The sequence below is a fragment of the Bradyrhizobium iriomotense genome (genome assembly GCF_030160715.1).
GTDB classification, from domain to species: Bacteria; Pseudomonadota; Alphaproteobacteria; order Rhizobiales; family Xanthobacteraceae; genus Bradyrhizobium; species Bradyrhizobium iriomotense.
The window spans coordinates 168693-225943 of sequence record NZ_BSOW01000014.1; the positions used below are offsets into that span (position 1 = coordinate 168693).

Here is a 57251-nt window from a genome sequence, read left to right on the forward strand (position 1 = left end):
ATCATGCCGGCGGCGATGTCCCATGATTGCAGATTGCGCTCCCAGTAACCGTCGAGGCGGCCTGCGGCGACGAAGGCGAGGTCGAGGGAGGCGGCGCCGAAGCGGCGCAGGCCTGCGACCTGGTCCTGGATCGCGGTCATCTCGCGGCGGAAGGATTCGTGGTCGCCGCGGCCGATATGCGGCAGGCCGCAGGCGATGACGCATTCGTTGAGCTGGCGGCGGCCGGCCACGCGCAGGCGCTGGTCGTTAAGGAAGGCACCCTTGCCGCGCTCGGCGATATAGAGCTCGTCATTGGCAGGATTGTAGATCACGCCCGCGATCACGGTGCCTTCGCGCGCCAGCGCGATCGAGATCGCAAATTGCGGAATGCCATGCAGGAAGTTGGTGGTGCCGTCGAGTGGATCGACGATCCAGGTGTGGCTCTTGTCGGTGCCCTCGCGCGTGCCGCCTTCCTCGCCGATGAAGCCGTAGCCGGGGCGGGCCTTGGCGAGATCCTGGTAGAGGATTTCTTCGGCGCGCTTGTCGGCGAGCGAGACGAAATTCGCCGGCCCCTTCAGCGAGACCTGCAAGTGCTCGATCTCGCCGAGATCGCGCTTGAGGCTGCGGCCGGCGCGGCGCGCGGCTTTGACCATGACGTTGATAGTTGCGGAATACAGCATGAGTTCAGTCTTGATTGGGGGAATTCGGCCGAAAGCCGTCAGATTTAGGGGACTGGGTGCCCTGCGGCAGGTCCCGCGTCAAGTCATTTGGTCCCGAGCCATTTCTTCGCGGCGGCCTCGGCCTTGGCCCGGTCGTCGGGGGGCAGATCGGTCAATTGCTTGTCGAGATCGGGATCCCCCTTGCCGCCGGTCTTCGCGACCAGGTGCCATTTGAAGCCCTCGACCTTGTCGGCCTGCGTGCCCACGCCGTTGATCAGCACCCAGGCCAGCCGGTTCTGCGCGATCGGGCTGTTTTGCCGGGCCGCCTTGCGAAGCAACGCCACTGCCGCGGGCTGGTTCTTCGGCGTGCCGGTGCCGTTGAACAGCGCGATCGCATATTCGACCTCGGCATCGACATTGTCGGCGAGCGAGGCGGCCTGGAGCAGCCGCACCGCCCGTTCGATGTCCTTCGGCACGCCGGTGCCTTCCTTGTAGAAGGTCGCGAGCGCGTATTGCGCCTCGGGCAGCCCTGCATCCGCGGCCTGGCGGAGCAGCTCGGCCGAGCGTCGGACGTCCTGCGGCAGCGTCTGCCCGTCGAGATAAAGCAGTGCGAGATTATAGGCGGCCTTGGCCTCGCCGAGCTTGGCGGCGGAGGCGAGCAGCTTGACTGCATCGCCCTTGTCGACCGGGCCGCCGCGACCGGCCATGCGCATCATCGCCAGCTCGAACATCGCTTCACGGTCACCCGCATCGGAGGCTCGCTTGTACCACTCGACCGCTTTGGGGTAATCGCGCTTGATGCCGAGCGCGTTGGAATAGAGCTGGCCCAGCATGGTCATCGCCTTGGGATCGCCTCCTTGCGCGCGCGCGGTGGCGAGATCGAACGCGGTCTTGTATTGCCCGCGCTGATAGGCGCCGTACACGAGATCGGCGTTGGAATTGTCGGTCGGCGGCGCCGGGATCACGGTCGCGGCCGGCGGTGGACTCGGCGAAGCCGAGGGCTTTGGCGCCGGCGTCGCCTCCTTCTTCTTGGTGACCGCGTGCGGCTTGATTTCAGGTTTTTCCTTGGGCTTCTCGGGCGCAGGGCTCGGCGTTGCCGTAGGCGGCGTCAGCGAGAGCTGTGCGGCGGCGGGCACGGCGAGGAGCAACAGAGCCAGGAACGATGTGAACAGCAGGAGCTTCATGATCGGCTGCTAGCCATGCTCCCGCCTGCGGGTGCATCCGCATAGGCCTTCTTGATCGCGGCTTCCGCATCGACCAGCGCAGCCTTCGGCCCGCGCGGATCGGCCCAGATGAAATCGCCGACCAGCACGAAATCCGCACCCGCGGCGGCGAATTCGAAGGCTTCCGCCGTCGAGGTGGCAAAGCCGACGCAGGGCGGCTCGAACAGCTCGGCCCACCAGTCCAGCCGCTCCGCGATCGCCTGCGCCGACGGACGCTGTCCTTCCGCGTCGGGCTCGCCGAACAGCACGTAATCCGCGCCCATTTCACCGGCGGACATGGAATCGTGCCGCGTCGTGAGCCCGCCGACACCGGCGATCCGATCCGGCTTCAGCGAGGGCATTTCGTCCTCCAACGCGGCGATCCCGGTTAGATGCGCGCCGTCGGCGCCCCCGCGCGCGACCAGCTCGACATGGCCGTCGAGCAGCAGCGCCGCGCCGGCCTTCTGGACGACCGGCGCCAGCGCCTTCACCCGCGTGATCATCGTGCGCTGGTCGGTTTCCTTCAGCCGCACCAGCACGGCTGCGACGTCGGCGGCGGCGAGCAAAGCGGGCAGCTCACCGAGGAGCGAGACGGGATCGTCGACGAGCGGCGTCGCGAGATAAAGCCGCGGCGCCGGGCGCGCGGGAGCGGAATTGTTCGACAAGTCTAGGCCGCCTTCTTCTCTAACCCGCTGTCCCATTCGCCGCGGCTGGCGAGTGCGTTCATCCGCGCGCGATGGGCGAAGGCCCTTTGACCTGCCGCGACGTTTTCCGCCTTGCCCGACCAGGCCTTCTGCGGCGCGGCCTGGAGCGCGCGGCCGTAGGAGAAGGTCAGCCGCCACGGCAGCGGCCCGAGCCTGTTCATGGCATCGAGATGCGCGGTCGCCTCCTCGTCCGACTGACCGCCGGAGAGGAAGGCGATGCCGGGCACTGCGGCCGGCACGCAGGCCTTGAGCAGGCGCACGGTCTTCTCGGCGACCTCCGCAACGGAGGCCTGCTTGCCGCACTTCTTGCCGGAGACCGCCATGTTGGGCTTCAGCACCATGCCTTCGAGCGCGACGCGCTGCACGCGCAATTCCTGGAACGTCTTGTTGAGCACACGCTGCGTGACGTCATAGCAGCGGTCAATGTCGTGGTCGCCGTCCATCAGCACCTCCGGCTCGACGATCGGCACGATCTGCGCGGCCTGGCACAGCGTGGCGTAGCGCGCGAGCGCATGCGCATTGACGCTGATCGCGGTCATCGAGGGGATGCCCCGGCCGTCAGTGCCGCTGCCGATGTCGATTACCGCGCGCCATTTGGCAAAGCGCGCACCGCGCTCGTAGTATTTCTTCAGGCGCTCGGCGAGCTTGTCGAGGCCGACCGTGACGAGCTCGCCGGGGCACATCGGCAGGGCTTGCGTGCCTTCATCGACCTTGATGCCGGGAATGGCGCCGCTCTCTTCGATCAGCTTCACCAGCGGGGTGCCGTCCCGGGCCGTTTGCCAGATCGTCTCGTCATAGAGGATGACGCCGGAGATGTGCTGGCTCATGGCGTCCTTGGCGCGAAACAGCATCTCGCGGTAATCGCGGCGATTGTCTTCGGTGGATTCCACGCCGATTGCGTCAAAACGCTTCTTGATGGTGCCGGAGGATTCGTCGGCGGCGAGGATGCCCTTGCCGGGCGTAACCATGGCCTGTGCGACCTTGTTGAGCTCAGTCAGATTCATCGAGAGGTCCTCCCAAAACGATTCTGCCTTGCCCGCGAAAATAGACCGTTCTCGGGCAATTGCCGAGTTAACGTTGGTCGCAGGGTAGAGGGGGCCACTGTCATTCCGGGATGCGCCGAAAGGCGCAGGCCCGGAATCCATACCCCAGGCTGTGGTTATGGATTCCGGGCTCACGCTTCGCGTGCCCCGGAATGACGGGAGGGAGTGTCTTCGCTCGCTTACGCGATCTTCGGGTTGAGCTCGCCCTTGGCGTAGCGCTTGGCCATTTCGGCGGTGGTCAGGACGCGCTTGATCTTGGAGGCTTGCCCCGCCGTGTTGAACTCCTGGAGCCGCTGCTTGCACAGCTTGGTCATGGCTTCCATCGCCGGCTTCAGGTACTTGCGCGGATCGAACTCTTCCGGATTGTCCTTCAGGACCTTGCGAATCTGGCCGGTCATCGCCATGCGGTTGTCGGTGTCGATGTTGATCTTGCGCACGCCGTTCTTGATCCCGCGCTGGATCTCGGCGACCGGCACGCCCCAGGTCGGCTTCATCTTGCCGCCGTTGGCGTTGATGATCTCCTGAAGCTCCTGCGGCACCGACGAGGAGCCGTGCATCACGAGATGCGTGTTCGGCAGCTTGCGGTGGATCTCCTCGATCACGTTCACGGCGAGGATGTCGCCGTCCGGCTTGCGGGTAAATTTGTAAGCGCCGTGAGAAGTCCCCATCGCGATCGCGAGCGCGTCGACCTGGGTCTCCTGGACGAACTTCACGGCCTCGTCCGGATTAGTCAGGAGTTGGTCGTGGCTGAGCTTGCCCTCGGCACCGTGGCCGTCTTCCTTGTCACCCATGCCGGTCTCGAGCGAGCCGAGCACACCGAGTTCGCCTTCCACCGAGATGCCGCCGAGATGGGCCATGTCGGTCACGGTCTTGGTGACGCCGACATTGTAGCCCCAGTCGCCTGGGGTCTTGCCGTCGGCCTTCAGCGAGCCGTCCATCATCACCGAGGTGAAGCCGGCCTGGATCGCGGTCATGCAGGTCGCGGGCTCGTTGCCGTGGTCGAGATGCACGCAGACCGGGATGTGCGGATAGATCTCGGTCACCGCGTCCATCATGTGCTTGAGCATGACGTCGTTGGCGTAGGAGCGCGCGCCGCGCGAGGCCTGGATGATGACGGGCGCGTCGACCTGGTTGGCCGCGTCCATGATCGCTAAGGCCTGCTCCATATTGTTGATGTTGAAGGCCGGTACGCCGTAATCGTTCTCCGCAGCATGGTCGAGCAATTGACGCAACGTGATCCGAGCCATCTGTCTTTTTCTCCCGTTTGAGCCTTTCCGGCCAGCAACTTACTTGGTGCGCAAAACCTCGACGCCGGGCAGGGGCTTGCCTTCCATCCATTCAAGAAATGCGCCACCGGCGGTCGAGACATAGGTGAAATCGGAGCCGACGCCGGCCTGGTTGAGCGCCGCGACGGTATCGCCGCCGCCCGCGATCGAGATCAGCTTCTTGGCCTTGGTGCGTTCGGCGGCGTGCTTGGCCGCCGCCACAGTGCCGCGGTCGAACGGCTGCAGCTCGAAGGCTCCCAACGGGCCGTTCCAGACCAGGGTTGCCGCATCGTCAATCGCGGCCTGGACGCGCACGACCGATTGCGGGCCGACGTCGAGGATCATGCCGTCGGCCGGGATCGCATCGAGGCCATAGGCATGCGAGGGCGCGTTGGCGGCGAAATGATAGGCGACGGTCGCGTCCACGGGGAGGATGATTGCGCAGTTCGCGGCCTCGGCCTTCTCCATGATGCGCAGCGCAGTCGCGGCGAGATCCTTCTCGGCCAGCGACTTGCCGACCGCGACGCCCTGGGCGTGCAGGAAGGTGTTGGCCATGCCGCCGCCGATCACGAGCGCGTCGACCTTGCTGACGAGGTTTTCCAACAGGTCGATCTTGGTCGAGACTTTTGCGCCGCCGATGATCGCGATCACCGGCTTGGTCGGCGCTTCCAGCGCCTTCCCCAGCGCATCGAGCTCGGCCTGCATGGTGCGGCCCGCATAGGCCGGCAGCTTGTGGCCGAGGCCTTCGGTCGAGGCGTGAGCGCGGTGCGCGGCGGAGAATGCGTCATTGACCCAGACGTCGCCGAGCTTGGCGAGCTCCGCGACGAAGGTGGGATCGTTCTTTTCCTCTTCCTTGTGGAAGCGGGTGTTTTCCAGGCACAGGATGTCGCCGTCGCTCAGCGCCGCCACGGCCTTGGCCGCAGGCTCGCCGATGCAGTCGTCGGCAAAGGCGACGGGCTTCTTGATCACCTTGGACAGCGCCTCCGCAACCGGCTTCAGCGAGTCCTTGGCGTCGCGGCCTTTCGGCCGGCCAAAATGTGCCAGCAGGATGACCTTGCCGCCTTTGTCGGAGAGCTCGGTGATGGTGGGCGCGACGCGCTCGAGCCTGGTTGCGTCGGTAACGCGCCCGTTGTCCATGGGCACGTTGAGATCGACGCGCAGCAGCACGCGTTTGCCCTTCACGTCGACGTCGTCGAGGGTGCGAAATTTGTTCGCCATCGGACACTCTCTCTTGTCCCGGGCGCTGCGCAGCGCGAAGCGGTGCGCAGCAGAACCGGGACCTGGGCGGGGAGATGGGTCCCGGCTCCGCGGAGCAGCGCAAGCGCGCTGCACCGCGTCCGGGACACGAGACCTACGTTCTTAGATCACCTTCGACATCGCAACGGCGGTGTCGGCCATGCGGTTCGAGAAGCCCCACTCATTGTCGTACCAGGACATCACGCGCACCAGCGTGCCGTTCTGCACCTTGGTCTGGTCCTCGTGGAACGTGGAGGAGTGCGGGTCGTGGTTGAAGTCGATCGAGACGTTCGGCGCCGTGGTGTAGCCGAGGATGCCCTTGAGCTGCTGCTCCGAGGCGCGCTTCATCGCCGCGTTGATTTCCTTGGCGTCGGTGGCGCGCTTGGCGACGATCTTGAGGTCGACGACCGAGACGTTCGGGGTCGGCACGCGGATCGCGACGCCGTCGAGCTTGCCCTTCAACTCCGGCAGCACCAATCCGATCGCCTTCGCAGCGCCCGTCGAGGTCGGGATCATCGACATCGCCGCGGCGCGGCCGCGGTAGAGATCCTTGTGCAGCGTGTCCAGCGTCGGCTGGTCGCCGGTGTAGGCGTGGATCGTGGTCATGAAGCCGGTCTCGATGCCGACGAGGTCGTTGAGGACCTTGGCGACCGGCGCGAGGCAGTTGGTGGTGCAGGAGCCGTTGGAGACGACCAGGTGATCCTTGGTCAGCGTCTCGTGGTTGACACCGTAGACGATGGTCGCATCGGCGCCGTCAGCGGGCGCGGAGACCAGCACGCGCTTGGCGCCGGCGGTCAGGTGCGCGGAGGCCTTCTCCTTGGCGGTGAAGATGCCGGTGCACTCCATCGCGATATCGACGCCGAGATCCTTCCAGGGCAGCTTCGAGGGATCGCGCTCGGCGGTCACCTTGATCTTGCCGGTGCCGAGGTTGATCGTGTCGCCATCGACGGTCACGGTTCCCGGGAAGCGGCCGTGCACGGAGTCGAAGCGAAGCAGATGCGCATTGGTCTCGACCGGTCCGAGATCGTTGATGGCGACCACCTCGACGTCCTTGCGGCCGGACTCGGCGATGGCCCGCAGGATGTTGCGGCCGATGCGGCCAAAACCGTTAATTGCAACGCGGACTGCCATCTTTCGTCTCCTTCAATGACCGTTGTCGTCCCGCAGAACGCAGCTAGCGCGCCTGCGAGGGTTTTTTAGGGCGGACGCCCGGTTCGGCCGGGCGGTACTTGATCATATGGAGAGCTTGGTAGTCCTTTTTTCCGGCAAGCTCAACTCTCAGGAAACGCGCTTCAGGACAGCGTTAACCGCAGCCTCGGCAGTAATTCCAAAGTGCTTGTAAAGATCCTTGGCAGGCGCGCTCGCGCCGAAGGAATGCATGCCGATAAATTCACCATCCTGGCCGATCACGGCATCCCAGCCCCAGCGCACTGCGGCCTCGATTGCGACCTTGACCGGCGTCTTGCCGATGATGGCGGCACGCTTCGCCTCTGGTTGCGCTAACAAGAGCTCGAGCGAGGGCACCGAGACCACCCGCGTCGGGATGCCGCGCTCGGCGAGCTGCTTCTGGGCGGCGACCGCGATCTCGACCTCGGAGCCCGAGGCGAACAGCGTCGCCTTGGCTTCGCCTTGCGCGGCGACCAGCTCATAGGCGCCGTGCTGGCAGGGGTTCTCGTTGGCGGAGCTGCGCAGCTGCGGCAGGTTCTGGCGCGTCAGCGCCAGCACCGTCGGCCCGTCGACGCGGTTGAGCGCCAGCTCCCAGCACTCGGCGACCTCGATGGAGTCGCAGGGGCGGAACACGCGCATGTTCGGAATGGCGCGCAACGCGGCGAGATGCTCGACCGGCTGATGGGTCGGGCCGTCCTCGCCGAGGCCGATGGAATCGTGAGTCATCACGTACACGACGCCCGCGCCCATCAGGGCGGCGATCCGCATCGCGGGCCGTGCGTAGTCCGTGAACACCAGGAAGGTCGCGCCATTCGGCGCGAAGCCGCCGTGCAGGAAGATGCCGTTCATGGCGGCACACATGCCGTGCTCGCGGATGCCGTAATGGACGAAGCGGCCCTTCGGCGTCTTGGCGGAGAAGGCTGTCGCCGATTTCGCCTTGTTGTTGTTGGAGCCGGTGAGATCGGCCGAACCTGCCAAGAACTCCATCGGCATCGCGGCGGCGATCGCCTCGATCGCTGCTTCCGAGGATTTGCGCGTCGCGACGTTGAGCGGATTTTCCAGCAGGCCCTTCTTGTGCGCCTTCAGCGCCTTTGCCAGCGAGGCGGGACGCTCGTGGCGCACGCGGCGCTCGAACTCGGCGCGCTTGCGGCTGCCGAGTTCGCCAATCCGCGCTTCCCACTCCTGCCGCGCAGCCGCGCCACGGCTGCCAGCCGCGCGCCAGGCCTGGAGCACGTCGTCGGGCACCGAGAACGGCTCGAGCGAGATGCCGAGATTTTCCTTGGCGGCCTTGAGCTCGTCGGCGCCGAGCGCCTCGCCATGCACCTTCGCGGTGCCGGCCTTATGCGGCGCGCCATAGCCGATGGTGGTGCGGCAGGCGATCAGCGTCGGCTTGTTGGACTTTTTTGCGCGCGTGATTGCGGCTGTGATCGCGGCCTGGTCCTGGCCGTCGATCTTCTCGGCGGCCCAGCCCGCCGACTTGAAGCGCTTCACCTGATCGACCGAGTCTGCGATCGAGGTCGGGCCGTCGATCGAGATGCCGTTGTCGTCATAGAGCACGATCAGCTTGTTCAGCTTCCAGTGCCCGGCCATGGCGATCGCTTCCTGCGACACGCCCTCCATCAGGTCGCCGTCGGAGGCAAGAACGTAGGTGTGGTGGTCGACGATCTTCTTGCCGAACTCGGCCGCCAGCATCTTCTCGGCGAGCGCCATGCCGACCGCGGTGGAAATGCCCTGGCCGAGCGGGCCGGTGGTGGTCTCGATGCCCTTGGTGTGGAAGTTCTCGGGGTGGCCGGGGGTGAGCGAGCCGAGCTGGCGGAACTGCTTGAGCTGGTCCAGCGTCATGTCCGGATTGCCGGTCAGGAACAGCAGCGAGTAGAGCAGCATCGAGCCGTGGCCGGCCGACAGCACGAAGCGGTCGCGGTCGGGCCAGGCGGGGGCCTGGGTGTCGAATTTCAGGAACTGCGTGAACAGCACGGTCGCGATGTCGGCGGCGCCCATCGGCAGGCCGGGATGGCCGGACTTGGCCTTCTCGACCGCGTCCATCGAAAGCCCGCGGATCGCATTGGCCATACGGGTGGGGTCGACCTGCGTCATGTCTGAAATCCGTCTGAAATGAGGCGCTTGGTGGCGGTGCACGCCCGCGCGGGAAGGAGCCTTTCGGCCGTCGAGGGTCGGGCGCTGGATAGCATCTCGGTTCCGGGAGTCCAAGGCAATCGAACGTGGGGTTGGCCGTAAAAGTTGCTTAGCAGTGCATAGTTTCAAGGCGGCGTTGCGCTTAGCTTCCCTGCCACGTAAATTTCTGCTTCTAACCGCTTGCCGAACCGAGTCTTTTGCCGGGCGGTAAGCCAACTTAGAGGTCCGCCGCTGACTGCATGAGCGATCGCGCTGCCAACAGTTCCGCCATGACGGAATCCGCCGCCGTCGAGATCGAAATCGCGACTCGCAGACTCACGGCCGCGCTCGACTCGCTGGAGAGCGCGGTCGAGCGACGGCGCGATGCCGATCGCGACGAGAACGAGCTTGCGACGCGCATCCAGGCGCTGGGCACGGATCGCTCGCGTTTGGCCGACGAACTCGACGGTGCGCTGATGAAGGCGCGCAAGCTCGAGCGCACCAATCGCGAAGTCTCCGATCGGCTGGATGCTGCGATCGTCACGATACGTTCGGTGCTCGATACCGGAGAGGATGGATGAGCCACATCAACGTCACCATCAACGGCCGGCAATATCGCATGGCCTGCGAGGAAGGGCAGGAGGTGCGGCTGCTCAAGCTCGCCGAAAGCCTCGAGTCGCGAATCCAGAATCTGCGCGGAAAGTTCGGCGAGATCGGCGATGCGCGGCTCACCGTGATGGCGGCGCTGACCGTATGCGACGAGCTGGTCGATGCGGGAAATCGCGTCCGGACGCTGGAAGCCGAGGTGAACGAGCTGAGGGATTTCCGCAACGCCGCCGCCGAGCGCGCCCGGATGACGCAGACCGCGGTGGTCAACGCGCTGAATGCGGCCGCCGAGCGCATCGAGAAATCGACCCAGGTGCTGAACCGGACCGTGGGCAACGGGATCGCGATCGGCTGACGATCAAAGGTGGGCTGGCGATTCGTCAGCATCGTTGTTAGATTGCGCCAAGCGAAGCTGTGGCGCGCGTCAGGAGCCATATATCCCCGGGGCCTTATCGATCCTTTAGGGAACTGTCCCTGGCCGGGCCCGTGGGCTCGGACATATGGTGCCCACCTACTTTCGTAGGGAACTCCGGGATCGAGTGCTTCAACGGCGTTTGCGGCTTCGCGCTTGTGTTTACTTGGTTTGTGGCCTTCTAATTTGCGTCCCTGACACGCTTGCGGTTGAATTTGGTTTCGGTGTCATGCCCCCGCGAAAGCGGGGCATCCAGTACGCCGCGCTGTCGAGGTTCATGCTCTGGCGTCTCTGGAATACTGGATCGCCCGCCTTCGCGGGCGATGACGGCAGAACAAGGTTCTGCCTCAGGGAAAACGCTGATGACCAACTCCAAAGCCGAACTCCGTGCCAAGGCTCTCGCCAAGCGCGATGCGCTCAGCGAGAAGAAGCGCGCCGCCGCCGCCGCAAAGCTCGGCAAGCGCGGCGTGCCGTTCGAGATCGCGCCCGGCAGCATCGTCTCCGGCTATTCGCCGATCCGCAGCGAGATCGATCCGGTGCCCCTGATGCAGAAGCTCGCGGCCGAAGGTGCGCGGCTGGCGCTGCCTTGCGTCACCACGCGCGGCAAGTCGCTGATCTTCCGCATCTGGCATCCGAGCGACCGGCTGATGCTCGGCCCGCTCGGCATTCCCGAGCCGTCGCCGGCGGCGGCCGAGGTCATCCCCGACTTCATGCTGACGCCGCTCGCCGCGTTCGACCGTCTCGGCCACCGCATCGGCTACGGCGCGGGACATTACGATTTCACCTTCGCGCATTTGCGCAAGACCAAGCATGTCGTCGGCATCGGGCTCGCGTTTGCGGCACAGGAGATCGAGGCTGTTCCCGCACTATCGCACGACGTCGCGCTGGATTATGTGCTAACGGAAACCGACGTGTTCGATTTCCGGAGTTCTGAAGTTGCGCATTCTCTTCGTGGGTGACGTCGTTGGCCGGGCCGGCCGTGCGGCGATCGCCGAGCATCTGCCCAATATGGTTCGCGACTGGTCACTCGATTTCGTCGTCGTCAACGGTGAAAATTCCGCCGGCGGTTTCGGTATCACGGAAGCGATCTATCAGGAGCTGCTCGACGCCGGCGCCGACGCGGTCACGCTCGGCAACCATTCCTGGGACCAGCGCGAGGCGCTGGTGTTCATCGAGCGCGCCGAGCGCCTTGTGCGACCGGCGAACTATCCGCGCGGCACGCCGGGCCGCGGTGCGGCTCTGGTCGAGACCAAGAACGGCCGCCGCGCGCTCGTCGTCAACGCGCTGGGCCGTGTCTTCATGACGCCGTTCGACGATCCCTTCGCTGCGCTCGAGCGCGAGCTCGGCGCCTGTCCGTTGCGCGAGGCGGCCGATGCGATCGTGGTCGATTTCCATTGCGAGGCGACCAGCGAGAAGCAGGGCATCGGCTTCTTCTGCGACGGCCGCGCCAGCCTCGTCGTCGGCACGCATACGCATGTGCCGACCGCCGATCACCAGATCCTTCCCGGCGGCACCGCCTACATGACCGATGCCGGCATGACCGGCGACTACGATTCGATCATCGGCATGCAGAAGGAAGAGCCGCTGCGCCGCTTCATCTCCGGGATTCCCTCCGGCCGTTTCGAGCCCGCGATGGGCACGGCGACGCTGAGCGGGGTCGCGGTGGAGACCGATGATGCAACGGGCCTTGCGCTGAAGATTGCGCCAGTTCGCGCGGGTGGCCGGCTCGAGCCGGCGACGCCGAGGTTCTGGTTGAGCTGATCGGCGCCACACACTCCGAGTCGTCCCGGCGAAGGCTTGGCGAAGGCTGGGACCCATACCGCGGGATCCCGCGATAGTGGACGGTGCTCGTCCCGAACGACGAGCCTTCGCCAAACTACTGGCTGTGGTTATGGGTCCCGGCCTTCGCCGGGACGACATTGGTCGCGCTTTACGGAGAGAGCGCTGACCGCTGCCTGAGCGACCTCACCCCTGCCGAAATCCCATCCGGAACGCGCCCCAGTGCTTGCCCTTCACGACGATCGGCGAGGACAGATCCTTCATCAGCACGAACTGGCCGCCGCCCATGTCACGGCGATAGGTCTGCAGCAGGAAAGGTTTTGTGTTCGCCGCGACCTTCTTCACCGCGCGGTCGTTGAACAGGCGGCGGTTGCGGCAATTGGCGTTGTTCCAGACGGGGTCCTTGCCCTGCGGCAGGCGATAGTTCGGATTGTGGGTCGGCAGATAGCCGCCCTTCGCCCAGGCGACGCAGAACACGATGCGCGGGTCTGACTTCTGGATCGGATCCTGGATTGCCGGCAGCACACGGTCGGTGAAGTCGACATAGCTGGTGAGAAATTGCTTGGGATCGGTGCCTGGAACCTCGCGATAGGTTTCGTCCATGAGCTGATTGAGCGTGATCTCGCCGCGGTCGATCGCCGCCTCGAACTCGGTCGAGATGCGCCTGGCGGTGTCGACGACCACACGGATCAGCGGCGCGTCCGACGTCTCCACGCCGCTGTTGGCGATCAGCGCGATCAGGCCCTCGGAGGTGTCGAGCAGTCTTGCTACCCGCTCGTCGGCATTCCTGAGGTCGCGCGAGGAGAGGTCGACGCCCTTGGCGAGCTCGCTGAGTTGCGAGATCACGGTGTCGCAATGGCCGAGATTGGAGGTCGCGGCGCGCGCGACGCCATCGATCTCCGCGCCCACGGACGCAAAGCCCTGCTGCACGCGCGAGATGATGCCGGAGATCTGCTGCGCGCCTTCGCCGGCGTTCTTCGCCCGCAGCGAGGCATCGCCGCTTTCGCCGATCAGGCTCCCGATCTGGCCGTCGAGATCGCGCACCGTGTCCGAGATCTGCTGGGTGGCCTGGCGGGTTGCTTCCGCAAGGTTCTTCACCTCGCTCGCCACCACGGCGAAGCCGCGGCCGGCGCTGCCGGCGCGCGCCGCCTCGATCGTGGCGTTGAGCGCGAGCAGGTTGGTCTGCTTCGCAATCGCCTCGATCGAGCCGGAGACCTTGGCGACCTGGCTCAGCGCGGAGCCGACCGCGGCGAGCCGCGCCTCGATGCGAGTGACGGCTGCGACGAGCTCGGAGATGTGGCTGACCGCGGTCTCGACCACCTCGCGGGACTGCGCGATCTCGCTGACCGCGGTGGATGTCGTCGATTGCACCGCCTGCGAGGCATTGGCGATCTCGCGATTGGCCGAGACCATCGTCTCCGCCGTCTTCTGCAAATGGTGGAATCGCTCCGACTGGCTGGCGACGCGGTTCGCGACCTCCTGGACGTTGCCGGCGACGTCGGCGAGCTCAACCCCGAGGCCGCCGATGCGATCGGCGAGCTGATCCACGAGTCGTTCGGCCAACGTCCGGTTGGATGACGTGTCCATGACTGCACGCTGCACGACGGACATGTTCGAACTTCCTCCGGTCGGAGTCGCCAATCGACTCACTGCGGCATACCCATTTTCATTTCAAAACGTGATTCGTTTTAATGCTGATTCGCGCTTTGCCGTCTTGCCTGAGCGTGCACTCAAGCGCGATGACGTCGGGTTGAATTGTCATCGCGCTTTAGGTCTTTGTTTGTGCATGGTCTTTTCGGAAGCGCCCCGTACTTCCCCGGATCATGCTTTAGAGCTTGTAGGCCGTCCGGAACCCGCCCCAGTGCCGGCCCTGCACGCGGATCGGCACGTCGATCTCGCGCATCATTACGGTATTGCCGTTGCCCATGTCGCGCGCGTAGCTCTGCACCAGGTAAGAGCGCAGATTGCGCGCCGCAGCGAGGCCCGCCGGGTCGTTGAAGATGCGCCGGTTGCGGCTATTCGCTGTGTTCCAGGCGACGTCACCCGGGCGCTGCAGATGCGAATAGATCTTGTTGTGCACCGGCAGGAAGCCGTTGCGGTCGACCATGGCGCAGAACGCCATGCGTGGATCCCTCGCCAGAAATGCTTCCTGGAAGGAGGGGAGGGCGCGGTCGGCCCAGTCGAGATATCTGGTGCGGTATTGCACCGGGTTGGTGCCTGACATTTCCACGTAATCGGTGTCGAAGAGATCATCGAGCCTGACCTCGCCGCGCGCGACCGCCTGCTCGAAGATCTTCGTCAGCGCAGCGCCCGCTTCCATCGCGCGGGTCACGAACTCCATGTTCTCCTCGTGGATCGACCAGAGCCTGTCCTCGATCTTTTCGCGCAGCTCGGCATTGGGCGAGAGGAACTGCGCCCGTGCGCCGGCCTTGGACTGCTCGGTGACGCGCAGGCGGCAGGCGCCGACATCCCCGAGCAGGCCGTCGATGGTCTCGTGCACCGAAAGTCTGACCGCATCCGCGCCGCCGATCAGAACGCCGTCCATCGCAATCTCGTAGACCGGCATCGCGGCCCGGCCACTCCCGATCTCGAGCTTGAGATGGCAGGGCAGCCGCTCGGTCTTGCGGCGGTCGTCGCCGTCGCTCTGCCTGAGCAGCACCGCGCAGCGCGATTTCAGCTTCTGCGCGAACGTCGTGACCGCCTTGCCGGCGCTGGAGACGCTTTCGCCATGGGCTTCCGCCGCCTTGGTGGCGGCATCGATCTCGGCGGCGCTGTCGCCGACGGATACGATGAATTGGGATGCGGTCGCCGCGTTGCCGGAGACCTCGCTGGTGGTCGCGGTCTGCTCGGCGACCGCGCCGTTGACGGTGTCGAACACCGGGCGGATCGCCTCGATCGCCTGTGAGATGCGGTGCACGGCTTCTGCCGAGCCTGCGGCGTCCTTTTGCAGTGCCTCGATCTTCTTGGTGATCTCCTCGGTCGCGCCCTGGGTCTGCACCGCGAGCGCCTTCACCTCAGTAGCAACGACGGCAAAGCCTTTCCCGGCCGCGCCGGCGCGCGCCGCCTCAATGGTGGAATTCAGCGCAAGGAGAGTGGTCTGGCGCGCGATCTGCGCGATGAGGTTGACGACGTTGCCGATCGCAGCCGAGGATTCGCGCAGGCGATCGACATTGGCGCGGGCCTCCTGTGCAGCGGCGCTGGCAGCATCGGCGAGCTTGCCGGCCTCGCGGACCTGGGCACCGATGCCCTGCGCGGACTGGGTGAATTTCTCGGCCGCGTTGGCGAAAGTGGTGGCGGTTGATTGCGCGGCGCTGCTGCGCCCCGTGAGCGCATCGGTGCGCTCGCGGATGGTCGCGAGCGTGTTGGCGGTTGCTTCCGCCCCGCCGGCGACCGATTGGGCGGCGCGCTCGAGCTGGCGGATCATCGCGCCGAGCTCGAGTTCCAGAAGCTCCAGGATTTCCCTGGCCGAATCGCCCTCCGGTGGGGCAACGGGCCCGGCGACGGCTTGGGCCGCCTGCGGGAGAGCCGCCGGCGCGGCCGGTTCCGGCAGACGCTTCCGAAATAGTCCGAAGGCCATCGGGTCACTCGTGTCGGGGGACGGATGTGGAAATTTTCCCATCCCGAGATGAAGTCAGGGTTAACAGATGCCTGATGGCGAGGTATTTGCCTTACTATAATACCCTCAAGTATGCCCTTTCATTCCGGGGGTGTCGCGGCCTATAAGGCCCGCGCTTTGATCGCTTACCTTGCCCCTGACCTTGGCTGACGATTCCTCAAGAGACCACGCATGGCCGGACATTCCCAATTCAAGAACATCATGCACCGCAAGGGGCGGCAGGATGCGCAGAAGTCGAAGCTTTTCGGCAAGCTGGCCCGCGAAATCACCGTCGCGGCCAAGCTCGGCACGCCCGATCCCAACATGAATCCGCGCCTGCGCGCGGCCGTGATCGCGGCGCGCCAGGAGAACATGCCGAAGGACAATATCGAGCGCGCCATCAAGAAGGCGCTCGGCAATGAGGGCGAGAACTATGAGGAGATCCGCTACGAGGGTTATGGCCCGGGCGGCGTCGCCGTCATCGTCGAGGCGCTGACCGACAACCGCAACCGTGCCGCCTCCGACATCCGCTCCTTCTTCACCAAATCCGGCGGCAATCTCGGCGAAACCGGCTCGGTGTCCTTTATGTTCGACCGCACCGGCATCATCGAATATGATCGCAGCGTCGCTTCCGACGATGCGGTGCTCGATGCTGCGATCGAGGCCGGCGCCGACGACGTCATCTCGGGCGAGAGCGGCCATGAGATCTACGCCTCGACCGAGGGCTATCGCGACGTCGCCAAGGCGCTCGAGGCGAAGTTCGGCGAGCCGCGCAAGGCCGCGCTGATCTGGAAGCCGCAGAACACGGTCGCCGTCGACGACGAGACCGGCGAGAAGCTGCTCAAGCTGACGGACCTGCTCAACGAGCACGACGACGTCCAGAACGTCTACGCCAATTTCGAGATTTCCGACGCGCTGATGGCGAAGATGGGCGGCTGAGGCCGCTCTTCTGTCAGCTCCACATTCCGCTGTCGTCGCCCGGCTCGACCGGGCGACCCAGTATTCCAGAGACGCCAGAGGGATACGGAGAAGGCGCGGCGTAGTGGATACCCCGCTTTCGCGGGGTATGACGAAGCAGGTTGCGGCGAGCCGCGCGGTCTCAACCACTGGCGCACTTCCCCGGGGACTTTCGTTCCGTTTCTGTTTCCCTCCCTCCGGCCAGCCGCTATCACTGGCCCATGACCGCGCTCCCGATTCGCCAGCCCGTCCGCATCATCGGCATCGACCCCGGCCTGCGCCGCACCGGCTGGGGTGTGATCGAGGCCGAGGGCAATCGCCTCGTCTACGTTGCCTGCGGTTCGGTGGAACCGCCCGAGGGGTTGCCGCTGTCGAGCCGGCTGCTGGCGATCCATGAGGGGCTCGCGTCCGTGCTCTCCCAGCACAAGCCGATGGAAGCCGCCGTCGAGCAGACCTTCGTCAACAAGGATGGCGTCGCGACGCTGAAGCTCGGCCAGGCCCGCGGCGTCGCCATGCTGGCGCCCGCGATGTTCGGCATCACGGTGGCCGAATACGCGCCCAACCAGGTCAAGAAGACCGTGGTTGGCGCCGGTCACGCCGACAAGAACCAGATCGCGGTGATGCTGAAGATCCTGCTGCCCAAGGCCGAGCCGCCGTCGGCGGACGCCGCCGACGCCCTCGCCATCGCCATCACTCACGCCCATCACCGCCAAAGCGCCGCGCTAAGGCTGAAGGTGGTCGGGATATGATCGGCAAGCTCAAGGGCCTGATCGATTCCTACGGCGAGGATTTCGTCATCCTCGATGTCGGCGGTGTCGGCTACCAGGTGCATTGCTCGACGCGCACGCTGCAGCATCTGCCTTCGCCTGGTGAAGCCGCCGTACTCTCGATCGAGACCTATGTCCGTGAGGATCAAATAAAACTGTTCGGCTTCCGCACCGACCAGGAGCGCGAATGGTTTCGCCTGCTCCAGACCGTGCAGGGTGTCGGCGCCAAGGTCGCGCTCGCGGTGCTCGGCACGCTCTCGCCTGCCGATCTTGCCAATGCGATCGCGCTGCGCGACAAGGCCGCGGTGTCGCGCACGCCGGGCGTCGGCCCCAAGGTCGCCGAGCGTATCGTCACCGAGTTGAAGGACAAGGCGCCGGCCTTTGCCAATGTCGATCCGCACGTCGTGCATCTTGCCGGCGCCGTCGACGACCAGCGCGCCCCGCGGCCCGTCGCGGACGCGATCTCCGCGCTGGTCAATCTCGGCTACGGCCAGCCGCAGGCGGCGGCCGCCATCGCCACGGCGTCACGCAATGCCGGCGAGAATGCGGAGACCGCGCAGCTCATTCGGCTAGGTCTGAAAGAATTGTCGAAATAGACTATCCTGCGCGGGCCGGTGACTGACAGAGGACAATATTTTTCACCATGCTGAGCGACAAAGACAAGGAATTGATCGCCGCCGCGACCGCAGCGATCAGCCAACGTTATCGCAACGACTGGCAGGAGGTGGGGGCTGCAATGCGCACGCGCGACGGCCGCATCGTCACCGGCGTGAACATCGACGCCTATATCGGCCGCATCGCGGTCTGCGCCGAGGCGATCGCGATCGGACGCGCCATCACGGAGACCGGCGACCACGGCATCGAGACCATCGTTGCCGTGCGCCATCCGAAGCCGGGTGAGCCCGGCCAGATCGCCGTCGTCTCGCCCTGCGGCATCTGCCGCGAGCTGATCCATGACTACGACGCCAAGGCGCGGGTCATCGTGCCGCAGAATGGCCGCGAGCCGGAGGTCGTGACCATCGGCGAGCTGCTGCCGAATAAGTATCGGCGGGGCAACGAGTGAACACTCCCACCCGCATCGTCACGCCCGAGCGCCGCAGCGATGATGTCGGCGACACCGCGCTGCGCCCGCAATCGCTCACCGAATTCGTCGGCCAGCAACAGGCGCGCAAGAACCTGTCTATCTTCATCGATGCGGCGCGCAAGCGCGGCGAGGCACTGGATCACGTGCTGTTCGTAGGGCCCCCCGGTCTCGGCAAGACCACGCTGGCGCAGATCGTGGCGCGCGAGCTCGGCGTCGGCTTTCGCGCCACATCGGGTCCCGTGATCGCCAAGGCCGGCGATCTCGCCGCGCTCCTGACCAATCTCGAAGAGCGCGACGTGCTCTTCATCGACGAGATCCACCGTCTGAGCCCCGCGGTGGAAGAGGTGCTCTATCCCGCGATGGAGGACTTCCAGCTCGACCTCATCATCGGCGAGGGTCCGGCGGCGCGCTCGGTCAAGATCGAGCTCGCAAAGTTCACCCTCGTCGGCGCGACGACGCGCGCAGGCCTTCTCACAAATCCGCTGCGCGACCGTTTCGGCATCCCGATCCGGCTAAATTTCTATACGATCGAGGAGCTGGAAGGCATCGTCACCCGCGGCGCGCGCGTGCTCAACGTCGGCATGAGTCCGGATGGCGCCAACGAGATCGCGCGCCGCGCCCGAGGCACGCCGCGCATCGCCGGCCGCCTGCTGCGGCGGGTGCGCGACTTTGCATCGGCCGCCGATGCCGACACGATTGACCGGACGATCGCCGACCACGCACTGAGCGCGCTCGAGGTCGATGCCGCGGGCCTGGACGCCATGGACCGGCGCTACCTGACGACGATTGCGCTGAACTATGGCGGCGGCCCGGTCGGCGTCGAGACCATGGCGGCAGCGCTGTCCGAGCCACGCGATGCGATCGAGGACATCATCGAGCCCTATCTGATCCAGTGCGGTTATCTCCAGCGTACCCCGCGCGGCCGTCTCCTCACCACGCACGCCTTCCGCCATCTCGGCCTCACCGAACCCTCGCGCGACACGGCACAGTTCGGCTTATTCGGCACGGACGAGAGCGACGACTGAAGCGTCATTGAACCCACCTGTTTTGTGCTCCCACTAATGCGAGCCCGCGGCGATCGGGGTCGCCGCTCACGCACATTGGCTGGAGTGGGAAGAATGGGGCTAAGTGAGCACGCAACACTGCTTGAAAGCATCGCGTCCGCACCGGAGTTGCGGACGCCCGACGAGACCGAAGCATTCCTCGATCCGATGCCGCTGGCCGAGCTGGCCTCGATGTGGTGCGCGCTTCAGCGCGTCAGCCGGCGCGACCAGGCCGGCAGCGTCTGGGCGCTAAAACTCTATTTCGATCATCTGCCGCATCGCCGGCCGCAGCGCGCGCTCGATCTCATTCTCGACGTGCTGAAGACCGAGACCGACAAGCCGACGGTGATGCAGCTCAACGACAAGTTTCTGCTGGCACTGCTCTATGCTCATGGCGACGAGGTGATCGGGCGCATCGAGCATGAGGCGAAGCACAATGTGCGGCTGCGCTGGCTGCTCGGGGGCGTGCATCTCGGCGAGGAGGATCCGCTGACGCGGCGCATCGCAGGGCTCGCCAATGAAGCGGCCTGGTACGCCGATCACCTGGCCCAGCGCACCCCGCGCGAGCCGCTCGATTGCGCCAGCATGTCGCTGTCCGAGCTGGCACGGGCCTGGATCGAGCAATATTCCAGGTCCGACCGCGACCAGGACGACAATCTGTTCGCGATCATGGATTTCGAGCGCGATTTGCGCGAGGACGATCCCGACCGGATGATCGATTTGATCCTGGAGATCCTCAGGATGGAGTCCAATCCGGTGCTGCTGTCGCTGCTGGCGGCGGGCCCGCTCGAGGACGTGATCAGCCTGCGCACCATCGACCGCATCGAGCGCGAGGCGCGCGCCGACAGGCGATTCCATGACTTGCTCGGCGGCGTCTGGTATTACCGGGCGTCCGACGAGTTGAAGACGCGTCTGGATGCGCTGGTCGGCGTGCGGGACCGTTAACATTTCTGCTGACGATCTGCACAAACCCAACCGAATTCCGCTATAATCGCGCGCCAGTCTCTGCCCGCATCACGGGTCAGGATCTCATGTTTTCTCGGCGCCATGTCTTGCGATTGATGGGCGGGTTCGGCGCCTTTGGCGTCTCGACCGCGGCCTATGGCTTCGGCGTCGAACCGGCGCAGCTGCGAGTGACCCGCTACGACCTTTCGCCGCCGCAATGGCCCGCCGATTTCAGGCTGAAGATCGCGGTCATCGCCGATCTCCACGCCTGTGACCCCTGGATGTCGCTCGATCGGATCGAGGGCATCGTCGCGCGCACCAATGGGCTCGCCCCCGACATGACAGTCCTGCTCGGCGATTACGTCGTCAGCCAGCGCCATGTGAGGCGATCCATTCCGGCCGGCGAATGGGCAGCGGTGCTCGGCCGCCTGAAGGCGCCGCTCGGTGTGCACGCGATCCTCGGCAATCACGATTGGTGGGACGACCGGACCGTGCAGCGCGAAGGCAAGGGACATCCGGTTGCACGGCAGGCGCTGGAAGCCGCCGGGATTCCGGTCTACGAGAATGACGCGCAACGCCTGGTCCACGCGGGCCGTCCGTTCTGGCTCGCTGGGCTCGGCGATCAACTCGCCTATGTGCCGGCGCGGCGCTTTCGTCCCCTCCGCCGCGTTGGCGTCGACGATCTTGGCGTCACGCTCGGCAAGATCACCGACAGCTCACCCGTGATCCTGCTCGCGCATGAACCCGACATCGCGCCGCGGGTGCCGTCGCGCGTCGCGCTGCAGCTCTCTGGTCATACCCATGGCGGCCAGGTGCGGCTGCTCGGCTGGTCGCCGGTTGCGCCGTCGGGACAGGAACTCTCCTATGGTCATATCCGCAAGAATTGCGACATCATCGTTTCCGGCGGGCTCGGCTGCAGCGTCATGCCTTTCCGCGTCGGTGTTCCGCCGGAAATCGTGCTGGTGACGCTGGGAAATGCAGGGCAGGCGGTGTCGTAGCCACGGCTTGCGCGCTGGGCCGATTTGCGCAAAACACGAAGCTTCGACAATGAACCGAGGCTCGCGACGTGACAGCCCATCTCGACGGCGAGATCCGCAACGGCCGCCACCACATGCAGGTCCGCGTCTACTACGAGGATACGGATTTTTCCGGCATCGTCTATCATGCCAATTATCTGCGCTTCATGGAGCGCGGGCGCACCAATCATCTCAGGCTGATGGGCGCCGAGCAGCAGGCGCTATTCGAGCAGACCGAGACCGACGACGCCAGCTTCGCCTTCGTGGTGCGCTCAATGCATCTGGATTTCCTGAAACCCGCGCGGATGGATGACGTGCTCGACGTCGTGACCTGGCCGAAAGCGGTGAAGGGCGCCTCGATCATGCTTGGGCAGGAGGTGCGGCGCGGCGAGGACGTGCTGGTCAAAGCCGAGGTACGCGTCGCCTTCATCAGCGGCGGCCGCGCGCAGCCGATTCCGAAATCGATCCGCAATTTGATGAAGGCCGATGTGATTTCGCAATGAGCCGATAGGCAAGGGGCCATCGACTTCCAGGCCTGCGAGCGTAGATTTGTGTGTCCCCAACCGATGAGGCCCGCCATGTCGCGTCCGCCGCTTCCGCCGTTCACGAGAGAGACCGCCGCGCAAAAGGCCCGCATGGCCGAGGACGCCTGGAATTCGCGCGACCCGCAGCGCGTCGCGCTCGCCTATACCGAGGACAGCCGCTGGCGCAATCGCTCGGAGGTGTTTGGGGGGCGCGAAGCGATCGTCGCGTTCCTGACGCGTAAATGGGCGAAGGAGCTCGACTACCGCCTGATCAAGGATCTCTGGGCCTTCGACGGCAACCGCATCGCGGTGCGCTTCCAGTATGAATGGCACGATGCGAACGGCCAGTGGTATCGCTCCTACGGCAACGAGCAATGGGAGTTCGACGAGCACGGCCTGATGAAGCGCCGCGAGGCCTCGATCAATGATATCGCGATCACGGAGAGCGATCGCCGCTTCCACTGGCCCGCGCCGGGGCCGCGGCCTGCGGATGTGCCGGGGCTTGGGGAGAGCCCGTTTTAGGTTCGGAACAACCCTCAACCCTCATGGGAGGAGCCGCGAAGCGGCGTCTCGAACCATGAAGGCCCCGCTGCCGCATCTCGGCCTCTATCCTTCGAGACGCGCGCAAGAGCGCGCTCCTCAGGATGAGGGGTTAGATGTTCTCGTCAAAAACCTCGTGATCGCCCTGCCCAGCTTCGCGCTGTCGAGCGGCTCGGCGAGCGAGGCCTTGGCGGTGGCGACGACGTTGTCCGGCGCGTCGCCTTCGCGGAGCTCGCAGCAGACTTGCGCGAAGCTCGCGTCGAATTCCGGATGCGGCTGCACCGAGAGCGTGGTGCCGTTGGCATAGAGCAGGCCGGCATGGGGCGCGAATTTCGAGTACAGGATCGTCCGCGCGTTCCTTGGCGGCTCGACGACCTGGTCCTGGTGCGAGCAGGCGACGGCGAGCTCGGCGCCGGCGATGACGCCGTTGTCCGGGGCCACCTGATAGACGTGCCGGCCGATGCCCCAGCCCTTGTCCGATTTGCGGACCACGCCGCCGAGCGCCTGCGCGATCAATTGATGGCCGAAGCAGATCCCGACCATCGGCGTCTTGTTGGCATGGGCGGTACGCACGAATTCCTCGAGCGGCGCGATCCAGTCGAGCCCGTCATAGACGCCGGCGGCCGCTCCGGTGATCAGGATCGCCTCAAGCCCGCGCGCGTCGGGCGGCGCCTCGCCGTTGGGGATGCTCACAACGTCGAACGCAGCGGAGGGACATTCGGTGCGGATCATGCGCTCGAACATGTCCGGAAACGAGCCGTGGCGCTCGCGATGTTTGCGAGGGATGGATCCGGTCTCGATGATGGTGATGCGTGCCATGTCTCGTGAGGTAAGGGATTGCACTTGCCCGCGCAAGCTCAGTTACCCCTCGCCGCTGGCGGCGTCCCGCTTTCCAGGAGCTTGCTCTCCTTGCGGACCTCGTTGAGGAACGCCTTGGCCAGCCGCGACAGCGGCTCTGCTTCCGACCACAGCATATAGGCGACCGCGCGCGTCGTCGGCGCGAACGGCCGCACCACGAGGCCGTTGCCGCTCTGCCGCGGCGAAAACGGATCGACCACGGCGGCGCCCACGCCTGCGGCCGCCAGCACGCAGGCCGTGTTGCAATAGCGCACCTCGACGGTCGGTTGGAACGGCGCGCCGGCGCGCGAAAAACTGTCGCGCACGGCTTCGCCGAGCCGCGTGCCGCGCTCGAGCCCGATGAAAGGCAGGCCGACGAGGTCGGATGCGGAGATGACCGGCTGCCCGACGAGCGGATGCTGTGGCGGCAGTACGCAGACCATCTCGCCGGTGTGCACCACCTCATGCGCGATGCCCGGATGATGCGTCAGCCCGAGTGCGAAGCCGAGCTCGGCGACGTGGCTGAGCACGCCCTCGATGATGCCCTCGTAGCGCCGGACGTCGAAAAACACCCGCGTCTCCGGGCGGCGGCGCAGGAAGCCCGATAGTGCGGAGGGGATGATGCTGTAGGCGAGCGGCGGCGTCGCCACGAGCGACAGATGCCCGGAGCGGTTCTCGCGCAAATCGCGCACGCGGCTTTCGAGCTTGGCATGCAGGGCGAAGATCGCCTCGCTCTCCTTGTAGAGCGCCATCGCTTCGGCGGTCGGAAACAGCCGGTTGTTGACGCGCTCGAACAGCGCAAAGCCGGCCTGCGCCTCCATCGTCTTCAGCGCGTTGCTGACCGCGGGTTGCGAGAGCGCCAGCTCGTCCGCTGCCGCGACCGTGGTGCGGTGGCGAATGACGGCACGCAGGATCTCGAGCTGGCGCAGGTTCATATAAGCCCAGATTATACTCTTGGCCAAAATATCATAGCACAGTGAATTGCTTTTCAACGCCCGTTTCCGCGTAATGGCCGCGGATTTGCACGCTGGATCAAGGAGTTCTGTCGCCCAATGAGGCAGCAGCGCGCACAGATTGGAGGCAGTCTTGGTTCGTGTCCTTCGCGCCGCCGCCGCCCAGATGGGGCCGACGCAAAAAGCCGATACACGCGCGCATACACTTTCCCGGATGCTCAAGCTGCTAGAGGAGGCCGCCGCTCGCGGCGCCAGCCTCGTGGTATTTCCCGAGCTGGCCTTCACCACCTTCTTTCCGCGCTGGCTGCTCGAAGGCGCGGCGCTCGAAGAATATTTCGAGCGCGGCATGCCGAACCCGGCTGTGGCAAAGCTGTTCGATCGCGCGCGTGCGCTTCGCGTCGGCTTCTATGTCGGCTATGCCGAGCAGACGGCGGATGGTCGGCGCTACAATTGCTCCATCCTGGTCGATCGCGACGGCGAGATTCTCGGCCACTATCGCAAGGTGCATCTGCCGGGCTCGGTCGAGCCGAGGCCGGGCGCACGCTATCAGCAGCTCGAGAAGCGCTATTTCGAATATGGCGACCTCGGCTTTCCCGCCTTCCGCGCCGGCTCGGCCTGGGCCCATGCGATCATGGGCATGATGATCTGCAATGATCGCCGCTGGCCGGAATCCTGGCGCGTGCTGGGCCTGCAAGGCGTCGAGCTCGTCTGCATCGGCTACAATTCGGCGGCCTATGATCCCAATGGGGGCACGACCGAAGACGCGGGCCTTCGCACCTTCCATTCGACGCTGGTGACGCAGGCCAACGCCTACATGAACGCGACCTGGGCGGTCTCGGTGGCGAAGGCGGGCGAGGAGGACGGCTCCGGATTGATCGGCGGCTCCTGCATCGTCGATCCCAACGGCCGCATCGTCGCGCAGGCCGAGACACTGGCCGATGAGGTGATCGTCGCCGACCTCGACCTCGACCTCTGCCGCCAGGGCAAGGACAAGATGTTCAATTTTGCCGCCCATCGGCGGCCGGAACAATACAGGGTGATTACCGAACGCGCCGGCGTCATCGAGCCGGCCGTTCTCGACGCGGATTAACATCAAACGGCCGGTCGCGGCGTTGGCAAAGGAGCTGACATGATACGCCTCTCGCATTTCCTCGGGTTCGCAGCCTTGGCAGCAGTGACGTCCGCGCAGGCGGCCGAGCTTCCGGCGGAGATCAAGCAGGCGGGCACGTTGAAGCTCACGGTCAATTCGACCTACGCGCCGATGGAATATCGCGATCCCGCAACCAACGAGCTCGTCGGGCTAGACATCGATCTCGCGGGCGAGCTCGCCAAGCGGCTCGGCGGCCTCAAGATCGTCTGGAGCGAGACGCCGTTCGCCGAGCTGATCCCCTCGCTCCAGACCAAGCGCGCCGATTTCATCATCAGCGGCATCTCGGACCGTGCCTCGCGGCGCGAGACCGCGGATTTCGTCGACTATCTCACCACAGGCCCACAGTTCTTCGTCATGGCCGAGAGCGAGGCGAGGGCCGCGACCGATCTCTGCGGCAAGAAGGTCGGCACCACCCGCAGCACCAGCTTCCCGGTCGAGATCGAAAAGTGGAGCAAGCAGAATTGCGAGGCGGCCGGCAAGCCCGCGATCCAATACGTGCCCGGCGAGAACTCGATCGACGTCCGCAACCAGCTCAAGCAGGGCCGCATCGACGCCGCCGTGCAGGGCAGCGAGACTCTGCCTTATGCGCAATCGCAGGAGACCGGCAAATACCGCATCGTCGGCGAACCCTTCGCCAGGGGTTATCAGGGCATCATGTTCCGCAAGGACGATGCGGCGCTGCGCGAGGTGGTGACGGAAAAGCTCGCCGCCATGATCGCCGATGGCTCCTACAAGGCCATTCTCGACAAATGGGGGTTGGGCGCGAACGCCGTCGAGAAGCCCCTGATGAATGCGGCTCCGCAATGAAGGCCGCGCCCGCACTCGCGGAAGGCTTTCCCGACCTGTCCGGGATGCACGTTGCGCGCGAGCCGCACTGGTTCCGCTGGCTCAGCGCGGCACTGATCGTGGTCGTGCTCGTGGCGATCGCGCGGGCCTTCGCCGGCGGCCAGATCGAATGGTCCTATGTCAGCCGCTTCCTGACCGCGAAAGTGATCCTCGAAGGCATCGTCAACACCATGGTGATGGCCGTGCTCGCGATGGCGCTCGGCATTGTCCTCGGCGTGGTCGTCGCGATCATGCGGCTGTCGCCGAACCCGGTGCTGAAATCGGTCGCGGCCGGCTACACCTGGCTGTTCCGCGGCACGCCGCTGATCCTCCAGCTCCTGTTGTGGTTCAATCTCGCGCTGGTGTTTCCGACCATCGGCATTCCCGGCCTGTGGAGCGCGCGCGCGGTCGACGTCATGACGCCGTTCCTCGCGGCGCTGCTCGGGCTCGGCATCAACCAGGGCGCCTACACCTCCGAGGTGATGCGCGCCGGCATGCTGTCGGTCGACATCGGGCAGTATGAGGCGGCGCAGGCGATCGGCATGGGGCGGCTGCGCGCGCTGCGCCGGATCATTTTGCCCCAGGCGATGCGGGTCGTGATCCCGCCGATCGGCAACGAGTTCATCGGCCTCGTCAAGGCGACCTCGCTTGCCAGCGTCATCCAGTACCCGGAGGTGCTGCACAACGCGGAGAATATCTACTACGCCAATTCGCGTGTGATCGAACTCTTGATCGTCGCCGGGCTCTGGTATCTGCTCGTGGTCTCGATCCTGACGCCGCTCCAGATGCTGCTCGAGCGACGCTTTGCCCGCGGCACATTGCAGTTTGCCCGATGACAAAACCCCTCGTCGCGATCCGCTCCGTCAGCAAGCATTTTGGCGAGTTCCAGGCTCTCAAGACCGTCTCGCTCGACGTGTGGCCCGGCGAGGTGATGTGCCTGATCGGTGCATCCGGTTCGGGCAAGACGACGTTGCTCCGCTGCGTCAACCAGCTCACGACGATCGACAGTGGCGGCATCTGGCTCGATGGCGAGCTGCTCGGCGTGCGCGAGGAAGGCGGGCGGCTCTACCGCCTGACCGAGCGGCAGATTGCGCAGCAGCGGCTGAAGACCGGCATGGTGTTCCAGCGCTTCAACCTGTTTCCGCACAAGACGGCGCTGGAGAACATCATCGAAGGGCCGGTACAGGTGCAGGGCCGGAAATCCGACGAGGTGCGCAGTGAAGCCATCGAACTGCTCAGGCGTGTTGGCCTTGCGACCAAAGCTGATTCCTATCCCGCGCAGCTCTCCGGCGGCCAGCAGCAGCGCGTCGCGATCGCGCGCGCGCTCGCCATGAAGCCGATGCTGATGCTGTTCGACGAGCCGACCAGCGCGCTCGATCCCGAGCTCGTCGGCGAGGTGCTCGCGGTCATGAAGGAGCTCGCGCAGAGCGGCATGACCATGATGGTGGTGACACACGAGCTCGGCTTCGCCCGCGAGGTCGCCGACCGCGTCGTCTACATGGACCAGGGTGCGATCGTCGAATCCGGGAGCGCCTTGGACGTGCTCGGCGCGCCGCGCGAGGCGCGCACGAAAGCTTTTCTCTCTGCGGTGATCTGAATGGGGGCGTTTCGATGATGAGGATATTGGTTGCGGCGGCGCTGGTATGTGCCACGACGGTCTCGGCGATGGCGATCGAGCTGCCGCCTGACATCGCCAAGCGCGGCAGCATCAAGGTCGCGGTGGTGCCGAACTATCCGCCGATGGAGTTCCGCGATCCCGCCACCAACGCGCTCTCCGGCTTCGACATCGACCTCGGCGAGGCGCTTGGCCGCAAGCTCGGCGTCAAGATCGAGTGGCAGGAGACCAGTTTCGCCGAGTTCATGCCGTCGATCTCGACGGGCCGGGTGGACGCCATCCTGTCCGGCTTCACTGACTATGCGAGCCGGCATGAGATCGCGTCTTTCGTCGATTATTTGCGCAGCGGTCCAAAATTCTTCGTGCAACAGTCCCGCGCGGCGGAGTTCAAGGACATGGCCGCGCTCTGCGGCAAGAAGGTCGGCGCCAGTCGCCGCACCATGTTCCCGGCAGAGATCGCGGCGTGGAGCGAGAAGAATTGCGGCAGCAATCCGATCCAGTTCGTCGGCACGGACGGTTCGGCCGATGCGCGTACGCAGCTCAGGCAGGGCCGTATCGACGCCGCCGTGCAGGGCAACGAGACGCTGCCCTATATCATAGACCTTGAGCCCGGGACCTACGCGCCGGTCGGCGATCCCTTCGCAACGCAGTTCACGGGCATTGCGCTGCCGGTCAAGGAAAAGGCCTTGCAGCAGGCGATGATGGAGGCCGTCGATGCGCTGATCGCGGACGGCACCTATCGTGCGCTGCTGGCGAAATGGAAACTGAACGACAACGGAATAGAGAAGGCGACCATCAATGCTGGACAGTAAGGCACTCCAGAGCATCCCGCTCGTCCCGGCGAACACCGCGGATCCCGCCCCGAACTATCCGTGGCCGAAGCCGTACACGTCCGCGATGTTCCTCTCCTTCGACGTGGATGCGGAGAGCGCCTGGACCAGCAAGGACGCCGTGCACGCGCAGCGCCTGATCACCATGAGCTATGGCGGCTACGAGGCGCGCGTCGGCACGCCGAAACTGCTGGAGCTGCTCGATCAGCTCGATCTCAAGGCGACGTTCTTCGTCACGGGCTGGTCGGTCGATGCGCATCCGGCCATGGCCGAATCCATTCTCAAGGCCGGCCACGAGATCGGCCATCACGGCTATCATCACCTTCTGCCCGATCCCGGCGATCCCTGGATCGAGGAGGAGCTGGAGCGTGGCTTCGAGGCGTTGAAGCGCCGGCTCGGCGTCAAGCCGATCGGCTACCGCGCGCCCTATGGCGAGTTCACCGAGGAGCTGCGCACAGCACTTGTGCGCGATGGCATCGTCTATACCTCCTCGTTCCGCGACGACGTGCGCCCCTATCGGCATCGGCTTGCCGACGGCAAGCCGGGCACGATCGAGCTGCCGGTGACCGCGAGCTATGACGACTGGATGCACGGCCTCTCGGCTCGGTTCAGCCCACGGTCGATCTTTCCCAAGGAGCACGTGCTCTCGATCTGGAAAGACGAACTCGACGAGGTCAGGGACTGGGGCGCGATGGTGACGACTGTGCTGCACCCGCAATGCAGCGGCCGTCCCATGCGACTTCGTCTGTTGCGCGAATTCCTGACCTACGCAAAATCCTGTCCGGACCTCTGGATCACCACCGGCGAAGCCATCGCCGGCAACTTCCAGCGCCACGAGGCCGCCAAGCGTTGAACCAAACCATGACCCGCCGTCGCATCCTCACGATCAACCCGAATTCCTCCGCGGCGGTCACGGCGGCGATCGATGAGGCCGTCGCGCCGCTCAGGATCCCCGGCGGGCCGGAGATCGTCGTGGTGGGGCTGGCCGAAGGCCCGCCCAGTATCACCTCGCAGCGCGATGCCGACAGTGTCGTCATGCCGCTGGTCAACCGCGTCGCGCGCGAGGATGCGGACGCCTTCGTGCTCGCCTGCTTCAGCGATCCCGGGCTGCACGCTGTGCGCGAGGCGGCTGGCGGCCGTCCGGTGATGGGCATTGCCGAATGGGGCATCTTGCGCGCGCTGACGCTCGGCGAGCGTTTTGGCATCATCGCGCTGTCGCCGCAAAGCATTCGTCGCCAGCAGCGCATGGTGCGGCAGATGGGCTTTGAGGCTCGCTATGCCGGAAGCTGGTCGGTCGGCGCGAGCGCGGCGGAAACGGCGGGTGCCGATATCCGCGGGCGGCTGATCGAGGCGGGACGCGCGCTGGTCACGCAACCCGGCGCCGACGTCGTCGTGATGGGCTGCGCCGGCATGGCTTCGCATCGCGCTGCAATCGAGGAGGCGATCGGCGTTCCCGTGGTCGAGCCGGCGCAGCAGGCGGTCGCTGCTGCGATCGGCGCGGTGTTGTTGAGGGCATGAAAGGCGGACGATGCATTTTGATCTCCTGATCCGGAACGGCACCTGCGTCACGCCCTGGGGCGAAGAAGCCGCCAATGTCGGCATCTCCGGCGGCCGCATTGCGACGCTGTCCGCGAGCTCGGCCGACACGGCCGATCAGGTCATCGACGCCAGCGGCCTTCACGTCCTGCCCGGCCTGATCGACAGCCACGTCCATCTGCGCGATCCCGGCGATGCGACCGTGGAAACGCTCGGCACCGGCACGCGCGCCGCCGTACTCGGCGGCATCGCCACCCTGTTCGACATGCCCAACACCAACCCGCCGATCGTCGATCAGGAGCGGCTCGACTGGAAGCGCGGCTACGCCGAGCAGCAGAGCTTTTGCGACATCGGCCTCTACATCGCCGGCGCCAAGACCAATATCGGCGAGCTTGCGCATCTCGAAAGCGAGCCCGGCGTGTGCGCGATCAAGGTGTTCGCGGGCTCGTCCACTGCGTCGCTGCTGGTCGAGGACGACGAGCATCTCGAAAAGCTGATGCGCGCAGGGCGCCGCCGCATCGCCTATCACAGCGAGGACGAATATCGCCTCCAGGCGCGCAAGCCGATGTTTTCGCGCGGCATGCCGCATCGCTCGCACATGGAGTGGCGCGACGAGGAATGCGCCTTCCTCGGCACCCGCCGCCTGATGGCGCTGGCGCGCAAGACGGGGCGGCCTGCGCACATCCTCCACGTCTCGACGGCGGAAGAGCTGAGCTACCTGCGCGACTATCGCGACGTCGCGACCGTCGAGGTGCTGGTCAATCATCTGACCCAGGTGGCACCGGAGTGCTACGACACGCTGAAGGGCTTTGGCGTGATGAACCCGCCGATCCGCGGGGAACGCCATCGCGAGGCGAGCTGGGCCGCGGTGCGTGATGGCATCGTCGACACTATCGGCAGCGACCACGCGCCGCATTCGCGCAGCGCCAAGGAGCAGCCCTGGCCGGACTGCCCGGCCGGCCTCACCGGCGTGCAGACGCTCGTCCCTGTCATGCTCGATCACGTCAATGCCGGCCGGCTCTCGCTGTCGCGGATGGTCGATCTGATGGCCGCAGGTCCCGCGCGGGTCTACGGCCTCGTCGGCAAGGGGCGGCTCGCCGCCGGTTACGACGCCGACTTCACGCTGGTCGACATGAAGGCGAAGCGCACCATCGAGGACGCCTGGATCGTCTCGCCCTGCGGCTGGACGCCGTTCGCAGGCAAGAAGATCACGGGCTGGCCGGTCGCCACCATCGTGCGCGGCCACACCGTCATGCGCGACGACGAGGTGCAGGGCGCGCCGATCGGCCGTCTCGCGCGCTTTGCGTCCTAGGGGTTTTGTTCGATGCCGATCTCTCGCCGCTCCCTGCTCAAGGCCGCAGCCGTAGCGCCGGCCCTGTCATTGCCAGGGATATTGCGCGCCGAGGAGCAGACCACGCTGCGCTTCATCCCGGTGATCGATCTCGCCTTCGTCGACCCGATCTATTCGACGGCGCAGGTGTCGCGCAACCACGGCTTCATGGTTTACGACACGCTCTATGGCATGAGCGCCTCGCTCCAGGTCTCGCCGCAGATGCTGTCGGGCCATGTCATCTCCAATGACGGGCTCCAGTGGGACCTGACTTTAAGAGATGGCCTGTTCTGGCACGATGGCGAGCGCGTGCTTGCGCGCGACTGCGTCGCGAGCATCCGCCGCTGGGCGGCGCGCGACGGTTTTGGCGGCGAACTGATGGAGGCGACCGACGATCTGTCGGCCGCCGATGACCGCACCATCCGCTTCCGCCTCAAGCGACAGTTTCCGCTATTGCCGCAGGCGCTCGGCAAGGCCGCGATCAATGCCTGCTTCATGATGCCGGAGCGGCTGGCGAGCCAGGATCCGTTCAAGCCGCTGACGGAAGTGATCGGCAGCGGCCCGTTCCGCTATCTCGCCGATGAGCGCGTGCAGGGCGCGCGCAACGCCTATGCCCGCTTCGAGCGCTATCAGCCGCGCAGCGACGGCAAGCCGGATTGGACCGCAGGTCCCAAGATCGTGCATTACGACCGCGTGGTCTGGACCACCACGCCGGACGCCGGCACCGGCGTCGCCGCGCTCCAGACCGGCGAGCAGGACTGGCAGGAAACCACGCCGCACGATCTGTTGCCGGTGATCAAGGCCGCCGGCGACATCGAGACGCGCGTGCTCGACCCGCGTGGCTACACCTGCATGCTGCGGCTCAACCATCTCCAGCCGCCGTTCGACAACCTCGCGGTTCGCCGCGCATTGCTGGGCGCGATCGATCAGTCGTCGTTCATGACGGCGGTGGCGGGCACCGATCCGGCCTATCAGGTCTCACCGATTGGCTTCTTCGCGCCTGGCACGCCGATGGCAAGCGAGGTCGGGCTCGACGTCTTCCGCGGCCCGCGCGACTACGCCAAGGTCAAGGCCGACCTGAAGGCCGCTGGCTACAATGGCGAGAAGATCGTGCTGCTCGTGCCCACCAATTCGCTGGCCCAGCGCCCGCTCGGCGAGATCGCCGCCGACACGCTGCGCAAGGCCGGCATGAACGTCGAATACGCCGCGCTCGATTTCGCCGTCGTGCTGCAACGCCAGCTCAAGAAGGAACCGCTTCAGCAGGGTGGCTGGAGCGCCGCGGTCGCCAACTGGCAGGGCATCGACTGGCTCAATCCCGCCGGCAACACGAACTTGCGCGGCGAGGGCAAGGTCGCCGGCTGGTACAAGAGCGAGAAGATGGGCGGTCTTCGCAGCGAGTGGCTGGCTGCCTCCGAGCTGGCCGAGCAGCAGCATATCTGCCGGCAGATCCAGGCGCTCGCCTTCGAGGAGATTCCCTATCTTCCGATCGGCCTGTACAAGCAGCCGACCGCCTATCGCAAGAGCATCACCGGCATTCTCGACGGTACCGCCGTTTTCTGGAACGTACGCCCCGCATGAGCACGATCGCGATCTTCGGCAGCTATGTTTTGGCGCGCAAGGACGGCGCGCAGGATGTATTGCGCGACCACTGGGTGCTGGTCGAAGGCAAGAGGATTGCCGCGGTCACGCGCGACAAGCCGTCGGCGGATGTCGTTTATGACAAGCCCGGCCGTTTCATCCTGCCGGGCCTGTTGAACCTGCATAATCACTGCTTCAGCGAGGCGGTGGCGCGCAGCCACACTGAGGACGGCAACGGCCGCCGCAACAACCAGAGCATCGTCTACACGGTGCTCCTGCCGCTGACCAAGCGCGGCGCTGATTTGTTGTCGCCGGAAGAGCGCCTGGCGGTCGCGCGGCTCGGCGTCCTCCAGCTCCTCAAGGGCGGTGCCACCACGGTGATGGAGCCGTTCCGCAATTCGATCCCTGAGATGTTCGACGCCGCCGACGAGATGGGCATCCGCTTCTACGGCGCGCCCTATCTGTTCTCGACCTCAGACGCCAAGGCGGGTCCCGACGGCGTGGTCCGCTATGCCGGCGATGACGGCGCGGCTGACATGGCGACCTGGGACGCGCTCTATCAGCGCTGGAATGGCCGCGGCGATGGGCGCATTGGCCTTGCGATGAGCCCGCATGCGACCGACACCTGCGGGCCGGATCTGTTGAAGGCGTGCGCGGCGCGGGCGCGTGAGCTTGGTGTCCCCATCACGACGCATCTGGCGCAGAGCCGCGCCGAGGTCGAGACCATAGGCAAGCGCTATGGCGGCCGCACGCCGGCGGAATATCTGGACTGGCTCGGCCTGCTTGCGCCGGACCTGCTCGCCGCGCACTGCATCGCCAGCACCGACGACGATCTGAAGCTGATGGCCGCGCGCGGCGCGACCGTGCTGAACTGCCCGCGCGTGTTCGCACGCGCCGGCGTAACTGCGGCATTCAGCCGCTTCGCCGCTCATGGCGTCCGCACCGTGGTCGGCACCGACGGCTACAACATGGACCTGCTCGGCGAACTCAATGCCGCCTCGCTGATCTCCAAGACGTCGTCGCAGCGCGCCGATGTCGCAAATTCCCCCGAGCTGATCGAGTCGATCACGGCAACCGCCGCCGACATCATCAAGCGTCCCGATCTCGGCCGGATCGCGCCTGGCGCGACCGCCGATCTCACCATTGTCGATCTCACCCATCCGCATTTGCAGCCGTTGTTTGATGTCAGGCGCGCATTGGTCGCGCTCGCCAACCGCGCCAATATCGACCAGGTCGTGGTCGACGGCCGCGTGCTCATCGATGCCGGTCGCTACGTCCATGGCGACGAAGCCGCGATCACCTCGCAAGGCGCAGCCGCGATCGGGAAAATCTGGGATCTGCCGGAGGCGCAGGCGGCCTTCAACGGCTGATCCGCGCGCATCCTTTGCTATCGCATAGGTGCCCGGCAAAATCGCGGCGAGCGTTGCGCTAGAATCGCGTTGCTGGCATAGAAATTGCTGAACGTTCGAGCCCAACCTTTCGATCAGCACGGAGACATTTGAAATGCGTGAGGGAGCCGAAGTGCGGCTTGCCGTCGATATCGGAGGAACGTTCACCGATATCGTGCTGGACATAGGTTTGGATCGCAAGACGCGTAAGGTGCTGACGACGCCGACGCGACCCGAGCAGGCGGTGCTCGACGGCATTCGTCTTATTCTTACTGACGCGCGTGCGCATATCAGCGATATCGACGTCTTCATCCACGGCACGACGCTGGCGACCAACGCCATCATCGAGCGCCGCGGCGCGAAGACCGCGCTGATCGCCACCGACGGCTTTCGCGACGTGCTCGATATCGGCACCGAGAGCCGCTACGATCAGTATGATCTCACCATCGACAAGCCGAAGCCGCTGGCGCCGCGCAGCCTGCGCTTCACCGTTCCCGAGCGCGTGGATGCGCATGGCGCGGTGCGGCTGCCGCTCGATGAGGCCGCGGTGCGCGCGCTGGTGCCGAAATTGCGTGCGCAGAATGTCGAAAGCGTCGCCATCGCCTTCCTGCACTCCTATGCCAATCCCGAGCATGAGCGACGCGCGGCCGCGATCCTCGCGCAGGAGATGCCCGGCATCTCCGTGACGATGTCCTCGGCGGTGTGCCCCGAGATCCGCGAATATGAGCGCACCTCGACCGCCGTCGCCAATGCCTATGTGCAGCCTTTGATCGACGGCTATCTCGCGCGCATGGCCGAGGCGCTGGAGGTCGAGCAGTTCCGCGGCGCGATCTATCTCGTGACCTCCGGCGGCGGCGTCACCTCGATCGAGACGGCGCGGCGCTTTCCGGTACGTCTGGTCGAATCCGGTCCTGCGGGCGGCGCGATCTTCGCCGCGCAGATCGCGGCGCGGTTGGGGGAGAGCAAGGTGCTCTCCTTCGACATGGGCGGCACCACGGCAAAAATCTGCCTGATCGAAAAGTATCAGCCGGAGACCTCGCGCGTGTTCGAGGTCGATCGCGCCGCGCGCTTCCTGAAGGGCTCGGGCCTGCCGGTGCGCATTCCCGTGATCGAGATGGTCGAGATCGGCGCCGGCGGCGGCTCGATCGCGCGGATCGACGCCATGAAGCGCGTCACCGTCGGTCCCGAGAGTGCGTCGTCTGAGCCGGGCCCGGCATGCTACGGCCGCGGCGGCACGCGGCCTGCGGTGACCGATGCGGACGTCGCACTCGGCATGATCGATCCTGACGCCTTCGCCGGCGGCACGATCAAGCTCGATCCCGAGCTATCGAAACAGGCGCTGCTGCACGACGTCGGTGAGGCGCTGGGCCTCTCGGCGGAGAATGCCGCCTATGCCGTGCACGAGGTCGTCTGCGAGAACATGGCGAGCGCGGCGCGCGTGCACGCAGTCGAGCGCGGCGCGGTGGCGGGCCAGCATACGTTGATCGCCTTCGGTGGCGCCGCGCCGCTGCATGCGGCGCGCGTTGCCGAGAAGATCGGCGTCTCCCGGGTGATCGTGCCGTCGAATGCCGGCGTCGGCTCGGCCGTCGGATTTCTGGCCGCGCCCATCGCCTATGAGCTCGTGCGTAGCCGCCATGTCCGGCTCGACGGTTTCGATACCGCGGCAGTCTCCGATCTCTTGCATGAGATGGCGACCGAGGCGCGGGCGCTGGTCGAGCCCGGTGCTGCCGGCGCGCCCGTGCGCGAACGCCGTGCCGCCTTCATGCGTTATGTCGGCCAGGGCCACGAGATCACGGTCGAGCTGCCGAACCGGCCGCTGACCGCGGCCGATCTCGCGGGCTTGCGAAAATCCTTCGAGACCGATTACGCCGCAATGTTCGAGCGCCCGATCCCGGGTGCCGCGATCGAGGTGCTGAGCTGGTCGGTGCTGGCGACCACCGAGCCGCGCAATCCGCCGGTCGTCGATGCCGTGGCGCGCAAGCCGGCCGGCAAGGCATCCGGCAGCCGAAAGTTCTTCGACGGAAGGGCAGGGCGTTTGGTCGAAATCCCCTTGTACCGCCGCGAGGACATGGCGCCCGGCGCGACCATCGCCGGCCCCGCCGTGATCGCGGAAGACGAGACCTCGACTTTCGTCTCGACCAGTTTTGACGCCCACATCGACGGTGCGGGCAGCATCGTCATGGAACGGAAGGCGGCGTGACCATGAATAACGCAAGCACAAGCCTGATCGATCTTCAGATCATGTGGCACCGCTTGATCGCGGTGGTTGAGGAACAGGGGCAGGTGCTGCTTCGCACCGCCTTCAGCCCGATCGTGCGCGAATGCGGCGATCTCTCCGCCGGCGTGTTCGACCTCAGGGGCCGCATGCTGGCGCAGGCCGTGACAGGCACGCCGGGTCACGTCAACTCGATGGCGGAATCCGTCAAGCACTTCATCGCCCATTTTCCGCTGGAGACGATGAAGGAGGGCGATGCCTACATCACCAACGATCCCTGGATGGGTACCGGCCATCTCAATGACTTCGTCGTCACCACGCCCTGCTTCAAGAACGGCAAGCTGGTTGCGCTGTTCTCCTGCACCAGCCATCTCATGGATATCGGCGGCATCGGCTTCGGCCCTGATGCCACCGACGTCTTCATGGAGGGGCTCTATATCCCCATGCTGAAGCTGATCGACCAGGGCGTCGTCAACGAGACGCTGATGGCAATGATCCGCACCAACACGCGGCTGCCGATCGATACCGAGGGCGACACCTATTCGCTCGCCGGCTGCAATGATGTCGGCTGCGAGCGCCTGGTCGAGATGATGACCGAGTTCGGCATCGACACGCTCGATGAGCTCGGCGACTACATCTGTGACCGCTCGCGCGAGGCCGTGCTCGCCGAGATCGCGAAGCTGCCGAAAGGGTCCTGGCGCAACACCATGATCGTCGACGGCTACGACGTGCCGGTGACGCTGTCGGCGATGCTGACGATCTCGGAGAAGGGCATTCACGTCGATTTCACCGGCACCTCGCCGGCCTCGAAATTCGGCATCAACGTGCCGCTCTCCTACACCACTGCCTACACCGTCTTCGGCCTCGGCTGCGTCGTCGCCTCGGAGATTCCCAACAATGCCGGCTCGCTCTCGCCGTTGACGGTGTCGGCACCATCAGGCGCGATCCTCAATGCGCCAAAGCCTGCGCCGGTGGCATCGCGTCACGTGATCGGCCAGATGCTGCCCGACGTCGTGTTCGGCTGCCTGCGCCAGATCATCCCCGAGCGCGTGCCGGCCGAAGGCACCTCGTGCCTGTGGAATCTCAACGTGCGCGGACAGACGCGCAGCGGTGCCGGCGGCAATTACGGGTTCTCGATGGCGGTGACCAGCAATGGCGGTACCGGCGCGCGCTTTGCCAAGGACGGGCTGTCGGCAACCGCCTATCCGAGCGGGGTGCGCGGCACGCCGGTCGAGATCGCGGAGACGCAGACGCCGCTGATCTTCTGGCGCAAGGAGCTGCGCCCCGATTCCGGCGGTGCGGGTCGCACCCGCGGCGGTCTCGGCCAGATCATCGAGGTCGGTAGCGGCGTCGATGCACCGTTCGACATTCTGGCGGCGTTCGATCGCATCGATCATCCGCCGCGCGGCCGCGATGGCGGGCGCGACGGTGAGGCCGGCTATGTCGGGCTGAAGTCCGGCCAGAAGCTGCGCGGAAAAGGCTTTCAGCAGGTGCCGCCGGAGGATCGCCTCGTCGTGCTGACGCCGGGCGGCGCCGGCATCGGCGATCCCCGCCAGCGTGAACGGACCAGCGTGCAGGAGGACGTCGAGAGCGGGTTGGTCTCGGCGGACAATGCGGCCGCGGTTTATGGATTCGAGGGCGTGATGCGTCGCTAAAGCGCGATGAGATTGGGATGAATCGTCATCGCGCTTTAGGTTGTTGTTTGAGCATGATCTTTTCGGAAAACCGCTTCGCACTTTTCCGGATCATGCTCTAGGACCCGCCGCCGGGCTCCAGTGCCTCGCCGATCGCAAGCGGATGCGCCATCGTCTCGTGCAGGGCAGTGCGATCCAGCTCGCCCTCGGACATGCTGATCACGACGCAGGCGACGCCGTTGCCGATCAGATTGGTCAGCGCGCGGCACTCGCTCATGAACTTGTCGATGCCGACCAGGATCGCGATCGACTGGACGGGGATGTCGGGCACGATGGAGAGCGTTGCCGCCAGCGTGATGAAGCCGGCGCCGGTCACGCCCGAGGCGCCCTTCGAGGTGATCATGGCGATGCCCAGAATGCCGAGCTCCTGCCAGATCGTGAGGTTGGTGTTGGTCGCCTGGGCCAGAAACAACGTCGCCAGCGTCATGTAGATGTTGGTGCCGTCGAGGTTGAAGCTGTAGCCGGTCGGAATGACGAGGCCGACCACCGAGCGCGAGGCGCCGAGATGCTCCATCTTCTGGATCATCTGCGGCAGCACCGTTTCCGATGACGAGGTGCCGAGCACGATCAAGAGCTCGTCCTTGATGTAGGCGATGAAACGCAGGATCGAGAAGCCGGCGACGCGCGCGATCGAGCCGAGCACGATCAGCACGAACAGGATGCTGGTGAGATAGAACGTGCCGATCAGCGCGATGAGGTTGAGCAGCGAGCCGAGGCCGTAGGCGCCGACGGTGAAGGCCATGGCGCCGAACGCGCCGATCGGCGCGACGCGCACGACGATGCGGATGATGCCGAAGAACATCTTCGCCGCCTTGTCGACGGCCTCGACGATCGGCTCGCCGGCCTTGCCGAGGAAGGCGATGGAAAAGCCCGAAAGGATTGAGATCAGCAGCACCTGAAGGATGTCGCCGCGCGCGATCGCGCCGACATAGCTGTCCGGGATGATCGCCATCAGATGGGCGACGATGCCCTCTTCCTTGGCCTTGGTGACGTAGGTCGCCACCGACTTCGGATCGATCGTGGAGGGGTCGATGTTGAAGCCGTGCCCGGGCTGGAGCACCTCGCCGACGAGCAGGCCGACCGCGAGCGCCACTGTCGAGACGGTCTCGAAATAGATCAGCGCCTTCAGCCCGACCCGGCCGACCCGCTTGAGGTCGCCCATCGAGGAGATGCCATGCACCACCGTGCAGAAGATCACCGGCGCGATCATCATCTTGATCAGCGCGATGAAGCCGTCGCCCAGCGGCTTCAGCTCCTTGCCGAGGTCGGGATTGAAATAGCCGACCACGATCCCGAGCGCGATCGCGATCAGCACCTGGACGTAGAGGATCTTGTACCAGGGTTGATGACGACGATGGACGGCGGGCGGAATCGCGACTGACGTCATGGAGTGCCCCGGATTGCATTGCAGGTCGGCGCCTTTTCATCATGGTCCGTCCGGGGCAGGGCCGATAATCACAATTTCGTCGGCACGCGCGGACCGCAGCGCAGCATCGTCATGCGCGGCTCCATCTGGCAAAGCCGATTGAAGCAGACTACATGCTGGGCCATGGCAAAACGTCCGCTCGAAGATTTCGTCGGCCGCTACCTGCGTCTCTTCGTTCTGACCGGGGCAGGCTGCAGCACCAATTCCGGCATTCCCGATTATCGCGACAGCCAGGGCAACTGGAAGCGAACCCAGCCGGTCAAGTACCAGGCCTTCATGAGTGATGCGCGCACGCGGCAGCGATACTGGGCGCGGAGCCTGATCGGCTGGCGACGGTTCGGCCAGGCCGAGCCGAACGACGCGCACCATGCGTTGGCTCGCCTCGAGGCGAACGGGCAGTGCGAGATGCTGCTGACCCAGAACGTCGACCGGCTACATCAGTCGGCGGGCCACCGGCAGGTGATCGATCTTCACGGCCGGCTCGATCTCGTCCGCTGCATGGGCTGTGGCGAGAAGACGCCGCGCGATGCGTTCCAGCGCTCGCTCGGTCGCGCGAATGCCGCCTGGCTCGCGCTCGACGCTGCGGATGCGCCCGATGGCGATGCCGATCTCGAACACGAGGATTTTTCGTCGTTCAACGTGCCAGCCTGCCAATCCTGCGGCGGCATCCTCAAGCCCGACGTCGTGTTCTTCGGCGAGAGCGTGCCGCGCGAGGTCGTTGCATCCGCGCAAGAACATCTGGAGCAGGCGGACGCCATGTTGATCGTCGGCTCATCGCTGATGGTCTATTCCGGCTTTCGCTTCGTGCAGATGGCGGCACGCAAGAACATTCCGATTGCCGCCGTCAATCTCGGACGCACCCGCGCGGACGATCTGTTGACGCTGAAAGTCGAAGAGCGCTGCGAAGCTGCGCTCGCATTCCTGCTGTGAGCATGCGCAGGGCTCCGCATCCGCACGGAGACTTGGTGATATCGCTGAAATAGTCAGCCCGACTGACATTCCGCGTTCGCGTTCGGCGCACATTCCCCGATTGCACTCCGCGCGAACCGGCGTACTCTATGCCCGCGAGCGGGAGCAACAGCAGCCAATCCAACAGACCAACCTCCTTGGGCGATCGACGCCGCGAGAGAGGGAAAGCTGTCGCCGACTCATCTGAAGGAGACAAACCGACACCGAACCGGGCTGCAAGCGTCCGTCGCAAGGACGTTCGCGAACATCGTCAAGAAACACACAAGCGGGAGGAACTGCACATGAAGACGTGGTGGTGCTATTCTGGTCTGCCTCTTGTCGTTGGTGCGACACTCACCGTGTCGTCGGCTCTGGCTCAAACCGTGGACACTGCGCGCATCGAGGCTGCGGGCCAGAACGACTGGCTGACCTATCACGGTTCCTACAAGTCGTATCATTACAGCCCGTTGTCGCAGATCAATGCGGGCAATGTCGGCAATCTGAGCGTGGCCTGGATGCACATTCCCGGCCGCTCTACCCGCGGCCTGCAGTCGATGCCGGTCGCCGCTGATGGCGTGCTCTACTACTCGGGGTCCTACAGCCGGGTGTTCGCGCTCAATGGCGCGACCGGCGAGGTCATCTGGTCCTATTTCCCCGAGCTCGACGAGGCGCTGATCGCCCGCCAGACTCATTCTCCCTATAATCGCGGCGTCGCGCTCGGCGAAGGCAAGGTCTTCGTCGGCACGATGGACGGCCGCTTGTTCGGGCTGGATGCGAAGACGGGCAAGGTTCTCTGGGAAACCAAGCTTATCGACTCGCAGAAGCTGACGGTCGGCTTCACCGGTGCGCCGCTCTATGCCAAGGGCACCGTGATCATCGGCTCGCAGGGCGGCGAGTGGCCGGGCCGCGGTCCGATCTTCGCCGTGGACGCCACGACGGGCAAAAAGAAGTGGGAGTTCCTCACGGTCGCCGGCACCGACGATGCCATGAAGACGTGGGGCAACGATTCCTGGCGCACCGGCGGCGGTGGCGGCTGGATGCCGGGCACTTACGATTCCGAGACCAACACAGTCCTGTGGGGCACCGCCAATCCGGCGCCGCTCTATGACTGGTCGGGCGCCGACTTCAAGACTCAGGGCGCGCGGCCCGGCGACAATCTTTACACGAGCTCGGTGATCGGTCTCGATCTCGATACCGGCAAGCTGAAGTTCTATCATCAGGAGCTGCCGCACGACGCCTGGGACTTCGACAGCGCAGTCGGCGAATTCGTGATGCTCGAGCGCGACGGCCAGAAATACGTGGTTCATCCGAACAAGGGCGGCTTCGTCTTCGTCTACGACCGCAACCTCGCCGTGAAAAACGTCTGGCCGCTCGTCCAGAACATCAACTTCGTCAAGTCTATCGACCCGAAGACGGGCGAGCTGATCGGCCGTCGCGACTTCTCCGTCGGTAAGGTCACCGAAATGCCGCTGTGCCCATACATTGGAGGCGGGATTAGCTGGAACTCCGGCTCATACAATCCGAAGACGGGCCTCTACTACAAGCTCGGCCAGGAATGGTGCATGACGCTGGACATCCAGAAAACGACGCCAGTCACCACACCCCAGGCCCAGCTCAACATTGGCGCCGATTTCAAGATGGCGCCTCCTCCGAGCGGCGAGATCTACGGACACCTCGACGCGCGTGATCCGATCACGGGAGAGAAGAAGTGGGAGGTTCGCTACCCCGAGCCGCCGCTCGGCAGCGTACTGTCGACTGCGGGCAATCTCGTATTCGTACCTGACTCCCGCGGCATCCTTCATGCCTATGACGCCGACAATGGCGCCGAGTTGTGGAACCACTCCGACGGCACCGGTCATCAGGGCGGCATCATCAGCTACTCCGCGAACGGCAAGCAGTACATTGCCGTGACGGCCGGCTTTGGCGGCATGTTGTCGGACGACTACGCACCGAACTTCGGCGGCGTCTACAAGAGCATGCCGCGCGATGACGGCGCGCTGATCGTCTACAGCCTGAAATAGTCTCGTCGCGAAACGAGCTGCCGGGGAGCGGGCGCAAGCCTGCTCCTCGGTCCGTTGAAGTGCCGGTTTAGCAAACTGGAGCGAGACGCCTTGAAATCGTCCGTAAAGAGGATCGCCGCATTGCCGGTGGCAGTGCTGGCTGTTTCATTGTCGTGTGTCGCCGCGGCGCAGTCGCCGACGCCTGCGCCTGACAGCGAGACGTTCGACGTCGAGCAATTGTTCGCGGGCACTTGTGGCTTTTGTCACTCCGAGGGCGGCCGGGCTGCCGGCAAGGGACCGCAGCTGATGAACACGCCGCGCGACGACGATTTCATTCGCAACCGCATCAAGCATGGCAAGCAAGGCGCGATGCCGGCCTTCGACGGCGCTCTGACCGATTCGCAGATCGATCAGATCGTCACGTACATTCGCGCCCTCAAGCCGCGCGCGGGCTGAGCTGCGACGCGTCAACACGAGGCCTTCGGAATGAAGATGATCCTCTCGCTCATGATCGGTGCCGCCATCTTACTTTCGGCGCCGGCGCAGGCGCGAACCCTGGAGGCGATCCGCTCCTCCGGCGAGCTCGGGCTGTGCGCCCATCCCAACTCGCTTCCCTTCGCCAGCAAGGCCGGCGATCCGCCCGGATTTCAGGTCGAATTGGGGCGGGCGCTGGCACGCGAGCTCGGCGTCTCGCTCAGGCTCGACTGGATCATCACGCAGTATCAGATGCGCAGCGCTGCTTGCGATATTCTTCTCGACATCATCGCCGACCGTGAGGCGCAGGGCGAGACCCGCCTGCGCATCTCGAAGCCGTACTACCGCACGGGCGTTGCACTGGCGGTGCCGTCGTCCAGCGCGCTCACCTCGTTCAAGAGCCTGAACGAGCACACCAAGGTCGGCGTGCAGGTCGGCTCCGTCGCCGCCATGATCATCGGTCAGCGCCGCGTGCCGACGTCGACCTTCGGCTTCGAGAGCGACAGCCTTGACGCGCTGTCGAACAATGAGCTCGACGCTGCCGCGGTCACGCCGACGGCGGCGAGCTATTTCAATCTCACGCATCCCGAGAGGCCGCTTCGGATCCTCGATCGTGACGAGAGCGTGACCGATCTCAACTGGAATGTCGCCGTCGGCATGGTTCGCCCGGACGATGCGTTACGCGGCGCGATCGATGGGGCGATCGACCGCTTGCGGGCCGACGGCACAATCGAGCGGATCTATCGTCGCTACGGTATTGTCCTCGAGGCGCCGAGATAGCCGTGCACCTCCGCTTCGGCAGCCCGCCGCTCAGCAGGCGCGACCTCCTCCGATGTCTCGCTGCCGCGGCGGCCGTTGGTGCGGCCCCGGCATCCGGCGTCGAGGAGCGCAAGATCGGTCTCCAGCTCTATACGGTCCGTGACCTCCTGAAGAGCGACTTCGAAGGCACGCTTCGCAAGGTGGCCCGCCTCGGCTACCGCGAGGTGGAGTTCGCCGGCATTCTCGGCCCTGACGTCGGGCGCACAAGCGAGCTCTTGCGCAGCCTCGGCCTCGCCGCCCCGTCGCTGCATCTCGGCTACGCCAGCCTGCGGGACAAGACCGGATCATCGTTCGATATCGCCCATTCACTCGGCAGCCGCTTCGTCGTCTGTCCGTGGCTGGACCCGCCGGTGCGGCAGACGATCGACGACTGGAGGCGGATCTGCGACGATCTGAACTGGATTGGTGAACTGGCGTCACGTTCCGGGCTGACGCTCGCCTATCACAATCATGATTTCGAGTTTCTGCACCTCGCTGGCGGCATCCAGCCCTACGACGTTCTGCTCGGCAGCACCGACGAGCGTGTTGTCAAGTTCGAGCTCGACGTTTACTGGGCGACCAGGGGAGGTCGCAATGCCGCCGATGTCCTGAAGGCCCATCCATCGCGAATTCGGCTGGTTCATCTCAAGGACATGGCGAAGGATGGATCGACCACCGAGCTCGGTCACGGCACGATCGACTTCGCGGGGATATTCGCGGCCATGTCCGCAGGCGGCGTGCAGCACGCCTTCGTCGAGCAGGACGTCTCGGCCGATCCGCTGCGCAGCATCGAGACCAGCATCGCCTTCCTTCGCACCCAGCGCTATTTTTCCCGCGGCATGTGACGGGCGTGCTTGCCAAGCCCCGGGGTCGACGCATCTTTGGTTGCATTTACGAAGTAGTTCGCGCTATGCTTGGATGCGCGATACTGACAGCATTTGATGCGTTGCCGCGTAAGGGGCCGCGAGAGTCGACTTATTTGCGATGAAATTTGTGTAACGGCTCGTTGCATTTGCCGAGCCCGCAGATTGCGTGGAAATCATGGCCAAGCGAAATCGCGGCCCGCGCATGGGAGAGGGGGCGGTGGCGTGGCAGTTGCCGCTCGCCGCTGCACTGGTTTTCTTCGGCTTTGCGGCAGGATTGACCCTTTCAATTTGGCCTTGGGCAGCGAAGCTGTCCGTGTTCTCGAAACTGATGATCATTTGGCTCTTCGGCTGCGTGGCCTATAGCGCGGCCCTTTTTGCACAGATCTACCGCTGGTCGCTTGTGGATCAAACGAGCGCCTCGCTGCGATTGCGGATGTACTGGGCAATTCCTCCACTGCTGGCCCCGCTCGTTGTCCCGGCGCTTGCTTTTCTTGCGACCGCACCGATTGGCAGCAAGCCCGTCTGGACCGTGTGCGCCCTATCCGGCCTGCTCACGCAGAAGGAGTGCGTGCCGGCCGTGCGCTGGCTCATCGTTGGGTTCAGCCTCGTCCCGGCTTTCGGCCTGCTTATGTTGATCTGGTGGAAGCTTTGTTCACTGATGGAGATCAGATGGCTTTTTGAGCGGCCATGGTCAGGATTGGGCGAGGACACCAGCGAGGCCAACGCCGCCGAGGGGTTTGCACAGGCAGCTATCACCCTTCTTGTCATCGTGATCTGCTTGATACCGATTTGCTATGCGCTCCTCTCCGGAATCAGCAAGACGGGCGCTCTTTTCGCGTATCAGCCCCACGTCGGGGGAGGTTCGTCGGCTTGCAATGAGGGGGATGTATGCAAGCCCAAATCAGAGCCGGACAATCGGCCCAAGGCACCCTCCGATCCACCCGGAAATGGTTCCAAGGCACCAACCGCTCCACTCCCTGCAAATCCACCATCCGCCAGCGGGAACACCGATACGAACCAAGACGTCGTCGCAATTCTCAAGAGCGCGGATGGCAATAGCGCGTTGGGAGCGATCAGGGCAGCGATTGACGATGCCGGCAAATCCTTGAAAGGCCAGGAGCTTAGCGAGAGCCTGAAAGGCATTCGCAGGGCGCTCGAAGAGATCCACGCGAAGGACGATCTGTCTGCGAAAGCGCTGGGCGATGTGCGCGAGTCCTTGCACGATATCGATCAGGCCCTTCACGATCCGAAGGTCGCTCCTGGGCTCGAGAGCGTCCGAGCGTCGTTGCAGAAAATTGCGGATGCGATGCCGACTGGACAACCGTCGATCCGGCTCACTGAGGTTGAACAGTCGCTCCAGGGGATCAACGCCACGCTTGCTGCGCAGCTTTCTCCGGCCATGAACGCCCTGAAGGACATTCGAAAAGCGCTCGAAGAGATCGCGGCGAAGAGTGATCTGTCTGCGAGCGCGGCAACTGAGTTGCGCAAGACATTGCTGAATGTCGATCAGGCACTTCGGAACCCAAAGGACGCGCCCGGGTTCGAGAACATCCGCGCGTCATTACAGAAGATTGCGGACGCGATGCCGGCCGGACAATCGTCGGCCAGCCTTGCCGAGGTTGAACAATCGCTCGCCCGGATCAGCGATACCCTCGCCGGGAAACTTGCTCCGGCCACGGACAGCATGGGGCAAACTCTCGGTCACATCGACGCAACGCTCGGCAAGGAGAAACCGGCCGCTGATTGCTTCGAGGTGAAGTTTATGGCGCGACCAGCTCCAGATTCGGCGTTGATGAAAGCGAAAGACGCGGCTGGAGGCCAGAAATTCCGGGCGATCAAATCCTATTTTCTCTCCTTTGATAAGGGGAGGACGGATATTCCAGAGGACGACCAACAGCATATTTCCGCATTCCTGTCCGATGGGATGATCCCAATCGGCTCCCGCTTGTCCGTCCGTGGATTCGCCGACGGGCCCGCGAAGCAGAGCAATGAGGACTACGCGTCCAAGCGAGCCCTCGCCCTGGCCGACTTCGCCGCGCGCGCTCAATCCGGACGAAAGATCGTTGATCTGCAATGGTCCGTCGGGAGCGAGCGCTCGGCCACGATCAAGATCGTTGAAGAGTGTCGATAGTGTTCTGATGTGTGGCCGTCTTGGCCGAACGAAAATGTTGAGGCCCGTTGCATGTACAGGATGAGAGACTATGCCGAGCCACTCTCGCGTGAATCGCTCCGCAGTTTGCGCGAATGGCCGCGGGCCATTGATCCGCAGCAGCGACCCCACATGCTGTCGACCGAATACGGCCGTTTGCGGTATCTGCTGGGTCGCTATTGCAGAGGCGAGGTCGATGGAATCTCCGTTCTGCTGACGGGCCAGCGCGGTGCCGGCAAGACCACTCTGGCCAAGCTCGCGATCGAAGCTGCCATGCACGACTCGGAGCACCTGATTCCCCTGCCGGTCTACTTGCATGGTCCGACCATGATCGATCTCCTCGCCCGTGGCAAAGCTCCAGATGCGTCCGAAAACGCCGATGGCGCGAAGCCCGAGAAACCCTGTGAGTCTCAGAGTGGCTCGATGTCTATCGCGGCAATTATTGGAGCGGTGCCCCCTCAGGGAGGCGAGACAACACGTTCGGATGTGGGTTCAACCGTGAAGGGAAGCGATGACGAGTCTGTAGAATCGAAAGAAGAGGCGGAACAGCGCGATGCCGACGAGAGGACCAAAGAGCAGGCCCAGATCAAGGATGGAGCCTTTCGCGTCATCTTGACGGAGCTGTACCGGTGTCTTTCGCGGGCAATGTACGAGGCTTGGCTCAACGCGCTCGACGAATCACCCGATGCGCGGCGTCGGCGTCATGAATTGTTGGAGTTGCGCACGCATTTGGACGTCACGCTGGACCGTCCAACGGACGTCGAAGCGCTGCGGTCGATCTGGGAACGCGCAGGGTTTCTACACAGCGGAGTAGCGTTCTATCTCTCGCCGGTCCGAGACAGAGGATCGCCTCGTGCGTCAAGGAACCTGCCGGTTCCTGCGATAGCCGGCGATTCACGCGATCAGGGTTTGCGGGAAATTCTGGCGCTGTCGGCATGCGCGAACACTTTCAACGTCATCCTGGGCAAGCCGAAGGAGCGATTGCGCCGCGCTGAATCGGTAGAGCGCGAACGGCTGTACAATCTGAAGGTTTCGCGGCCAGAGAAGGAAGGCGCAAAGTCCGGGGAAGAAGCAAAGGGCTCAGCCAAATCGTCTGCTGAAAAGTTGGCGCCTGCCGCCCTCGGGGTCGCGGCCGGCGGCCTTGCTCTTGCCGGAAGCAAGGACCTCGGCACGACTGCCATGAGCGTTGGCGTCGGCCTGATCGTTTGGTTAGCAAGCTTTCTCAGTGTCAGCTACAATGTTCGCCGCCAGGTCAGCAAGAAGCTCGATCGCGAGCTCGATCTGGAAGTCGATTGGTCACCCGAACGCATCGAGCGCGATCTCCCCATTCTGCTCAAGCGGGTCAAGGATGCCGGGTTTGCGCCGATCTTCATCGTCGACGAACTCGACAAGCTTAGCGATCCCACAAGGAAGCTGGACCAGTTTCTCCATCTCGCCAAGCACATCGTTACGGATTATGGGGCGTTCCTGTTTCTGACGGACCGGACGTACTACGAAGAGCTGCTCGGTTCGGAAACGCCGCCGGCAAGGATAGGCGGTCCGATGCCCCTCGCAGAAGCAAACCGTGCGACGCCTCCGCAAAACGGGACGGCGGAAAACAATCCGGGGGATGAGGGCTCGTACGATTCCTATACAAGCACCTTCTATACACATCGCATCTTCTTGAACTACACGCCAGACGACTATCGAAGGTACTTGTTCAAGCTCGTCGATGACCGTTCCTGGGCCCCCGAGGAAAAACGTCGGCACAAGCTAGGTCTGCTGGCTTGGGGAACGATCCTCGTCTACCGGTCCAAAATGATCCCGGCGCGTTTCAACAGGCGGCTGATTGCGTTGCTCAATGAACACGGAGAATTCTCGCAGGAGTACCGAGACCCATCGCTACCGCTTAATCGGCATCAGAACGAGGTGGTCATGCAACTGGCGGTCGAAGCGATCGCCAGTCGAAGGGAGGTGCAAGACCGTATCCGCGAAGTCCCAATTTATGGTCAATATATCTACGATACGTTGTACTTCCTGAGCTATCTACATGAGCATGGGCGTGCACGAGTTGCCGACCCGGCTGGACAAGATCAGTTCGTAATTACGCGCGATCGATTGAAGGACTATCTGAAATACCGTGCCGAGGATGGCAGCACGCGGTGGAACGCATCGAGCGAACGCTATCAGCTTCTAACCAATGACACGGTTGAATTTCTGTTCCTTCGGGTGTTGCGAGAGTACATTGACGTATTGACCGAACCAAGACGTCACATTGGACAGTATCTCAACATGCGCATCAGTGACCTGCGAAATAGGCAGACCGCCAATGCGGGGATGACTTTCAATGAGGGGATGACTTCCAATGAGGATTTGGACCTGTGGTCGGCTCTCAGACTCGCGCTCGACCTGAGCCCGCTGGTGACCAGATAGTTGCGAAATCGGGCTGCGCGCCATGGACGACGATCTGAAATTCAAGTTCACCGCAGATCGCTTCGGCTTCAGCGCTGAATCGGATACATTCGGCTCAGTTTACGTGCGGGATCTTGAAGCCGCCCTGAAGCATTTGCGCGACTCCATCGAGAAATTGTTTGGAGATCCGGGGACGGCCTTCAACCTTCTGGGAAATGCCGGACTTCTGCCACGTTATCCGGATTGGGCGACCATTGACGGCATGCGCGCCTTCGTCTCCGATTTCAATCAGGGAGCGATCGTGCTTCCAGGTGGAACGCTTTGGAATGATGAGGAGGCGCGAAACATCGTTATCAGTTTGCGCCAATACTTGTCACAGCTCGAGAATTGGGCGCCGGTCCTCAAGTTGGGAATATGGCTAAGCCTCATAGCCAGCGCCGGCTCCGTCGGAGACAACCCGCTGGCGCGGCGGCGCTGCGGCTTGCAGACCTTGGGCCAAATTTTTCAATTCGATCTTGCAGATCCAATCCAGGAGATTTCGCCGCGACTGACTGATCTCAAGCAAGCCGCCGGTATCGGCACAGTCTCAGATGACTCGAAGAGCAAACCGGTGATTGCGGCGAACTGGACGGCAGAAAATCCCTCATGGCAAAGCCTCTTTGCCAAGGGTTCGGAGATGGCCGCGTCGAGTGTGCCCGCCTTTTCAGATAAGCCATCGCAGCTGGTGAATTGGCTCACCCAACTTGACGTCGATCTTGGCCCATTCCTGGATCTTCGATCCGGCGCAATCGGAGCTTGGTCCGAGGTTGAACGCGACTATTGGGCGCAATGGATTTGGTCGAATGATGGGCCACCTAAGCGCCAGCCCAAGCTGCCGCGAGTCACAGTCGTTGATCTCATGTACACGGCCTGTCATGGCGGCATTCCGTTCGTGCCACCTCTTGGCGGCAATCTGTCTGTGGCGCAATGGTCGCGCATTCTCGCCGAGGCTTTGGAGCGCGATGTCCCGAAACAGGATGTCAAGGCGTCCGCTGCGAGCAACCTGTATGTTCCGGAACTCGGATCGTTGAAGCGGGCGGGTGAGGAACTGGAGCTGAGAGAGCCTGTCCTCGTTATCTGTCCCAGTTCGGTTCGGTCGCGCGCATCGGCGTGGCAGCCTCAGCCAGGCATAAGGGCTGTCGCACTGGCGTCGCGAGACGTGCTGCGGGCCGATTCTCATGCCGGGTATGGAGTCGTGGGCAGCGAGAGCCGGACTCGGCCAGATCCACTTGCCGCTGCGTTGCGCGACCAGACTGGCGGGGCCTCCGTCATTCAGTTCATTGAACTGGATGATCAGGAGGATCCCGTTGGGGATGAGAGCGTTCCCATTCGGATTTCGTGGCCCTCGATCAGCCTGTTCTACTTTGGATTTGGCCGCGACGGTAAGAAGCCATTCCTTCCCAGCCCTCACGGGGTAGGTGATCTCTTGAAGATCGCACGAGAGCGATTCAGCGATCGTCTGCCTTCCGACCTGGAAGGACGGAGCTTTTGGGCCCGGCTCAGTTTCTTCTTGCGCAGGCCTTGGTATTCGCAGCTCCGGCTGATGCGGGCCTTCCTCTGGTGGCTCCGAGGGCAGCGGTAGGGCGTTTCCAGGATAGGCGATCGTGTCGCAGGGGCAGCTCTTCGTCGCATTCGATACGCTGATCGAGACATCGTCTCAGCCTGTTTGGCCCGAACGATGTCTCGACCTTCAGCGTTTCGAGTATTTTCGGCGAACCTACGCAGCTGCCTTCCGCCGCGCCTGCTCAGCCTTGTACAGTCCGAACTCCTCCGCGATCGCCTTCGCGATCGACGGCCGCTGCTTGAGGCGCTCGTAATAGGCCTTCAGGTTCGGCCATTTGGCCAGCTCGATCGGTGGCGTCGCCATGGTCCAATTGATCACCGTGACGAGATAGGCGTCGGCGACGGTGAAGTGGTCGAGCAGGAACTCGCGGCCCTTCAGGTAGTTCTCGACATAATCAAGTCGCGACAAGTTCTTCTCCAGCGCGTAGGCCTTGCTCTCCTGCGGCGATTTGCGATCGAGCACCGGGATGAACAACCCCTTGTGCAACTCCGTGCCGATGAAGCAGAGCCATTGATGCAGCCGCGTGCGATCGATGCCGGACGCGGTGCCGAGGTGGGACTGCGGAAAGCGGTCCGCGACATATTGCAGGATCGCGGCGTTCTCCGTCAGCACCATGCCCTCGTCGGTGCGCAGCGTCGGCACGAGGCCGATCGGGTTGACGGCGCGGAAGTCGGAACCGTCCTTCAGCACGGTCTTGGTCGGGGAATCGACCTCGAGATAGTTCGCCTCGGCGCCGGCTTCATACAGCGCGACACGAGTCGCCATCGAGCAGGCGAGCGGCGAGAAATAGAGATCCATGGGGTGCCCTCCTTGGGCGTGGTGTCGTTTGACCTTGCGGTTGCAACCCGGCCGGATTGATTTTTGTACTGTTCTGCATAATATGGACGTGGTCAAGGATTATTTTGCGAAATGGTACAAAAATCAAAAGGTCCGCCTGTCGCTGCACCCGAGCCGCCGAAGCGCCGCGGCCGGCCGCGCGCCTATGAGCCCGACGTCGCGCTCGGCAAGGCGCTCGATCTGTTCCGCACCCAGGGCTTTGCGGCGACGTCGCTCGACGATCTCAGCGAGGCGACCGGCATGAACCGGCCGAGCCTCTACGGCGCTTTCGGCGACAAGCGCGAGCTCTACATCAAGAGTTATCAGCGCTACCGCGAGCAGGCGCGCGCATCGATGGTGGAGATCTTTCGTGCGGAGCTGCCGCTGCGCGAACGGCTGGAGCGCATCTTCGCCGCTGCGCTCGCCATCTATCTTTCCGGCGAGACCGGTCCGCGCGGCTGCTTCACTGTGGTGACCGCGGCGTCCGAGGCCGTCGGCGATCCCGACATTCGCGCCATGGTGCTGGACGGCCTGTCCGAGCTCGACAAGGCTTTCGCCAATTGCTTCCGCCGCGCCAAGGAGAAGGGCGAGCTGCCCGACAGCGCCGATCCGGTCGTGCTGGCGCAGCTTGCGTCAGCTACCATCCACACCATCGCCATCCGTTCCCGCGCCCGTGTCCCGCGCAAGGAGCTCGATGCGATCGTGAAGGGCGCGATCGACGTGATGGTTGGTGTCGGGAGTTGAGCTCGGCGTTCTCTGGCCCGAGATGACCCTGCGGTCGCGCTACTTCGCCTCCTGGACTCGCTCCGGTGTCACGCTCGAAGCGTCCTGGAATGCTTTCCGGATCGCTTGCAACATAGTCTGCACGCGCGCGAGATTGGACCTCGTCGCAGGCACGAGCGCCTTGAGCCAGAGATCGGGGATCCGAAGCTCCGGGAGCAGCTCGACGAGTGCGCCACTGCGAAGCCGATCCGCTGCCGCCGCACGCGAGACGACGGCGACGCCGCTGCCGGCGCACAGGCTGTCGATCACGAGCGCGCCGTTGTTCGTCACGAGGTGAGGGCGGACGGCCACGGTGGTCACTCCGTTGCGCCCTTCGAAGATCCAGTTCGGCCCGATCGGTGAAAAGACGATGCAATCGTGATGCATGAGATCGCGGACATGCCGCGGGTGGCCGCGCCGTGCCAGATAGGTGGGTGCCGCGCACAGCACGCGTTCGAAGACGTGCAGCGGTTCCTCGAGCACGCCGTCGAAGGACGACGGCATCATGGTGAGCACGATGTCAAAGCCTTCCTCGACCGGGTTCACCGTGCGGTCGACCAGCACCGCATCGAGCGTGACGCGCGGGTAGTGGATCTGGAACGATGAGAGCAGCTGCGCGAGGTCGATCGGCATCGGCGAGGCCGGTGCCTTGATCCGCAGCTGGCCTTCGAGCTCTTTGGGCGATCGCATGATGCCCTTGGCCATCTCGTCGTACTCGCGGACGATTCCCCGAATGACGTCGAGGTAGCGCTCACCGATCTCGGTGAGCGCTACGCGGCGAGTGCTCCGGCGCAAAAGCGTCGCCCGCAGCGACCATTCCAGTTGCCCGACCCGCTTGGTGATGACCGACGGCGCCACCCCGAGCTGCCGGCCTGCCTCGGAGAAGCTGCCGACTCGCGCCGTCGCCAAAAATGCCTTCATATTCAAGAGGCTGTCGGCCATTTAATCCAATACGGAAAAGATCATCGCGCAAAATAGCTTATTCTCCCTTGTTCTCGGAGGAAATAGGCTCTCTGGCGCGACAAGCCGTCACCAAAAAACAACGACGGCTGTGGGGAGGAATGAAATGAGCGCAACCGAGGTCATCGACGTCACCGACGTCATCGAGCGCCAGCGCCGCAACGGGCTGGTCCTGAGCGTCCTGATCCTGTCGACGACGATCATGTTCTTGGACGGCTACGATCTGCAGGCGATGGCTTTTGCTGCGCCCTCGATCATCCGCGTCTGGGGTATCGACAGGGCCGCGCTCGGGATCGTCTTCAGCGCCGGCATTTTCGGCATCCTCATCGGCGGTCTCCTGTTCGGATCGCTGGGCGACCGTATTGGTCGTCGCCTGTCGATCGTTGCCTCGATGCTGGTGTTCGGCGGCTTCACGCTGGCGACGGTGTGGGCAAGCGACATTACGAGCCTGATCGTGCTTCGCTTCCTGGCGGGCATCGGCATCGGCGGACTGTCGCCGCTATGTTACGCGCTGAACCTCGAATATGCGCCGAGCCGCTATCGCGGCACCGCGGTCGCGATCATCATGGTCGGCTACGTCGCGGGCAGCAGCATCGGCGGCTTCATCGCCGCGGGCCTGGTGCCGCAGTTCGGCTGGCAGATCGTCTTCTGGATTGGCGGCGTGTTGCCGATCGCAGGAGCGGTACTGTGCTATTTTGCACTTCCGGAGTCGATCAAGTTCCTCGTGGTGCGCAATCGTGAGCCGGACGAAGTCGCGCGCATCCTGAACCGGATCGATCCCTCGCTTCGCGCCAAGCCGACCACGCGTTTCGTCCTGCGGGACGAAGCGTCGGCAAACGCCGCCAATGCGGGTCTGCTGCCACAACTCGCCACCCTGTTCGACGGACGGCTCGCCATCGTCACCCCATTCCTCTGGGTGGCCTATATCGCAAGCTCGATCACGATGTTCTTCCTCAATAGCTGGACGCCGATCCTGGCGGAGGCGTCCGGGCATACGCCCGCCCAGGCCGCCATGGGCCTGACAGTGTTCAGTCTCGGAGGCGCAGTCGGCGGCCTGACCATCGGCCGGGTGCTCGATCGGTTCGGCGTCATCGCCATCGCGGTCGTTCCGCTGATTGCCTCGCCGCTCGTCGCCTCGCTGGGCTGGGCCGGCCTCGGCGACAGCACCTATCTCGTGACGATGATGTGCGTGGGCTTCTTCGTGGTGGGCGGTCACCAGGGCCTGAACAGCTCGGTCGGCCAGTTCTATTCCAGCGCCAACCGCACGACCGCGGTCGGCTGGGCGCTCTCGGTCGCCAAGATCGGGTCGATCGGCGGGCCGCTGGTCGCCGGAATCCTGATCGCGCAGCAGCTGCCGTTCTCCAGCCTGTTCCTGCTCGCCGCGCTGCCGCCACTGGTCGTGGCGTGTTGCGTCCTGGTGCTCGGGATTTCCCAGCGCAAGCACACGGCCGCGCCCAAGATCGACCAGACGGCCGCAGCGTAGGCTCGCACCGATGCGAAGCAACGGAGTCCAAAGATGAAAATACCCTTCGCCGGGGCGATCGATTGCGACTTGCATCCGCCCACGCCGAGCATGGCGCAGCTCGTGCCTTATCTCGACGACTATTGGCGCGACCAGATTACCAACCGCGCGATCGACCGCATGTCGTTCGCCATGATGAGCTATCCACCGATGGCGCCCGGCAGCGCACGCGCCGATTGGCGACAGGCTGAGACCGGGCGGAGTGACCTCGACACGCTGCGCGCCCACGTGCTTGACGCCTTCGACCTCAAGCTCGGCATCGCCAACGTGATGCATGGCGCGATCGCGCTCCACAACGACGACATGGCGGCTGCGATCTGCCGTGCCGTGAACGATTGGCTGCGCGCCGAGTGGCTCGATCGCGAACCGCGGCTGCGCGGCACGATTTTGGTGTCGCCGCAGGACCCGGCGCAGGCCGTGGCCGAGATCGAGCGGCTCGCACCCGACAGGCGCTTCGTGCAGGTACTGCTGCCGGTGATGGGCGAAAAGCTGCTCGGCCGGCGTGAGTTCTTTCCGCTCTATGAGGCGGCGGAACGGCACGGGCTCGTCATCGCTGTGCATGCGGGCAGCACCTATCGCTATGCGCCGACGATCGTGGGCTGGCCGTCCTATCAGTTCGAGGACTATGTGGCGCAGGCGCAGGCCTTCGCCAACCAGACGATCAGCCTGGTTGTCGAGGGCGTGTTCCGCCGCTTCCCGGGACTGAAGGTGGTGATGCTCGAATCAGGCGTGAGCTGGTTGCCCATGACGATATGGCGCACCGACAAGACCTGGCGCGGCGCGCGGCCGGAGGTGCCCTGGGTCGACCGCTGGCCGTCCGAGATCATCCGCGATCATCTGCGCTTCACGATCCAGCCGTTCGATGCGGCGGATGCAACTGCGGTGGCGCAAACCATCGACCGCATCGGCTCCGATGCGGTGCTGCTGTTCTCGACCGACTATCCGCACTGGCAGTTCGACGGCGACGACGTGCTGCCGGACGGATTGCCGCCGGACTCATTCAAGGCGGTTCTGATCGACAATGCGCTTGCGACCTATCCCCGCCTGGCGCAGGGCGCGGTAGGGAATGCCGCTGAGACCACGAAGGAGGACGCGCGATGAACGCACCTTTCATGGAACAGAAGGCACGGCAGACGCTCGCAGTCGTCGACTGCGACATTCATCCGGCGCACCGCACACCCGGCGAATTGCTGCCCTATCTCGAGCCGCGTTGGCGCGAGCATTATCAGACCTATGGCGTGCATGTCCGGCAGGCGCTGCCGAGCGCGCTGATGTATCCGCGCATGATGGCCGGCGGCATGCGCGCGGACTCGCTGCCGCAGGGTGGCGGCCCGGCGGGCTCCGATCTCGATCTCCTGCGCAAGCAGCATCTCGATCCCGTCAATGTCGAGTTCGGTCTGTTGATGGCGCTCAGCAAGGGCGGCATGGAAGAGCGCAATCCCGGGCTCGCGGCGGCGCTGTCGCGCGCGACCAACGAGTGGCAGATCGATCGCTGGGTGCGCGAGGAGCCGCGACTTCGGGCCGGCATCGTCGTGCCGCAGGAATTTCCCGAGGCTGCCGTTGCCGAGATCGAGCGTTGCGCCGGCGACCGCCGCTACGTGCAGATCATGCTGTCGTCGCGCCCGTCAGATCCGCTCGGCCACCGGCGCTATTGGCCGATCTACGAGGCCGCCGAACGCGCGGGGCTTCCGATCGGCCTGCATCCGGTCGGCTACAATGGCGGCCATCCCTCTACCGGCTCCGGCTGGCCGACATTCTATCTTCAGGAGCACTATGTCTTCGTCGCCTGCATGGAGGCGTTGGCCGCAAGCCTGATCGTCGAAGGCGTGTTCGAGCGCTTCCCGAAATTGAAGGTCGTGCTGGTCGAGGGCGGCTTCGGCTGGGCGCCGGCGCTTGCCTGGCGCATGGACAGGCACTTCGAGAAATTCCGCAAGGAAGTCCCGCATCTCA

52 protein-coding genes and 1 other RNA gene (2 of these 53 cut by a window edge) are annotated in these 57251 nt (G+C 64.5%); 38 read left to right on the forward strand and 15 right to left on the reverse strand.

The window, feature by feature from the left end; genetic code table 11:
- The 8 genes from QQL28_RS21105 to tkt all read right to left on the reverse strand — a co-directional run.
- Positions 1–659 carry the 5' portion of an inositol monophosphatase family protein gene (locus QQL28_RS21105; protein ID WP_284268363.1) on the reverse strand. 133 nt of this gene lie to the left of the window's left edge, so 659 of the gene's 792 nt are visible here — the first part of the coding sequence; the start codon lies at positions 657–659; its stop codon lies off the left edge, out of view.
- Between the two features lie 83 nt (positions 660–742).
- Positions 743–1822 (reverse strand): tetratricopeptide repeat protein, encoded by a 1080-nt coding sequence (locus QQL28_RS21110; RefSeq protein ID WP_284268364.1) that lies wholly within the window; start codon positions 1820–1822, stop codon positions 743–745.
- Positions 1819–2505, reverse strand: a complete 687-nt coding sequence (locus tag QQL28_RS21115) for a thiamine phosphate synthase (protein WP_284268366.1) — start codon at positions 2503–2505, stop codon at positions 1819–1821. The genes QQL28_RS21110 and QQL28_RS21115 overlap by 4 nt, the downstream gene beginning before the upstream one ends.
- Positions 2506–2507: 2 nt before the next feature.
- Positions 2508–3548: a class I fructose-bisphosphate aldolase gene (locus QQL28_RS21120; RefSeq protein ID WP_284268368.1), complete on the reverse strand. Its 1041-nt coding sequence runs from the start codon at positions 3546–3548 to the stop codon at positions 2508–2510.
- A 218-nt stretch (positions 3549–3766) separates the two neighbouring features.
- The gene (gene fba / locus QQL28_RS21125; protein WP_284268370.1) at positions 3767–4834 is read right to left on the reverse strand and encodes a class II fructose-bisphosphate aldolase; all 1068 of its coding nucleotides are present in this window, start codon (positions 4832–4834) and stop codon (positions 3767–3769) included.
- Positions 4835–4873: 39 nt separating this feature from the next.
- A complete protein-coding gene (locus tag QQL28_RS21130) occupies positions 4874–6070 on the reverse strand; it encodes a phosphoglycerate kinase (protein ID WP_284268373.1) in 1197 nt (398 codons plus the stop codon).
- Positions 6071–6211: 141 nt separating this feature from the next.
- On the reverse strand, positions 6212–7219 hold the full coding sequence (gap, locus tag QQL28_RS21135; RefSeq protein WP_284268375.1) for a type I glyceraldehyde-3-phosphate dehydrogenase: 1008 nt from the start codon (positions 7217–7219) through the stop codon (positions 6212–6214).
- A 147-nt stretch (positions 7220–7366) separates the two neighbouring features.
- The gene (gene tkt, locus QQL28_RS21140) at positions 7367–9349 is read right to left on the reverse strand and encodes a transketolase (RefSeq protein ID WP_284268377.1); all 1983 of its coding nucleotides are present in this window, start codon (positions 9347–9349) and stop codon (positions 7367–7369) included.
- Between the two features lie 278 nt (positions 9350–9627).
- On the opposite strand from tkt, the gene QQL28_RS21145 reads away from it, so the two are divergent.
- The 5 genes from QQL28_RS21145 to QQL28_RS21165 all read left to right on the forward strand — a co-directional run bounded on the left by QQL28_RS21145 (position 9628) and on the right by QQL28_RS21165 (position 12146).
- Positions 9628–9948 (forward strand): DUF4164 domain-containing protein, encoded by a 321-nt coding sequence (locus QQL28_RS21145; RefSeq protein WP_431309624.1) that lies wholly within the window; start codon positions 9628–9630, stop codon positions 9946–9948.
- Positions 9945–10328, forward strand: coding sequence for a cell division protein ZapA (locus tag QQL28_RS21150; RefSeq protein ID WP_284268379.1), 384 nt, complete (start codon positions 9945–9947; stop codon positions 10326–10328). The genes QQL28_RS21145 and QQL28_RS21150 overlap by 4 nt, the downstream gene beginning before the upstream one ends.
- A gap of 51 nt (positions 10329–10379) precedes the next feature.
- Positions 10380–10540, forward strand: a non-coding RNA gene (gene ssrS, locus QQL28_RS21155) — 6S RNA.
- A gap of 207 nt (positions 10541–10747) precedes the next feature.
- Positions 10748–11344 (forward strand): 5-formyltetrahydrofolate cyclo-ligase, encoded by a 597-nt coding sequence (locus QQL28_RS21160; protein WP_284268380.1) that lies wholly within the window; start codon positions 10748–10750, stop codon positions 11342–11344.
- Entirely contained in the window at positions 11322–12146 is an 825-nt protein-coding gene (locus tag QQL28_RS21165; RefSeq protein WP_284268381.1) for a TIGR00282 family metallophosphoesterase, read from the forward strand. The genes QQL28_RS21160 and QQL28_RS21165 overlap by 23 nt, the downstream gene beginning before the upstream one ends.
- A gap of 204 nt (positions 12147–12350) precedes the next feature.
- On the opposite strand, the gene QQL28_RS21170 is transcribed toward QQL28_RS21165, so the two are convergent.
- The gene (locus QQL28_RS21170; RefSeq protein ID WP_284268382.1) at positions 12351–13775 is read right to left on the reverse strand and encodes a methyl-accepting chemotaxis protein; all 1425 of its coding nucleotides are present in this window, start codon (positions 13773–13775) and stop codon (positions 12351–12353) included.
- Positions 13776–13992: 217 nt separating this feature from the next.
- Complete coding sequence (locus QQL28_RS21175) at positions 13993–15741, reverse strand: methyl-accepting chemotaxis protein (protein WP_284268383.1); 1749 nt, start codon at positions 15739–15741, stop codon at positions 13993–13995.
- A 210-nt stretch (positions 15742–15951) separates the two neighbouring features.
- On the opposite strand from QQL28_RS21175, the gene QQL28_RS21180 reads away from it, so the two are divergent.
- The 9 genes from QQL28_RS21180 to QQL28_RS21220 all read left to right on the forward strand — a co-directional run bounded on the left by QQL28_RS21180 (position 15952) and on the right by QQL28_RS21220 (position 22617).
- Complete coding sequence (locus QQL28_RS21180) at positions 15952–16698, forward strand: YebC/PmpR family DNA-binding transcriptional regulator (RefSeq protein ID WP_284268384.1); 747 nt, start codon at positions 15952–15954, stop codon at positions 16696–16698.
- A 239-nt stretch (positions 16699–16937) separates the two neighbouring features.
- Positions 16938–17465 carry a crossover junction endodeoxyribonuclease RuvC gene (gene ruvC / locus QQL28_RS21185; RefSeq protein WP_284268385.1) on the forward strand — a complete coding sequence of 176 codons (528 nt, stop codon included), beginning with the start codon at positions 16938–16940 and terminating at the stop codon, positions 17463–17465.
- Positions 17462–18079 (forward strand): Holliday junction branch migration protein RuvA, encoded by a 618-nt coding sequence (ruvA, locus tag QQL28_RS21190; protein ID WP_284268386.1) that lies wholly within the window; start codon positions 17462–17464, stop codon positions 18077–18079. The genes ruvC and ruvA overlap by 4 nt, the downstream gene beginning before the upstream one ends.
- Before the next feature lie 47 nt (positions 18080–18126).
- Positions 18127–18546: a cytidine deaminase gene (locus tag QQL28_RS21195; RefSeq protein ID WP_284268387.1), complete on the forward strand. Its 420-nt coding sequence runs from the start codon at positions 18127–18129 to the stop codon at positions 18544–18546.
- Positions 18543–19592, forward strand: a complete 1050-nt coding sequence (ruvB, locus tag QQL28_RS21200) for a Holliday junction branch migration DNA helicase RuvB (RefSeq protein ID WP_284268388.1) — start codon at positions 18543–18545, stop codon at positions 19590–19592. Before QQL28_RS21195 ends, ruvB begins: the two co-directional genes overlap by 4 nt.
- 93 nt (positions 19593–19685) lie before the next feature.
- Positions 19686–20555 carry a DUF6869 domain-containing protein gene (locus QQL28_RS21205; protein ID WP_284268389.1) on the forward strand — a complete coding sequence of 290 codons (870 nt, stop codon included), beginning with the start codon at positions 19686–19688 and terminating at the stop codon, positions 20553–20555.
- An 86-nt stretch (positions 20556–20641) separates the two neighbouring features.
- Positions 20642–21553 (forward strand): metallophosphoesterase, encoded by a 912-nt coding sequence (locus tag QQL28_RS21210; RefSeq protein WP_284268390.1) that lies wholly within the window; start codon positions 20642–20644, stop codon positions 21551–21553.
- 113 nt (positions 21554–21666) lie between these two features.
- Positions 21667–22074, forward strand: coding sequence for a tol-pal system-associated acyl-CoA thioesterase (gene ybgC, locus QQL28_RS21215; protein WP_284268456.1), 408 nt, complete (start codon positions 21667–21669; stop codon positions 22072–22074).
- 75 nt (positions 22075–22149) lie between these two features.
- Complete coding sequence (locus QQL28_RS21220; protein ID WP_284268391.1) at positions 22150–22617, forward strand: nuclear transport factor 2 family protein; 468 nt, start codon at positions 22150–22152, stop codon at positions 22615–22617.
- A gap of 117 nt (positions 22618–22734) precedes the next feature.
- Here the strand turns inward: QQL28_RS21220 and QQL28_RS21225 are convergent, their stop codons facing one another.
- Both QQL28_RS21225 and QQL28_RS21230 read right to left on the reverse strand, forming a co-directional pair.
- Positions 22735–23454, reverse strand: a complete 720-nt coding sequence (locus QQL28_RS21225; RefSeq protein WP_284268392.1) for a type 1 glutamine amidotransferase — start codon at positions 23452–23454, stop codon at positions 22735–22737.
- Between the two features lie 38 nt (positions 23455–23492).
- Complete coding sequence (locus QQL28_RS21230; RefSeq protein ID WP_284268458.1) at positions 23493–24407, reverse strand: LysR family transcriptional regulator; 915 nt, start codon at positions 24405–24407, stop codon at positions 23493–23495.
- Between the two features lie 151 nt (positions 24408–24558).
- Here QQL28_RS21230 and QQL28_RS21235 point away from each other — a divergent pair, with 151 nt between their 5' ends.
- From QQL28_RS21235 to QQL28_RS21290, 12 genes are all read left to right on the forward strand, one after another.
- Positions 24559–25515, forward strand: a complete 957-nt coding sequence (locus QQL28_RS21235; protein WP_284268393.1) for an N-carbamoyl-D-amino-acid hydrolase — start codon at positions 24559–24561, stop codon at positions 25513–25515.
- 39 nt (positions 25516–25554) lie between these two features.
- Positions 25555–26382: an ABC transporter substrate-binding protein gene (locus QQL28_RS21240; protein WP_284268394.1), complete on the forward strand. Its 828-nt coding sequence runs from the start codon at positions 25555–25557 to the stop codon at positions 26380–26382.
- On the forward strand, positions 26379–27236 hold the full coding sequence (locus QQL28_RS21245; RefSeq protein WP_284268395.1) for an amino acid ABC transporter permease: 858 nt from the start codon (positions 26379–26381) through the stop codon (positions 27234–27236). The genes QQL28_RS21240 and QQL28_RS21245 overlap by 4 nt, the downstream gene beginning before the upstream one ends.
- The gene (locus tag QQL28_RS21250) at positions 27233–27997 is read left to right on the forward strand and encodes an amino acid ABC transporter ATP-binding protein (protein WP_284268396.1); all 765 of its coding nucleotides are present in this window, start codon (positions 27233–27235) and stop codon (positions 27995–27997) included. Before QQL28_RS21245 ends, QQL28_RS21250 begins: the two co-directional genes overlap by 4 nt.
- Positions 27998–28011: 14 nt before the next feature.
- On the forward strand, positions 28012–28827 hold the full coding sequence (locus QQL28_RS21255; RefSeq protein ID WP_284268397.1) for an ABC transporter substrate-binding protein: 816 nt from the start codon (positions 28012–28014) through the stop codon (positions 28825–28827).
- On the forward strand, positions 28814–29698 hold the full coding sequence (locus QQL28_RS21260; RefSeq protein ID WP_284268398.1) for a polysaccharide deacetylase family protein: 885 nt from the start codon (positions 28814–28816) through the stop codon (positions 29696–29698). Before QQL28_RS21255 ends, QQL28_RS21260 begins: the two co-directional genes overlap by 14 nt.
- Positions 29699–29706: 8 nt before the next feature.
- Entirely contained in the window at positions 29707–30363 is a 657-nt protein-coding gene (locus QQL28_RS21265; protein ID WP_284268399.1) for an aspartate/glutamate racemase family protein, read from the forward strand.
- A gap of 10 nt (positions 30364–30373) precedes the next feature.
- The gene (locus QQL28_RS21270; RefSeq protein ID WP_284268400.1) at positions 30374–31693 is read left to right on the forward strand and encodes a dihydroorotase; all 1320 of its coding nucleotides are present in this window, start codon (positions 30374–30376) and stop codon (positions 31691–31693) included.
- Between the two features lie 12 nt (positions 31694–31705).
- Complete coding sequence (locus QQL28_RS21275) at positions 31706–33289, forward strand: ABC transporter substrate-binding protein (protein ID WP_284268401.1); 1584 nt, start codon at positions 31706–31708, stop codon at positions 33287–33289.
- Complete coding sequence (locus tag QQL28_RS21280) at positions 33286–34659, forward strand: amidohydrolase family protein (protein ID WP_284268402.1); 1374 nt, start codon at positions 33286–33288, stop codon at positions 34657–34659. The genes QQL28_RS21275 and QQL28_RS21280 overlap by 4 nt, the downstream gene beginning before the upstream one ends.
- Before the next feature lie 133 nt (positions 34660–34792).
- Complete coding sequence (locus QQL28_RS21285; protein WP_284268403.1) at positions 34793–36877, forward strand: hydantoinase/oxoprolinase family protein; 2085 nt, start codon at positions 34793–34795, stop codon at positions 36875–36877.
- Positions 36878–36879: 2 nt separating this feature from the next.
- Positions 36880–38547, forward strand: a complete 1668-nt coding sequence (locus QQL28_RS21290) for a hydantoinase B/oxoprolinase family protein (RefSeq protein WP_284268460.1) — start codon at positions 36880–36882, stop codon at positions 38545–38547.
- A 97-nt stretch (positions 38548–38644) separates the two neighbouring features.
- Here QQL28_RS21290 and QQL28_RS21295 read toward each other — a convergent pair whose 3' ends face one another.
- On the reverse strand, positions 38645–39973 hold the full coding sequence (locus QQL28_RS21295) for a dicarboxylate/amino acid:cation symporter (protein ID WP_284268404.1): 1329 nt from the start codon (positions 39971–39973) through the stop codon (positions 38645–38647).
- Positions 39974–40135: 162 nt separating this feature from the next.
- Here QQL28_RS21295 and QQL28_RS21300 point away from each other — a divergent pair, with 162 nt between their 5' ends.
- The 8 genes from QQL28_RS21300 to QQL28_RS21335 all read left to right on the forward strand — a co-directional run bounded on the left by QQL28_RS21300 (position 40136) and on the right by QQL28_RS21335 (position 51259).
- Positions 40136–40942, forward strand: a complete 807-nt coding sequence (locus tag QQL28_RS21300; protein WP_431309625.1) for an NAD-dependent protein deacetylase — start codon at positions 40136–40138, stop codon at positions 40940–40942.
- A gap of 320 nt (positions 40943–41262) precedes the next feature.
- The gene (locus QQL28_RS21305) at positions 41263–42981 is read left to right on the forward strand and encodes a pyrroloquinoline quinone-dependent dehydrogenase (RefSeq protein WP_284268405.1); all 1719 of its coding nucleotides are present in this window, start codon (positions 41263–41265) and stop codon (positions 42979–42981) included.
- Between the two features lie 90 nt (positions 42982–43071).
- Complete coding sequence (locus QQL28_RS21310; protein ID WP_284268406.1) at positions 43072–43416, forward strand: c-type cytochrome; 345 nt, start codon at positions 43072–43074, stop codon at positions 43414–43416.
- Positions 43417–43446: 30 nt separating this feature from the next.
- Complete coding sequence (locus QQL28_RS21315) at positions 43447–44214, forward strand: substrate-binding periplasmic protein (RefSeq protein ID WP_284268407.1); 768 nt, start codon at positions 43447–43449, stop codon at positions 44212–44214.
- Positions 44215–44216: 2 nt separating this feature from the next.
- Positions 44217–45077, forward strand: coding sequence for a sugar phosphate isomerase/epimerase family protein (locus tag QQL28_RS21320; RefSeq protein ID WP_284268408.1), 861 nt, complete (start codon positions 44217–44219; stop codon positions 45075–45077).
- Positions 45078–45273: 196 nt separating this feature from the next.
- Positions 45274–47229 carry a hypothetical protein gene (locus tag QQL28_RS21325; protein WP_284268409.1) on the forward strand — a complete coding sequence of 652 codons (1956 nt, stop codon included), beginning with the start codon at positions 45274–45276 and terminating at the stop codon, positions 47227–47229.
- 150 nt (positions 47230–47379) lie between these two features.
- On the forward strand, positions 47380–49659 hold the full coding sequence (locus QQL28_RS21330; protein WP_284268410.1) for a hypothetical protein: 2280 nt from the start codon (positions 47380–47382) through the stop codon (positions 49657–49659).
- Between the two features lie 22 nt (positions 49660–49681).
- Positions 49682–51259 carry a hypothetical protein gene (locus QQL28_RS21335; protein ID WP_284268411.1) on the forward strand — a complete coding sequence of 526 codons (1578 nt, stop codon included), beginning with the start codon at positions 49682–49684 and terminating at the stop codon, positions 51257–51259.
- 135 nt (positions 51260–51394) lie between these two features.
- On the opposite strand, the gene QQL28_RS21340 is transcribed toward QQL28_RS21335, so the two are convergent.
- Entirely contained in the window at positions 51395–52039 is a 645-nt protein-coding gene (locus QQL28_RS21340) for a glutathione binding-like protein (RefSeq protein WP_284268412.1), read from the reverse strand.
- 111 nt (positions 52040–52150) lie between these two features.
- Between QQL28_RS21340 and QQL28_RS21345 the strand changes: the two genes are divergently transcribed.
- Positions 52151–52801: a TetR/AcrR family transcriptional regulator gene (locus QQL28_RS21345; protein WP_284268413.1), complete on the forward strand. Its 651-nt coding sequence runs from the start codon at positions 52151–52153 to the stop codon at positions 52799–52801.
- A 39-nt stretch (positions 52802–52840) separates the two neighbouring features.
- Here QQL28_RS21345 and QQL28_RS21350 read toward each other — a convergent pair whose 3' ends face one another.
- The gene (locus tag QQL28_RS21350) at positions 52841–53761 is read right to left on the reverse strand and encodes a LysR family transcriptional regulator (RefSeq protein WP_348522504.1); all 921 of its coding nucleotides are present in this window, start codon (positions 53759–53761) and stop codon (positions 52841–52843) included.
- 124 nt (positions 53762–53885) lie between these two features.
- Here QQL28_RS21350 and QQL28_RS21355 point away from each other — a divergent pair, with 124 nt between their 5' ends.
- The 3 genes in view from QQL28_RS21355 to QQL28_RS21365 are tightly spaced (at most 33 nt apart) and all read left to right on the forward strand, a layout consistent with a single transcriptional unit that may run on beyond the window.
- Positions 53886–55262 (forward strand): MFS transporter, encoded by a 1377-nt coding sequence (locus QQL28_RS21355; protein ID WP_284268415.1) that lies wholly within the window; start codon positions 53886–53888, stop codon positions 55260–55262.
- A 33-nt stretch (positions 55263–55295) separates the two neighbouring features.
- Positions 55296–56402 (forward strand): amidohydrolase family protein, encoded by a 1107-nt coding sequence (locus tag QQL28_RS21360; RefSeq protein ID WP_284268416.1) that lies wholly within the window; start codon positions 55296–55298, stop codon positions 56400–56402.
- A protein-coding gene (locus QQL28_RS21365; protein ID WP_284268417.1) for an amidohydrolase family protein crosses the window boundary here: on the forward strand, positions 56399–57251 show its 5' portion. It continues 248 nt past the right edge of the window; only the first 853 of its 1101 coding nucleotides appear in the window; it begins with the start codon at positions 56399–56401; the stop codon falls past the right edge of the window. Before QQL28_RS21360 ends, QQL28_RS21365 begins: the two co-directional genes overlap by 4 nt.

Coding starts and splice junctions, on each gene's coding strand:
- QQL28_RS21110 (WP_284268364.1), bottom strand. CDS start 1,822: ATGAAGCTCCTGCTGTTCACATCGTTCCTGGCTCTGTTGCTCCTCGCC.
- QQL28_RS21120 (WP_284268368.1), bottom strand. CDS start 3,548: ATGAATCTGACTGAGCTCAACAAGGTCGCACAGGCCATGGTTACGCCC.
- fba (WP_284268370.1), bottom strand. CDS start 4,834: ATGGCTCGGATCACGTTGCGTCAATTGCTCGACCATGCTGCGGAGAAC.
- QQL28_RS21130 (WP_284268373.1), bottom strand. CDS start 6,070: ATGGCGAACAAATTTCGCACCCTCGACGACGTCGACGTGAAGGGCAAA.
- gap (WP_284268375.1), bottom strand. CDS start 7,219: ATGGCAGTCCGCGTTGCAATTAACGGTTTTGGCCGCATCGGCCGCAAC.
- tkt (WP_284268377.1), bottom strand. CDS start 9,349: ATGACGCAGGTCGACCCCACCCGTATGGCCAATGCGATCCGCGGGCTT.
- QQL28_RS21145 (WP_431309624.1), top strand. CDS start 9,628: ATGAGCGATCGCGCTGCCAACAGTTCCGCCATGACGGAATCCGCCGCC.
- QQL28_RS21150 (WP_284268379.1), top strand. CDS start 9,945: ATGAGCCACATCAACGTCACCATCAACGGCCGGCAATATCGCATGGCC.
- QQL28_RS21160 (WP_284268380.1), top strand. CDS start 10,748: ATGACCAACTCCAAAGCCGAACTCCGTGCCAAGGCTCTCGCCAAGCGC.
- QQL28_RS21170 (WP_284268382.1), bottom strand. CDS start 13,775: ATGTCCGTCGTGCAGCGTGCAGTCATGGACACGTCATCCAACCGGACG.
- QQL28_RS21175 (WP_284268383.1), bottom strand. CDS start 15,741: ATGGCCTTCGGACTATTTCGGAAGCGTCTGCCGGAACCGGCCGCGCCG.
- QQL28_RS21180 (WP_284268384.1), top strand. CDS start 15,952: ATGGCCGGACATTCCCAATTCAAGAACATCATGCACCGCAAGGGGCGG.
- ruvC (WP_284268385.1), top strand. CDS start 16,938: ATGACCGCGCTCCCGATTCGCCAGCCCGTCCGCATCATCGGCATCGAC.
- ruvA (WP_284268386.1), top strand. CDS start 17,462: ATGATCGGCAAGCTCAAGGGCCTGATCGATTCCTACGGCGAGGATTTC.
- QQL28_RS21195 (WP_284268387.1), top strand. CDS start 18,127: ATGCTGAGCGACAAAGACAAGGAATTGATCGCCGCCGCGACCGCAGCG.
- QQL28_RS21205 (WP_284268389.1), top strand. CDS start 19,686: ATGGGGCTAAGTGAGCACGCAACACTGCTTGAAAGCATCGCGTCCGCA.
- QQL28_RS21210 (WP_284268390.1), top strand. CDS start 20,642: ATGTTTTCTCGGCGCCATGTCTTGCGATTGATGGGCGGGTTCGGCGCC.
- ybgC (WP_284268456.1), top strand. CDS start 21,667: ATGCAGGTCCGCGTCTACTACGAGGATACGGATTTTTCCGGCATCGTC.
- QQL28_RS21220 (WP_284268391.1), top strand. CDS start 22,150: ATGTCGCGTCCGCCGCTTCCGCCGTTCACGAGAGAGACCGCCGCGCAA.
- QQL28_RS21225 (WP_284268392.1), bottom strand. CDS start 23,454: ATGGCACGCATCACCATCATCGAGACCGGATCCATCCCTCGCAAACAT.
- QQL28_RS21230 (WP_284268458.1), bottom strand. CDS start 24,407: ATGAACCTGCGCCAGCTCGAGATCCTGCGTGCCGTCATTCGCCACCGC.
- QQL28_RS21240 (WP_284268394.1), top strand. CDS start 25,555: ATGATACGCCTCTCGCATTTCCTCGGGTTCGCAGCCTTGGCAGCAGTG.
- QQL28_RS21245 (WP_284268395.1), top strand. CDS start 26,379: ATGAAGGCCGCGCCCGCACTCGCGGAAGGCTTTCCCGACCTGTCCGGG.
- QQL28_RS21250 (WP_284268396.1), top strand. CDS start 27,233: ATGACAAAACCCCTCGTCGCGATCCGCTCCGTCAGCAAGCATTTTGGC.
- QQL28_RS21255 (WP_284268397.1), top strand. CDS start 28,012: ATGATGAGGATATTGGTTGCGGCGGCGCTGGTATGTGCCACGACGGTC.
- QQL28_RS21260 (WP_284268398.1), top strand. CDS start 28,814: ATGCTGGACAGTAAGGCACTCCAGAGCATCCCGCTCGTCCCGGCGAAC.
- QQL28_RS21265 (WP_284268399.1), top strand. CDS start 29,707: ATGACCCGCCGTCGCATCCTCACGATCAACCCGAATTCCTCCGCGGCG.
- QQL28_RS21270 (WP_284268400.1), top strand. CDS start 30,374: ATGCATTTTGATCTCCTGATCCGGAACGGCACCTGCGTCACGCCCTGG.
- QQL28_RS21275 (WP_284268401.1), top strand. CDS start 31,706: ATGCCGATCTCTCGCCGCTCCCTGCTCAAGGCCGCAGCCGTAGCGCCG.
- QQL28_RS21280 (WP_284268402.1), top strand. CDS start 33,286: ATGAGCACGATCGCGATCTTCGGCAGCTATGTTTTGGCGCGCAAGGAC.
- QQL28_RS21285 (WP_284268403.1), top strand. CDS start 34,793: ATGCGTGAGGGAGCCGAAGTGCGGCTTGCCGTCGATATCGGAGGAACG.
- QQL28_RS21290 (WP_284268460.1), top strand. CDS start 36,880: ATGAATAACGCAAGCACAAGCCTGATCGATCTTCAGATCATGTGGCAC.
- QQL28_RS21295 (WP_284268404.1), bottom strand. CDS start 39,973: ATGACGTCAGTCGCGATTCCGCCCGCCGTCCATCGTCGTCATCAACCC.
- QQL28_RS21300 (WP_431309625.1), top strand. CDS start 40,136: ATGGCAAAACGTCCGCTCGAAGATTTCGTCGGCCGCTACCTGCGTCTC.
- QQL28_RS21305 (WP_284268405.1), top strand. CDS start 41,263: ATGAAGACGTGGTGGTGCTATTCTGGTCTGCCTCTTGTCGTTGGTGCG.
- QQL28_RS21315 (WP_284268407.1), top strand. CDS start 43,447: ATGAAGATGATCCTCTCGCTCATGATCGGTGCCGCCATCTTACTTTCG.
- QQL28_RS21325 (WP_284268409.1), top strand. CDS start 45,274: ATGGCCAAGCGAAATCGCGGCCCGCGCATGGGAGAGGGGGCGGTGGCG.
- QQL28_RS21330 (WP_284268410.1), top strand. CDS start 47,380: ATGCTGTCGACCGAATACGGCCGTTTGCGGTATCTGCTGGGTCGCTAT.
- QQL28_RS21335 (WP_284268411.1), top strand. CDS start 49,682: ATGGACGACGATCTGAAATTCAAGTTCACCGCAGATCGCTTCGGCTTC.
- QQL28_RS21340 (WP_284268412.1), bottom strand. CDS start 52,039: ATGGATCTCTATTTCTCGCCGCTCGCCTGCTCGATGGCGACTCGTGTC.
- QQL28_RS21345 (WP_284268413.1), top strand. CDS start 52,151: ATGGTACAAAAATCAAAAGGTCCGCCTGTCGCTGCACCCGAGCCGCCG.
- QQL28_RS21350 (WP_348522504.1), bottom strand. CDS start 53,761: ATGGCCGACAGCCTCTTGAATATGAAGGCATTTTTGGCGACGGCGCGA.
- QQL28_RS21355 (WP_284268415.1), top strand. CDS start 53,886: ATGAGCGCAACCGAGGTCATCGACGTCACCGACGTCATCGAGCGCCAG.
- QQL28_RS21360 (WP_284268416.1), top strand. CDS start 55,296: ATGAAAATACCCTTCGCCGGGGCGATCGATTGCGACTTGCATCCGCCC.